This is a genomic window from Parabacteroides sp. MSK.9.14, assembly GCF_019041495.1.
Taxonomy (GTDB): Bacteria; Bacteroidota; Bacteroidia; order Bacteroidales; family Tannerellaceae; genus Parabacteroides; species Parabacteroides merdae.
In genome coordinates this window covers 1-57,671 of record NZ_JAHPXO010000028.1, presented here as the reverse complement: position 1 = coordinate 57,671, position 57,671 = coordinate 1, and the positions used below count along the sequence as shown (strand labels likewise).

46 protein-coding genes, 3 tRNA genes and 3 pseudogenes (1 of these 52 running past the window's edge) are annotated in these 57,671 nt (G+C 44.9%); 30 read left to right on the top strand and 22 right to left on the bottom strand.

What is annotated here, in order from left to right; genetic code table 11:
- The 5 genes from KTG12_RS14825 to KTG12_RS14805 form a co-directional block, all read left to right on the top strand.
- Nucleotides 1–1,021 carry the 3' portion of a hypothetical protein gene (locus tag KTG12_RS14825; protein ID WP_004292950.1) on the top strand. Its footprint begins 17 nt before the window's first position, so only the last 1,021 of its 1,038 coding nucleotides appear in the window; its start codon lies beyond the left edge, outside the window; the stop codon is at nt 1,019–1,021.
- Nucleotides 1,022–1,244: 223 nt separating this feature from the next.
- Nucleotides 1,245–1,553 carry a DUF3853 family protein gene (locus KTG12_RS14820; RefSeq protein WP_004292949.1) on the top strand — a complete coding sequence of 103 codons (309 nt, stop codon included), beginning with the start codon at nt 1,245–1,247 and terminating at the stop codon, nt 1,551–1,553.
- A gap of 14 nt (nt 1,554–1,567) precedes the next feature.
- Nucleotides 1,568–2,644, top strand: a complete 1,077-nt coding sequence (locus KTG12_RS14815; RefSeq protein WP_004292948.1) for an AAA family ATPase — start codon at nt 1,568–1,570, stop codon at nt 2,642–2,644.
- Nucleotides 2,645–2,858: 214 nt separating this feature from the next.
- A complete protein-coding gene (locus KTG12_RS14810; RefSeq protein WP_004319668.1) occupies nt 2,859–3,815 on the top strand; it encodes a toprim domain-containing protein in 957 nt (318 codons plus the stop codon).
- A 224-nt stretch (nt 3,816–4,039) separates the two neighbouring features.
- Entirely contained in the window at nt 4,040–5,443 is a 1,404-nt protein-coding gene (locus tag KTG12_RS14805) for a hypothetical protein (protein ID WP_004292946.1), read from the top strand.
- A 103-nt stretch (nt 5,444–5,546) separates the two neighbouring features.
- On the opposite strand, the gene KTG12_RS14800 is transcribed toward KTG12_RS14805, so the two are convergent.
- Nucleotides 5,547–6,512 (bottom strand): CfxA family broad-spectrum class A beta-lactamase, encoded by a 966-nt coding sequence (locus KTG12_RS14800; RefSeq protein ID WP_004319679.1) that lies wholly within the window; start codon nt 6,510–6,512, stop codon nt 5,547–5,549.
- 228 nt (nt 6,513–6,740) lie between these two features.
- Nucleotides 6,741–6,825, bottom strand: a tRNA-Ser gene (locus tag KTG12_RS14795).
- Nucleotides 6,826–7,011: 186 nt separating this feature from the next.
- Between KTG12_RS14795 and trxA the strand changes: the two genes are divergently transcribed.
- Nucleotides 7,012–7,485 carry a thioredoxin gene (trxA, locus tag KTG12_RS14790; protein WP_005650097.1) on the top strand — a complete coding sequence of 158 codons (474 nt, stop codon included), beginning with the start codon at nt 7,012–7,014 and terminating at the stop codon, nt 7,483–7,485.
- Between the two features lie 165 nt (nt 7,486–7,650).
- On the opposite strand, the gene KTG12_RS14785 is transcribed toward trxA, so the two are convergent.
- Entirely contained in the window at nt 7,651–8,199 is a 549-nt protein-coding gene (locus KTG12_RS14785) for a 30S ribosomal protein S16 (RefSeq protein WP_005638928.1), read from the bottom strand.
- Nucleotides 8,200–8,348: 149 nt separating this feature from the next.
- Between KTG12_RS14785 and KTG12_RS14780 the strand changes: the two genes are divergently transcribed.
- On the top strand, nt 8,349–9,290 hold the full coding sequence (locus KTG12_RS14780; RefSeq protein ID WP_122115344.1) for a glycoside hydrolase family 43 protein: 942 nt from the start codon (nt 8,349–8,351) through the stop codon (nt 9,288–9,290).
- Nucleotides 9,291–9,461: 171 nt separating this feature from the next.
- Nucleotides 9,462–11,099: an ABC-F family ATP-binding cassette domain-containing protein gene (locus tag KTG12_RS14775; RefSeq protein ID WP_119215731.1), complete on the top strand. Its 1,638-nt coding sequence runs from the start codon at nt 9,462–9,464 to the stop codon at nt 11,097–11,099.
- Here the strand turns inward: KTG12_RS14775 and KTG12_RS14770 are convergent.
- Complete coding sequence (locus KTG12_RS14770; protein WP_005638934.1) at nt 11,096–12,574, bottom strand: DUF3943 domain-containing protein; 1,479 nt, start codon at nt 12,572–12,574, stop codon at nt 11,096–11,098. The genes KTG12_RS14775 and KTG12_RS14770 overlap by 4 nt on opposite strands.
- Before the next feature lie 156 nt (nt 12,575–12,730).
- Here KTG12_RS14770 and KTG12_RS14765 point away from each other — a divergent pair, with 156 nt between their 5' ends.
- The 10 genes and pseudogenes from KTG12_RS14765 (at nt 12,731) to lepB (ending at nt 19,960) form a co-directional block, all read left to right on the top strand.
- Nucleotides 12,731–13,342, top strand: a complete 612-nt coding sequence (locus KTG12_RS14765) for a trimeric intracellular cation channel family protein (RefSeq protein WP_005638935.1) — start codon at nt 12,731–12,733, stop codon at nt 13,340–13,342.
- Between the two features lie 18 nt (nt 13,343–13,360).
- Nucleotides 13,361–14,431 (top strand): asparaginase, encoded by a 1,071-nt coding sequence (locus KTG12_RS14760; RefSeq protein WP_022321773.1) that lies wholly within the window; start codon nt 13,361–13,363, stop codon nt 14,429–14,431.
- Between the two features lie 30 nt (nt 14,432–14,461).
- On the top strand, nt 14,462–15,265 hold the full coding sequence (locus tag KTG12_RS14755) for an MBL fold metallo-hydrolase (protein ID WP_005638939.1): 804 nt from the start codon (nt 14,462–14,464) through the stop codon (nt 15,263–15,265).
- A gap of 91 nt (nt 15,266–15,356) precedes the next feature.
- A tRNA-Lys gene (locus KTG12_RS14750) sits at nt 15,357–15,429 on the top strand.
- Nucleotides 15,430–15,457: 28 nt separating this feature from the next.
- A tRNA-Lys gene (locus KTG12_RS14745) sits at nt 15,458–15,530 on the top strand.
- Between the two features lie 136 nt (nt 15,531–15,666).
- Nucleotides 15,667–15,908 (top strand): annotated as a pseudogene (locus tag KTG12_RS14740) (site-specific integrase); the annotation flags it as partial.
- Nucleotides 15,862–16,085, top strand: a pseudogene (locus KTG12_RS21790) (hypothetical protein); the annotation flags it as partial. The pseudogenes KTG12_RS14740 and KTG12_RS21790, both read left to right, overlap by 47 nt.
- Nucleotides 16,086–16,237: 152 nt before the next feature.
- Nucleotides 16,238–17,485 (top strand): hypothetical protein, encoded by a 1,248-nt coding sequence (locus KTG12_RS14735; protein WP_254189042.1) that lies wholly within the window; start codon nt 16,238–16,240, stop codon nt 17,483–17,485.
- A 357-nt stretch (nt 17,486–17,842) separates the two neighbouring features.
- Nucleotides 17,843–19,062 (top strand): annotated as a pseudogene (locus KTG12_RS22310) (6-bladed beta-propeller).
- A gap of 223 nt (nt 19,063–19,285) precedes the next feature.
- Nucleotides 19,286–19,960: a signal peptidase I gene (lepB, locus tag KTG12_RS14725; RefSeq protein WP_005642553.1), complete on the top strand. Its 675-nt coding sequence runs from the start codon at nt 19,286–19,288 to the stop codon at nt 19,958–19,960.
- Nucleotides 19,961–20,501: 541 nt separating this feature from the next.
- Here lepB and rpiB read toward each other — a convergent pair.
- The 6 genes from rpiB to KTG12_RS14695 form a co-directional block, all read right to left on the bottom strand.
- On the bottom strand, nt 20,502–20,933 hold the full coding sequence (gene rpiB, locus KTG12_RS14720; RefSeq protein ID WP_022321768.1) for a ribose 5-phosphate isomerase B: 432 nt from the start codon (nt 20,931–20,933) through the stop codon (nt 20,502–20,504).
- Nucleotides 20,934–21,035: 102 nt separating this feature from the next.
- Complete coding sequence (locus tag KTG12_RS14715; RefSeq protein WP_022321767.1) at nt 21,036–23,063, bottom strand: transketolase; 2,028 nt, start codon at nt 23,061–23,063, stop codon at nt 21,036–21,038.
- 335 nt (nt 23,064–23,398) lie between these two features.
- Entirely contained in the window at nt 23,399–24,091 is a 693-nt protein-coding gene (locus KTG12_RS14710) for an NUDIX domain-containing protein (RefSeq protein ID WP_005638955.1), read from the bottom strand.
- 29 nt (nt 24,092–24,120) lie between these two features.
- Nucleotides 24,121–25,266, bottom strand: a complete 1,146-nt coding sequence (gene galK / locus KTG12_RS14705; RefSeq protein WP_005638956.1) for a galactokinase — start codon at nt 25,264–25,266, stop codon at nt 24,121–24,123.
- 90 nt (nt 25,267–25,356) lie between these two features.
- Nucleotides 25,357–26,613: an MFS transporter gene (locus tag KTG12_RS14700; protein ID WP_005638958.1), complete on the bottom strand. Its 1,257-nt coding sequence runs from the start codon at nt 26,611–26,613 to the stop codon at nt 25,357–25,359.
- 39 nt (nt 26,614–26,652) lie between these two features.
- The gene (locus KTG12_RS14695; RefSeq protein WP_005642560.1) at nt 26,653–27,732 is read right to left on the bottom strand and encodes an aldose epimerase family protein; all 1,080 of its coding nucleotides are present in this window, start codon (nt 27,730–27,732) and stop codon (nt 26,653–26,655) included.
- Between the two features lie 189 nt (nt 27,733–27,921).
- Here KTG12_RS14695 and KTG12_RS14690 point away from each other — a divergent pair, with 189 nt between their 5' ends.
- Nucleotides 27,922–29,877, top strand: coding sequence for an alpha-L-arabinofuranosidase C-terminal domain-containing protein (locus tag KTG12_RS14690; RefSeq protein WP_005638961.1), 1,956 nt, complete (start codon nt 27,922–27,924; stop codon nt 29,875–29,877).
- A gap of 243 nt (nt 29,878–30,120) precedes the next feature.
- Here KTG12_RS14690 and KTG12_RS14685 read toward each other — a convergent pair whose 3' ends face one another.
- Nucleotides 30,121–31,089: an alpha/beta hydrolase gene (locus KTG12_RS14685; RefSeq protein ID WP_022321763.1), complete on the bottom strand. Its 969-nt coding sequence runs from the start codon at nt 31,087–31,089 to the stop codon at nt 30,121–30,123.
- A 254-nt stretch (nt 31,090–31,343) separates the two neighbouring features.
- The gene (locus KTG12_RS14680; RefSeq protein ID WP_022321762.1) at nt 31,344–32,891 is read right to left on the bottom strand and encodes a hypothetical protein; all 1,548 of its coding nucleotides are present in this window, start codon (nt 32,889–32,891) and stop codon (nt 31,344–31,346) included.
- Between the two features lie 164 nt (nt 32,892–33,055).
- On the opposite strand from KTG12_RS14680, the gene rbsK reads away from it, so the two are divergent.
- The 6 genes from rbsK to KTG12_RS14650 all read left to right on the top strand — a co-directional run bounded on the left by rbsK (nt 33,056) and on the right by KTG12_RS14650 (nt 38,238).
- A complete protein-coding gene (rbsK, locus tag KTG12_RS14675) occupies nt 33,056–33,985 on the top strand; it encodes a ribokinase (protein WP_005638971.1) in 930 nt (309 codons plus the stop codon).
- A gap of 25 nt (nt 33,986–34,010) precedes the next feature.
- The gene (locus tag KTG12_RS14670; protein ID WP_046451479.1) at nt 34,011–35,027 is read left to right on the top strand and encodes a nucleoside hydrolase; all 1,017 of its coding nucleotides are present in this window, start codon (nt 34,011–34,013) and stop codon (nt 35,025–35,027) included.
- 7 nt (nt 35,028–35,034) lie between these two features.
- The gene (locus KTG12_RS14665; RefSeq protein ID WP_046451480.1) at nt 35,035–36,036 is read left to right on the top strand and encodes a GRP family sugar transporter; all 1,002 of its coding nucleotides are present in this window, start codon (nt 35,035–35,037) and stop codon (nt 36,034–36,036) included.
- Between the two features lie 149 nt (nt 36,037–36,185).
- Complete coding sequence (locus tag KTG12_RS14660) at nt 36,186–36,944, top strand: hypothetical protein (protein ID WP_005638979.1); 759 nt, start codon at nt 36,186–36,188, stop codon at nt 36,942–36,944.
- Complete coding sequence (locus tag KTG12_RS14655; RefSeq protein ID WP_005638982.1) at nt 36,916–37,299, top strand: GtrA family protein; 384 nt, start codon at nt 36,916–36,918, stop codon at nt 37,297–37,299. Before KTG12_RS14660 ends, KTG12_RS14655 begins: the two co-directional genes overlap by 29 nt.
- A gap of 6 nt (nt 37,300–37,305) precedes the next feature.
- Complete coding sequence (locus tag KTG12_RS14650; protein WP_005650082.1) at nt 37,306–38,238, top strand: glycosyltransferase family 2 protein; 933 nt, start codon at nt 37,306–37,308, stop codon at nt 38,236–38,238.
- 11 nt (nt 38,239–38,249) lie between these two features.
- On the opposite strand, the gene KTG12_RS14645 is transcribed toward KTG12_RS14650, so the two are convergent.
- The 3 genes from KTG12_RS14645 to KTG12_RS14635 all read right to left on the bottom strand — a co-directional run bounded on the left by KTG12_RS14645 (nt 38,250) and on the right by KTG12_RS14635 (nt 40,696).
- Entirely contained in the window at nt 38,250–38,651 is a 402-nt protein-coding gene (locus tag KTG12_RS14645; RefSeq protein WP_005638985.1) for a pyridoxamine 5'-phosphate oxidase family protein, read from the bottom strand.
- A gap of 74 nt (nt 38,652–38,725) precedes the next feature.
- On the bottom strand, nt 38,726–39,538 hold the full coding sequence (locus KTG12_RS14640) for a helix-turn-helix domain-containing protein (RefSeq protein ID WP_155143671.1): 813 nt from the start codon (nt 39,536–39,538) through the stop codon (nt 38,726–38,728).
- Between the two features lie 12 nt (nt 39,539–39,550).
- Nucleotides 39,551–40,696, bottom strand: a complete 1,146-nt coding sequence (locus KTG12_RS14635; RefSeq protein ID WP_022321758.1) for a glycerate kinase — start codon at nt 40,694–40,696, stop codon at nt 39,551–39,553.
- A gap of 172 nt (nt 40,697–40,868) precedes the next feature.
- On the opposite strand from KTG12_RS14635, the gene gnd reads away from it, so the two are divergent.
- From gnd to pgl, 3 genes are all read left to right on the top strand, one after another.
- Nucleotides 40,869–42,362, top strand: a complete 1,494-nt coding sequence (gene gnd / locus KTG12_RS14630) for a decarboxylating NADP(+)-dependent phosphogluconate dehydrogenase (RefSeq protein ID WP_022321757.1) — start codon at nt 40,869–40,871, stop codon at nt 42,360–42,362.
- Between the two features lie 250 nt (nt 42,363–42,612).
- Nucleotides 42,613–44,082 carry a glucose-6-phosphate dehydrogenase gene (gene zwf, locus KTG12_RS14625; protein WP_046451484.1) on the top strand — a complete coding sequence of 490 codons (1,470 nt, stop codon included), beginning with the start codon at nt 42,613–42,615 and terminating at the stop codon, nt 44,080–44,082.
- A gap of 15 nt (nt 44,083–44,097) precedes the next feature.
- Complete coding sequence (pgl, locus tag KTG12_RS14620) at nt 44,098–44,799, top strand: 6-phosphogluconolactonase (RefSeq protein ID WP_022321756.1); 702 nt, start codon at nt 44,098–44,100, stop codon at nt 44,797–44,799.
- A gap of 83 nt (nt 44,800–44,882) precedes the next feature.
- On the opposite strand, the gene KTG12_RS14615 is transcribed toward pgl, so the two are convergent.
- The 6 genes from KTG12_RS14615 to KTG12_RS14590 form a co-directional block, all read right to left on the bottom strand.
- Nucleotides 44,883–45,791, bottom strand: coding sequence for a DUF368 domain-containing protein (locus KTG12_RS14615; protein ID WP_005638997.1), 909 nt, complete (start codon nt 45,789–45,791; stop codon nt 44,883–44,885).
- Between the two features lie 2 nt (nt 45,792–45,793).
- Nucleotides 45,794–47,236, bottom strand: a complete 1,443-nt coding sequence (locus KTG12_RS14610; RefSeq protein WP_216945467.1) for a tetratricopeptide repeat protein — start codon at nt 47,234–47,236, stop codon at nt 45,794–45,796.
- Nucleotides 47,237–47,314: 78 nt separating this feature from the next.
- Nucleotides 47,315–49,057 carry a glutamine--tRNA ligase/YqeY domain fusion protein gene (locus KTG12_RS14605; protein WP_046451485.1) on the bottom strand — a complete coding sequence of 581 codons (1,743 nt, stop codon included), beginning with the start codon at nt 49,055–49,057 and terminating at the stop codon, nt 47,315–47,317.
- Between the two features lie 287 nt (nt 49,058–49,344).
- A complete protein-coding gene (locus KTG12_RS14600) occupies nt 49,345–50,598 on the bottom strand; it encodes an Nramp family divalent metal transporter (RefSeq protein WP_005639006.1) in 1,254 nt (417 codons plus the stop codon).
- Nucleotides 50,599–50,772: 174 nt separating this feature from the next.
- Nucleotides 50,773–52,092 (bottom strand): PAS domain-containing sensor histidine kinase, encoded by a 1,320-nt coding sequence (locus tag KTG12_RS14595; protein ID WP_005639008.1) that lies wholly within the window; start codon nt 52,090–52,092, stop codon nt 50,773–50,775.
- The gene (locus KTG12_RS14590; RefSeq protein WP_046451486.1) at nt 52,092–53,447 is read right to left on the bottom strand and encodes a sigma-54 dependent transcriptional regulator; all 1,356 of its coding nucleotides are present in this window, start codon (nt 53,445–53,447) and stop codon (nt 52,092–52,094) included. Before KTG12_RS14590 ends, KTG12_RS14595 begins: the two co-directional genes overlap by 1 nt.
- 332 nt (nt 53,448–53,779) lie before the next feature.
- Here KTG12_RS14590 and KTG12_RS14585 point away from each other — a divergent pair, with 332 nt between their 5' ends.
- A complete protein-coding gene (locus KTG12_RS14585) occupies nt 53,780–55,114 on the top strand; it encodes a TolC family protein (RefSeq protein ID WP_138272903.1) in 1,335 nt (444 codons plus the stop codon).
- 35 nt (nt 55,115–55,149) lie between these two features.
- Nucleotides 55,150–56,400: an efflux RND transporter periplasmic adaptor subunit gene (locus KTG12_RS14580; protein ID WP_005639016.1), complete on the top strand. Its 1,251-nt coding sequence runs from the start codon at nt 55,150–55,152 to the stop codon at nt 56,398–56,400.
- 119 nt (nt 56,401–56,519) lie between these two features.
- Here the strand turns inward: KTG12_RS14580 and KTG12_RS14575 are convergent, their stop codons facing one another.
- Nucleotides 56,520–57,461 carry a nitronate monooxygenase family protein gene (locus KTG12_RS14575; RefSeq protein ID WP_005639018.1) on the bottom strand — a complete coding sequence of 314 codons (942 nt, stop codon included), beginning with the start codon at nt 57,459–57,461 and terminating at the stop codon, nt 56,520–56,522.
- Between the last annotated feature and the right edge of the window lie 210 nt (nt 57,462–57,671).

The window sequence follows — 57,671 nt, the reverse complement described above, 5'->3', positions numbered from 1 at the left end:
CAAACTGATTCCCCAATATGGAGAACTCAATAGAATATATAATGATTGGGTAACCAATTATGCTTTTTCTTTTGACAAGCAGAAATTCATCACCGACTTTTACAGGCAGCACAATGATACAAAGGCTTTTGAAGCCGCTATCCTTGAACTGGTACTTGACAAGCAGAAAGAACAATACACATTGATTCTCAATAGTCTGAAAATCGAAATAGAAAAAAATATACGGGCTTATGAAACAAAACCGCTGAATGATGACGTCATAAAGCGTGTGTGTTTTCACTACGCAGACAGGCATAATTCTGCAATTAAAGACCAGTTGGAGATTACCACCAAGTTGCACGAGCCTTTGAATGACGCATACCACAGATATGATTTCATTGGTTTTCGGGAGCATACGGACGAAGAAGAAATACAGGCAGAAAAGGAATATGAACGCTGCAAGGCTGAATACGACAAGGAAAAGAAAGAATTGGATAAACTTTATGAACTGCAAAAGCAAGACAGGAAAGAGGCTTTTCAATATATAGAAAACCTTTCCGGCAATGTTTACCGCCTAAGTCTTCTTTTTATGGAAGTCCTAAAAAAGTACCTTCCTAATGATAGGGAAGAAAAACAGCAGGATGAACCAGTCAAGCAAAACGAACAAGAAGAAGTACAGAATAGCCCGGAGGGACAACATGAATATTTTGACATGAAGCAGCTTTCGCCCATTCATGAAACCTGTGTCGGGGAACAGTTCGAAGCCATTACCATAGCGGATTTCTATGCCAATATAAACCTGTACCCCTGCAAGAATAAACTAAAAATCAAGGCAAGGGAAAAGATACGGGTGTGTTACCTGATATTCCTGATGAGCGAGAAACTATCCAAGCAATACAGGGATGAATGGAGAAGCCAAATATTAAAATTGTTGGATATTGACGAGAGCTATTACAGGTCGAAATACAAAGAACCTGTTTCCGATTTTCCGAGTGACAGCAACCAGAAATTCGCAAAGGAAATGGAAAGCATATTCGGATAATTCGTGATATAACCTGACATTCTACGAAATTACCACTTTTACCACTCAAATTAATTTTTGAGTGGTATTTTTATTGTCTGATATTTAATGAGATAGCGCAGTATCCCATTTGTATTATCCACATCCTTACCACTTACAGCCATACCTAATTTTGCATCGTTCGAGAACAGAAATAACAGCCAGTGCGCAGGGCTGATTGTTTAACGACTAAATAGATTGGACGATGACAAATCTTCAAGAGTTATTATTAAAACCCGTCTGGCAGATGACAGGCGAAGAGTTCATATTTCTAAGCAAGTACGCTTCCAACCAAACGGAAGCGCAGCCACAGCCCGTTACGGACACAGAAAGAAAGTATGTGTACGGAATACTTGGCATTGCCAAATTGTTCGGGTGCAGTCTGCCTACCGCCAACCGTATAAAGAAAAGCGGAAAGATAGACAAAGCCATTACGCAAATAGGGCGCAAGATTATCGTGGATGCGGAACTTGCCCTTGAACTGGCTGGAAAGAAAACCGGAGGACGAAAATAACGGGAGGTGTACTTATGGATTATATGAAAGATATAAAAGAAATATCGGCGGAAGAAGCCGTAATCCTTTGGCAAGCCTCACGCCTGAGCCTGTCGAAAATCTATGAGAAAGCACCTGAGATTCTAAAAGTGCAAGGTTCGGTCATTGGTACACTGGGTAATTTCAGTGCATCAATCGGCAAAGCCAAAAGCAAAAAGACTTTCAATGTGTCGGCTATCGTGGCGGCAGCATTGAAGAATGGTACAGTGCTAAGATATGTGGCGGAACTACCCGAAGAGAAACGGAAAATCCTGTATGTGGACACGGAACAAAGTCCTTATCATTGTCTGAAAGTCATGAAACGTATTTTACGGATGGCTGGGCTTCCAGATGACAGGGACAATGAGCATCTGGAATTTCTTGCTTTGAGGAAATACACGCCCGAACAGCGTATCAGGATTGTAGAGCAGGCTATTTACAATACGCCTGACATAGGGCTTGTAATCATAGACGGCATCCGTGACATGGTATATGACATCAACAGCCCCGGTGAATCGACACGCATCATATCAAAGCTGATGCAGTGGACGGACGACAGGCAGATACATATCCACACGATACTCCACCAAAACAAGGGCGATGAGAACGCAAGGGGGCATATCGGTACGGAACTGAACAACAAGGCTGAAACTGTCCTTCTTGTGGAAAAGGACAAGAGCAATGGAGATATAAGCAATGTTTCAGCCATGCACATACGGGCAATGGACTTCGAGCCTTTTTCATTTCGCATCAATGACAATGCCATACCTGAACTGTTGGAGGGTTACAAGCCCGAAACCAAGAAACCGGGAAGACCGGAAGAGGAAAAGTTCGACCCTTACAGGCATATCACCGAACAGCAGCACCGCATCGCATTGGAAGCAGTTTTCGGGCTGAAAGAGGAATATGGCTACAAGGAACTGGAGGACACCTTAATTAAGACTTATGTGTCTGTGGGGGTAAAGTTGAACCACAAAAAGGCGGTATCGCTCATCACCATGCTTCGGAACAAACGAATGATAGTGCAGGAGAACGGCAGAAAGTACACGTTCATGCCCGACTTCCACTATTAGCCCACACCTTGCAATCGCTTCACTTTATTCCGGGGGTCTATATATTAGGGATAAAGCGAAGTGGTTGCGAAATGTGGCAAAACCGCTTCACTTTATTACCGTACTCTATATATACGAAAATAAAGTGAAGTGATTATACAGACCGTACTTCATAAAGAGGTACGGGCGAAAAGAGAAAATAAACCAATTCAACTATCATTAAACCTATCGTCTTATGGATATACAGACAGCGAAACAAATCAAAATAGCGGATTATCTGCACAGTTTAGGATTTTCACCCGTCAAACAACAGGGCATAAACCTGTGGTATAAGTCACCACTAAGGGAAGAAACGGAAGCATCGTTCAAGGTAAATACAGAACGTAACCAATGGTATGATTTTGCACTCGGCAAAGGTGGGAATATCATCGCACTGGCACAGGAACTTTATTGTTCCGACCATGTGCCTTACCTCTTGCAAAAAATCGAAGAACAGACACCCCGTATTCGCCCCGTGTCTTTTTCTTTTGGCAAGCAATCATCTTCCGAGCCAAGTTTTCAACAACTGGAGATTGTACCGCTTTCTTCTCCTGCCCTGCTTGCTTATTTGCAGGAAAGGGGAATAAACATTGCAATGGCGAAAAGAGAATGCAGTGAAGCGCACTTCACCCATAATGGCAAACGGTATTTCGCCATCGCCTTTCCCAATGTGTCGGGTGGGTATGAAATCCGCAACCAGTATTTCAAGGGATGCATCGCACCGAAAGAGATTTCTCATATCAAACAGCCGGGAACAGCGAGGGAAACATGTTATGTGTTTGAGGGATTTATGGACTATCTTTCATTTCTTACTTTGAGATTGGAGAATTGCCCGAAATATCCCGAACTGGACAGGCAAGATTATATGGTGTTGAACTCAGTAGCCAATGTTTCCAAAGCAATCTATCCGTTGGGAAGCTATGAGCGCATCCACTGTTTCTTTGACAATGACCGTGCAGGAATGGAAGCCATGCAGCAAATCTATAAGGAATACGGCAGGGACTTATACATCCGTGACGCTTCGCAGACATACAGCGGATGCAAGGACTTGAACGAATACTTACAGAAACAGACTGAAAGAAACAGGCAAGTTCAATCTGCAAAAGGGGTGCGCAGCCAACCACCGAAAAAGAAAAACGGCTTTCGGTTATAGCCCACTATAACTACACGCTTCGCTTTCGTAGTTGTGGGCTCTCCCGAGGGGATTAGGGCTTTGCCCTAATGACCCACTCAGGGCGTTTCTCCCCTAAGAACCCCGAGCAAAGAGTGCCCCTCTCTTTGCAATCTCCGCTTATGGGTTGCACCCCTAAGAACCCTGTGCGGTTATGAGCGGACAACAGAAGATTTCATCAACAATCCAAATCAAATTTTAAGAATATGGCAACAAAATCAAGCATACATATCAAACCCTGCAGAGTGACATCAAGCGGGGCTCATAACCGGAGAACTGCCGAGTACATGCGCAATATCGGCGAGTCCAGAATCTACATTGTACCCGAACTGACTTCCAATAACGAGCAGTGGATAAACCCGGGCTTCGGCAGTCCTGACCTGCAGGCGCACTATGACAGCATCAAACGGATGGTCAAGGAAAAGACCGGACGAGCGATGCAGGAAAAGGAGCGTGAGCGCAAGGGAAAGAATGGAAAGATTATAAAAGTGGCTGGATGTTCTCCAATCCGTGAGGGAGTATTGCTCATCAGACCAGATACAACACTGGCAGATGTACGAAAGTTTGGTGAGGAGTGCCAGAGACGCTGGGGTATTACACCGCTCCAAATCTTCCTGCATAAGGACGAGGGACACTGGCTTAGTGGACAACCCAAAACCGGGGATAGGGAGAGTTTCCAAGTCGGTGAAAAGTGGTTTAAGCCGAATTATCATGCCCATATCGTATTCGACTGGATGAACCACGACACGGGCAAGAGCCAAAAGCTCAATGATGACGATATGATGGAAATGCAGACTTTGGCATCTGACATCCTCTCCATGCAACGTGGGCAATCTAAATCCGAGACCGGAAAGGAACATTTGGAACGAAATGATTTCATCATTGAAAAGCAGAGAGCCGAACTGCAACGCATGGATGCTGCAAAACGGCACAAAGAAGAACAGATAGGTCTTGCTGAACAGGAACTGAAACAGGTGAAATCAGAAATACGCACTGACAAGCTAAAGAAAACAGCCACCAATGCAGCCACCGCCATAGCAAGCGGAGTTGGTTCTCTTTTCGGAAGTGGAAAGATGAAAGAGCTGGAGCGAACTAATGAAGATTTGCACCAAGAGATTGCCAAACGAGACAAAGGTATTGACACCCTCAAAATCCAAATGCAGGAAATGCAAGAGCGACATGGCAAACAGATACGCAATCTTCAGAGCATACACAACCAAGAACTTGAAGCCAAAGACAGGGAAATATCACGATTGAACACTCTGCTTGAAAAGGCATTCAAGTGGTTTCCGATGCTTAGAGAAATGTTGAGAATGGAAAAACTCTGCGCTGTCATTGGATTTACCAAAGATATGATAGATTGTCTTTTGACAAGGAAAGAAGCTATCCAATGTAATGGCAAGATTTATTCCGAGGAACATAGAAGAAAGTTTGAAATCAAAAACAACATCTTCAAGGTGGAGAAGAATCCGACCGATGATAGCAAACTTGTACTGACCATAAACAGGCAACCGATAAGCGAATGGTTCAAAGAGCAATGGGAGAAACTTCGGCAAGGTTTGCGACAACCAACGGAAGAACCAAGAAAAAGTAGAGGATTCAAGTTATAATAGAAAAAAAAGACAATATAAAAGCACTCTGATAGTTACGAAGTGCTTTTATATTGTATAAATTATATAATGTTTACCATTGAAGCTTCAAAGTAAACGCAACTTAAGGAATTGCCGAATTTTGTATTAATAAAGAATATACGACCTCTGATATATGCGCAACATATTGTGATGCTTGTGATTCATTACCCTTGAAATCCTTAACAAATATCGCTAAAGTATAGCAGACATTATTAGGCAGGCATATATAGGCAACATCATTGTGAGCTGCAAGAATACCATTTTCATTGACATAACCAGAACCCGTCTTATGTGCAATAGAAACCCTTTCTTTATCAAGAAGCGGAGCGACTATTCTATCTGTACCTGTCACACATTCTTTTAATGTATTCTTAATGAAACTTTGCTTCTCACCACTGACAATACTTTCGGTAAACAAACGGTTCATCAACATTGCGGCACCAAGAGGAGATGTATAATTAAAGTAAGCCCTATCGTGGTCAGCCGACATTTCCTCTTCTGTATAAGCTATCTGAAAACTTGAACGAGGAATAAGTGTGGCTATAAAACTGTCAGTTTGAGCAACATTGACCATATCTTTAAACATCAGATTGCTTGCATTATTATCACTTTGAGCAATAGTATAACGAAGTAAATCTCTCACGGTTAATGATATAACCAACTCGGAATAATCTTTCATCATAGGACTCCAAGTCTTTGAATCAAGTCTATTCCTATCTATCTTTACTAAGGTATCAAGTGAAATCCCTTTGTTATCAAAATCATTGCAAAGAGCTAATGCCTGATGAACCTTAAATACACTCATCATAGGATATACACTCTTATCATTAACTTTAACTGTATCTGTGTTATTAATAATAATTGCCACTCCAATTTCACCAGGACAAGCTGATACTATCCGAGAAATGCTATCAGTCAAAACATCTGTCAAAGGTGGATTTGTACTATTATTAGAAGTTGATTTAGAGAACAATAAAAAAACTAAAACTATGATACAAACTAAAGCTATACACAAAATTACAAGGCGTTTTCTTCTACTTTTTTTCATACTACGATTTTTAAACATTATATATTATCATGACAGACCCTGATTTATTATTTACTGCAAAGATACGAAATCTTACGGAAAATGAATTGGTTGTTTTTTTCGTTTGTTCTGTTTTTTATCAAATTATTTTCCGAGCGAATATGATTCGTCTTAAATAAACCAACTTTACATTCTTGGGTGTAAAATTGGGTGTTTGTTTTATAATTTGCTGATTTTCAGCGTTTATTGCGGAGAGACAGGGATTCGAACCCCCGGAACCTCTCAGTTCAACGGTTTTCAAGACCGCCGCAATCGACCACTCTGCCATCTCTCCAATATGTATGCAAGTATTTTTTAATTGCAGTGCAAAAGTAGTGATTATTTTCGAATAATCAAATTTGGTGATGGATATTTTTTCTTTTCACTCTATTCATTTTCTTTTAACCACTGAGAATAAACGTTTGTGTCTTTTTATTGTTACTTTTGTAAGTGATAATAATTAAATAGTAATAAGTTTTATATGAGAAGTTTGAAAAGTTTATTGATGGTTGTGGCCGCGCTGATTTTGGTCAGTTGCTCCATGTCTGCAAAACCAGAAAAAAATGAAACGGAAAAGGTGTCATCAGCGCAGGGGGAAGTGATTGTTTTGAATAAAGCGGACTTCCTGTCGAAAGTATATAATTACGAAAAGAATCAGACTCAATGGGTGTACGAAGGAAACAAACCTGCTATTATTGATTTTTATGCAGATTGGTGCGGTCCTTGCAAGAAAGTATCTCCGATCCTGAAAGAACTGGCTGCACAGTATAAGGACGATATCGTTATTTATAAGATAAATGTAGATAATGAAAAAGAGCTGGCTTCGGCATTTGGTATACAGAGTATCCCGACGTTGCTGTTCATCCCCAAGACGGGTAAACCACAGATAGCCCAGGGAGCTTTATCAAAAGAACAGTTTGTAGAGCAGATAGATAATTTCTTGCTGAAAAAATAAGGTTTTGATATATTTCTGTTGGAAATGTTGTGATTTGGAACGCCCGATTCTCGTGTAGGATCGGGCGTTTTTAACTTCTGCGAATGTTCGCGAGGAGAGATAAAGGGATAAAAAAAAGAGGATATCTGCAAAGATATCCTCTTTTTTATTTTGGCAAAGCTCGAATTATTCAGCGCTTTCTGCTGCAGGAGCTTCTTCTGCTGGAGCGGCAGCAGCTGCTTCTTCAGCTTGCTTAGCAGCTTCAGCGGCTGCCAATTCTGCTTTCTTTTTAGCTACGATTTCAGCTTTTGCCTTATTTGCTTCTTTTTCAGCTTCCAGACGAGCAATGGCGGCAGCTTTTGCAGCTTCGCTATCTTTGTCCTTTACTGCTTGAACAGAAGCCTGTTTGTTTTTCAACCAAGCCTGAAACTTAGTTTCAGCAGTAGCTTCGTCGAATGCACCCTTCTTAACACCTTCCAATAAGTGTTTTTTCAAGCAAACACCTTCGCGGGAAAGAATGTTACGAGTGGTATCTGTAGGTTGTGCACCTACCTGTAACCAATACAAAGCTCTTTCGAAGTTCAAATCTACTGTAGCAGGATTAGTGTTCGGATTATAAGAACCTATCCTTTCAATAAACTTTCCATCACGTGGAGCCCTGCTGTCTGCGACTACGATCTGATAAAAAGCGTAGCTTTTGCGACCGTGTCTTTGCAATCTAATTTTTGTTGCCATGTTTGAATAATTAATTTAAGCTGTTTGTATTAGCGGGTGCAAAGATAGGAATTTTCATAAACAAAACAAATATATTGTAGAAGAAAATAATTGATTATCTTTGTCGGCGTGTGAAATTCTCAATTATCAAATAATAAACGGATACATTTATGAAGACGGATACGTTGAAGAAAATGCTATTGATGCTGTTGTGTGTTGTTTCGGTAAATATGACTGCTTTAGGGAAAGAACTGGTTTCGGATGTGTTGCCGATTGCCGATCCTTATATCCTGTTTTACAATGATACCTATTATGCCTATGGAACATCCCGTGCGGACGGTTTCGAGGTGTACAGTTCTAAAGACATGAAATCGTGGGAGCGTTCTCCGCGCCTGGCACTGAGTAAAGAAGATTCTTACGGGGATAAATGGTTTTGGGCGCCGGAGGTCTACTATGTGGGGGAGGATAAGAAGTTTTATATGTTCTATTCGGTAGAGGAACATGTCTGTGTTGCCACGTCCGATTCTCCTTTGGGCCCATTTGTGCAAGATGAAAAGAAGCCGATTCGAGAAGAAAAAGGAATCGATACATCCGTCTTTTTCGATGAGGACGGGAAAGCCTATCTTTATTTTGTTCGCTTTACAAACGGTAATGTGATTTGGTGTGCGGAGCTGAAAGATAATCTGAAAGAGATCAAAGAAGAAACATTGACGCAATGTGTTGAAGCTACCGAACCGTGGGAGCTGGTGTTCGGAAAGGTGGCTGAAGGGCCTTCTATTGTCAAGCAGGGCGGGCTTTATTATATGTTCTACTCCGCAAATGACTTCAGAAGTCAGGATTATGCCGTAGGTTATGCAACCTCGGATTCTCCTTTCGGTCCGTGGAGGAAAAGCGAGAAAAATCCGCTTTTGCATAAAGTGGAAGAACTTGTCGGAACCGGTCATGGTGCACCGTTCCTGGACAGATCGGGCGGATACCGCTATATTTTCCATGCCCATAAGAGTCGGACAGAAGTGAACCAGCGAAATTCTTACATTATTGATATGTATCTGGCAGGGAAGGAGCGGGTTTCGATCGGTGGTGGTCTGATACGTCCGGAAGTCGTGAAATAAATCATTCTTTTCGACCGGACGGGATAACAAAGCTCAGTCAGTAAGTTTGTCATCCTGTACCCGTTTGGAGTATATCCTGTCATTCTTTTGAACCAACGGCTGAAATATTGTCGTTCCTATTTATTTACTACCTTTGCCGGTCGTTTTATAAAAGCAATACATTTATATTATATGATTTCAGTAGACGGACTAACAGTAGAGTTTGGCGGTAGCGCATTATTTTCGGATATATCTTTTGTCATTAACGAGAAAGACCGGATTGCCCTGATGGGAAAGAACGGGGCGGGTAAATCTACTTTGCTGAAGATATTGGCGGGTGTGCGTGAACCGACTCGCGGGAAAGTGTCTGCTCCGAAAGATACCGTTATCGCATATCTTCCGCAGCATTTGATGACGGAAGATGGCCGTACGGTGTTTGAAGAGACTGCTCAGGCTTTCGCCCATCTGCACGAGATGGAAGCGGAGATCGCTGCTCTCAACAAAGAATTGGAGACACGCACCGATTATGAATCGGATAGCTATATGGAACTGATCGAACGCGTATCGACATTGAGCGAGAAATTCTATTCCATAGAGGAAATTAATTATGACGCCGATATAGAGAAGACTCTGTTAGGGCTTGGTTTCACCCGTGAAGACTTTAATCGTCAGACAAGCGAGTTCAGCGGTGGTTGGCGTATGCGTATCGAATTGGCAAAACTGTTGCTGAAGAAACCGGATGTGCTTTTGCTGGACGAGCCGACCAACCACCTCGATATCGAGTCCATCCAGTGGTTGGAGGATTTTCTGATCGATAACGGGCAGGCGGTTGTGGTGATCAGTCACGACCGGGCTTTTGTGGATCATATCACGACTCGCACGATCGAAGTTACGATGGGGCGTATCTATGACTATAAAGTCAATTACAGCCAATATCTGCAGCTGCGCAAGGAACGCCGCGAGCAGCAACAGAAGGCATACGACGAGCAACAGAAGTTTATTGCTGAAACGAAGGACTTTATCGAGCGTTTCAAAGGCACTTATTCCAAAACTTTGCAAGTGCAGAGCCGCGTGAAGATGCTTGAAAAGCTGGAAATACTGGAAGTCGATGAAGAAGACACTTCCGCTCTGCGCCTGAAGTTCCCGCCTTCGCCCCGTTCGGGTTCTTATCCGGTGACGATCGAGAATGTGTCTAAATCGTATGGAGACCATACTGTTTTCCGTAATGCCAATCTGACGATCGAGCGGGGTGACAAGATCGCTTTTGTCGGAAAGAATGGCGAAGGTAAATCTACGCTGGTAAAATGTATCATGAAAGAACTCGAGCATGACGGCACGTTGACGATCGGGCATAACGTGATGATCGGCTATTTTGCGCAGAACCAGGCTTCCCTTTTGGATGAAAACCTGACAGTGTTCCAAACGATAGACGATGTCGCAAAAGGGGATATCCGCAACAAAATAAAGGATTTGTTGGGGGCTTTCATGTTCGGGGGCGAGAATTCTGCAAAAAAGGTAAAGGTGCTCTCCGGTGGCGAACGTACCCGCTTGGCAATGATTAAACTATTGCTGGAACCCGTCAATCTGCTGATTCTTGACGAGCCGACGAACCATCTGGATATGAAGACGAAAGATATCCTGAAACAAGCCTTGATGGACTTTGACGGGACGCTGATCGTCGTTTCGCATGACCGAGACTTCCTGGACGGTCTTGTGACCAAAGTTTATGAATTCGGAAACAAGAAAGTGACGGAACATCTCGAAGGTATCTACGAGTTTCTGCAACGCAAGAAAATGGAAAATCTGAACGAGTTGGAGCGTAAGAATTAAATCCGTATCCCTAGCCCGAGCATCAGGTCGTAAGTGGAATAATCTACCCGGGGGTAATACCGGTAGTTCGTCCGTCGTGAGAAATAGCGGTTTGTCAGGGTGATGTTCCACTTGTCCATTAATAAATAAGCCAGTTTCATCGAGAAGATGGTCAGGCGCGCGTTTCCTGCATCGCCTTGAATGTTCAGGGTTCCGGGATCTGCCTGTGACCAGTCGATCTCTGGATCATATCCTTTCCAGGTAAAGATATGATAGTTTTCCATGTTGAGCAGGAAAGCCAATCGTCTGTTGTAGATGATGCCTGCACCGGCCTTGGTGCTGTAGCCGCTTCCTAAGTTATAATCCCGTTCGCCAAGCAGCATATAATCCGAAAGGCTGGCTCCCAAAGCGACGCCGTTTGCATACAGTTCGGCGTAAATATCCGTCTTGTCTCCCGATGTGGCCTGCTTGTAATAGATAAGGCCTCCTCCTGCTGCTGCCGGTGCTGCGATGCGGTAAGGAGGAACGGTCAGGTCGCTTCCGTCGCGGAGCTCCGAGTTATAGAAGTCGAAATGTTGGAATAATCCGGCGGAAAGGGAACGCGGCCCTTTCGTCCAAACAGTTTTTCCCCATAAGGCTCCGATGGCATTGACCTGGCTGACCACCGGCTGGGCAGAGAACAAATCCATTCCGAAGTTGAAGCGGAACCATTCATAGGGAGAATAAAAATCATCGTTGAAAGGATTCCCGTAGTCGATGCGGAAATTAATGTTCAGACTGGTCGTTCCCCGTTTCGAACCTTCTTGTTCTGCGAGGAAACGAGGTCCCATCGTGACGATAAAATTGACGGGAACGGAAGAGTAGGTTCGTCCTTTTGAAGAACCGTGTCGCCAGGCTTCTCCTGAAATGATACGGTTGAAGGCGCGGACCGGCGACAAAATGCCTGCCAATACCTCGCGCCCCACACGTTCGGCTCCTGACGAACGGTTGTCTATGAACAGGTCGGACAGCCGATAGGTGATTTCACCCAATTCGATTCCTCCGAACGTTGTCGCCAGCATGTCGTTGATCGAAGGCGGTTCATTCTCCATAAAGAACTCCCACATCAGACTGCCGCCGGCTGCAAACGGGGCGGATTGCCAGAAGTTCATACCGTTGCTGCGGGCTGCGTTGAAATAGAGTGAACCGTGATAAGGGTGGGAGAAAAGGTTTGTTGTGAACTGGTCGGTGTCCCATACCGGGCCTTTTTTGAAATTGCTTTTGATCGTATGCCCGTTGATATAAGCCCAATCCTCTTTTACGATATATCGGTCGAAGCTCCAGACGAGCATATTGAGTCCGAATGTTTCGAGTGCCGCTTTCCAAGGGCGGCGGGGTTGGAGTAGGGTTGAGTCACTTGTATAATGACGATGTGTAATTTGAGGTATATATTCTTGTCCCCGTATCCAGGGGAACGAAAACAGACAAATGAGTCCGGTTAGTATAAATTTCTTCATTTTTCCCTTAATTAGATAGTCATCAGCACCTTTTTGAATGCAAACTTATATATAATTAACAACCGGATGTTCGTTTGGTTTAAATAATTATCAGGTCATCTTTATAGAAAACCGCAACATTGCGAGGAAATACTTATTTTTGCAGAAAAAATCAAAATGATAGACTTTATTACGTTTTGCGATTACACCGGGACATTCGCTTTTGCGATTAGCGGCATCCGTTTGGCTTCTGCCAAACAATTTGACTGGTTCGGGGCCTATGTTGTCGGTGTGGTTACGGCGGTAGGAGGCGGTACGATCCGCGATATCCTGCTCAATGCCACCCCTTTTTGGATGGAACAAGCCTCTTATCTCATCATATCGGCTCTGGCGTTGCTCTTCGTTATCATATTCAGGAAATATGTGATTAGCTTGAACAATACTTTCTTTATTTTCGATGCGATAGGGCTGGGACTGTTCGGCGTGGTCGGTATCGAGAAGGCGCTGACATTCGGATTCCCGATGTGGGTGGCCATTGTGATGGGGACGATTACGGGGGCTTTCGGCGGTATGATCCGCGATATCCTGATTAACGAGGTTCCGCTGATTTTCCGAAAAGATATTTATGCGCTGGCATGCGTGTTCGGAGGCATTATTTATTACGCTTGCTTACAGATGGGTATCGGGCCGTCACTGACGCAGCTTATTGCTGCTACCGGAATATTCGTTTCACGGATAGTGGCAGTAAAATATCATATAAGCGTCCCTGTATTAAAAGGAGAAGAATAAAATTATTAACTTTGCGATATGACAGCAAGTGTAAACATTCAAAGTGAGAAAGCCTCGATCCTGCTCATCTATACCGGCGGAACGATCGGTATGATCGAAAATCCCGAAACCGGCGTGCTGGAATCGTTCAATTTCCAACATTTGAAGGATAATATGCCGGAACTGAAGAAGTTGGGGTATGCGGTTTCGACCATTCAGTTTGATCCGGCTATGGATTCATCGGAGATGGGGCCGGAGTCATGGATGAAGATCGTAAAGATTATTGCAGACAATTACCAGTTGTACGACGGCTTTGTCGTGCTTCATGGTACGGACACGATGTCTTTCACGGCATCTGCTTTGAGTTTTATGCTGGAAAACTTAAGTAAACCGGTCATCTTTACCGGTTCGCAATTGCCGATCGGTATGTTGCGGACCGACGGGAAAGAAAACCTGATCACCGCCATCGAGATCGCCGCAGCCAAGGAAAACGGTGTCCCGGTTGTGCCGGAGGTCTGTATCTTTTTCGAAAATGACTTGTTGAGGGGTAACCGTACGAGTAAGATCAATGCGGACAACTTCAATGCTTTCCGTTCATACAATTATCCGCCGCTGGCACATGCCGGTATCTATATAAAGTATGACACCGGGCAGGTTTACCATCCTGTTTCGAGAAAGCCGTTGAAGCCGCATTATCTCTTGGACCGGAATATTGCGGTGCTGAAACTTTTTCCGGGGATTTCTCCCCAGGTGGTGGAAAGCATCCTGAACATACCGGGACTGAAGGGAGTCGTGATGGAAACGTTCGGAAGCGGTAATGCACCGTGCTACGATTGGTTCCTGACGATGTTGAAAGAAGCGGTGAGCCGGGGAATTGTGATTGTAAATGTAACCCAGTGTAGTGCCGGAAGTGTAGAAATGCATCGGTATGAGACTGGTCATAAATTGTTGGAAGCGGGAGTGATAAGCGGTTTCGACAGTACGACCGAAAGTGCTGTTACCAAGCTCATGTTCCTTTTCGGCCACGGCTTGACGCCGGAAGAGGTGAAGGACCACATGAACTGTTCGCTGATCGGGGAGGTGACGATCCCCGACTCATTTCGCCCGTAATTCCTCTTAAGGACTGAATTGGAAATTAAAATGAAACTATCATTTCTGAGTTTAGCAAGTGGAAGCAGTGGAAACTGCTATTATCTGGGAACGCCCGAATTCGGCGTGTTGATTGATGCAGGTATCGGTATTCGTACCATAAAGAAGGTGTTGAAAGATAAAGCGATCGATTTCTCCAAAATTGTTGCAGTCCTGATCACGCACGATCATGCCGATCATATCAAGACTGTAGGTTGTCTGGGAGAGAAACATTGTATTCCTGTTTATACGACAGAGGCCGTCCACCGAGGAATCAGCAAGAGTCGCTACGTGGAGGAAACGCTTGTCAGTTCGCGTAAGGTGATAGAAAAGGAAGTGCCTTTTATGATCCGCGATTTCCGCATTACTGCTTTCGAAGTCCCGCATGATAGTACCGATAATGTGGGTTATTATATCGAATATGGAGATCATAAGTTTACGTTGGCAACGGATGTCGGCCATATTACCGAAACGGTAAGTAAATACATGGGCATGGCGAACCACCTGATCATAGAAGCCAATTATGACGAGGAGATGTTGCAATTCGGCACGTATCCTGCTTTTCTGAAGGAACGCGTAGCCAGCCCGACCGGACATTTGAGCAACCGTGAAGCTGCCGAATTCCTCGCAACTCATTATGATCCCAAATTAAAAGATATCTGGTTGTGTCACCTGAGCCGTGACAATAACCATCCCGAACTTGCTTATAAGACAGTCGATTTCCGCCTGTTTCAAGAAGGGGTACGGGTTGGAAAGGATGTTTCCCTGCATGCTCTGAAACGGACTACACCGTCTGATATATTTGAATTTGATTAAAATTTTGTGTAAAAAACGCGGAAAAAGTTTGCGAAGAAAAATTAAACTCTTATCTTTGCACCCGCAATCGAGAAACAACGATAGCATGAATGACTTGGTAGCTCAGTTGGTAGAGCAAATGACTCTTAATCATTGGGTCGAGGGTTCGAGCCCCTCCCAGGTCACTCAATAGAAACAAAATCGACAAATATCGACTTGGTAGCTCAGTTGGTAGAGCAAATGACTCTTAATCATTGGGTCGAGGGTTCGAGCCCCTCCCAGGTCACAAGCTAAAAGGCCTTTTACAGCGTTTGCCTGTGAAAGGCTTTTTTATGATATAAATCGCCAATGGTTATGTAAATAAGTTTATTCCGGGAATTCATTTTCAACAACTTCGAGTATTTCCTGCGTACGAAGAAGAAATCACCCGCCGGCGCAAGACGAACACCGAGTCCAACATCCGCCTGCTGGACGTGCCCAAGCGCATCATAGAGAAGTCCAAGTGGCTGTCCAAGGACGGTCATGTATTTCCGGTACCGGGCACAGTAGATGCAATGTCATATTGAAGGAACTTGGCAGGCAATGCGGTTTCAAGATACGGTTGACCTATCATGTTGCCCGGCATGAGACCGTTTCTCTCTTCGATAGTGGTGAAGGCTCTCCTGCTCCCTCTGCATTGCATGTACGGGTAGTTTTGCCCATATCCATGTCCGCCGGTATTGCCTGCCCTTTTCTTGGGAGAAACGGCTTGTCGTAACGGGCGGCGTGACACAAACTTTTCCGGATATAGAGAAACATTCTAGAAAAAGACTGGAAGACAAGCTATTATTGGACTGTATAGCAACAAAATTATATTTTTCTCAATAAAACTAATTATTTTTTTTCTTTTTATGAATATATATGTTATATTCGTAATATGTGAAAGGCCTTTTTATTATCTAATATCTGTTAGAGTTTGTTCTACTTCGTATTTAAATAATAAAAGCAATTAAGATGAAGTTTTTTATCAATTCATATTTTTGTGATAATCAATCTATTGGTTTATTATCCCACATTAAAAAACGGCTTCCTTACGGGATGGATGATCAATGGATGGTGTTCAGCCATTATACGGAAAGAGGTTGGACTGTCGATAACTTGTGGCATATCTTCACTGATTTTTATGGTGGGCAGTATGCTCCGCTTGCCTTTTTGAGCTATTTGGTGTTATATGCCGGTTTCGGCTATGATCCCTTTTATTTTCATATGTTTAGTTTGTTGTTGCATATCGGTTGTGTCTGTTTGGTTTGGAAATTAATCTCTTCCCTTCTACGTGTGCATGGAGGAGTGAGTGAAAAGCAAATTTTATATGTAAACTTTATTACAACGCTTCTTTTTGCAGTCCATCCGATTAACGTGGAGGCTGTTGCCTGGATCAGTGCGTTGAAAGTGTTGTTATATGCTTTTTTCTATCTCTTGGGGCTACTTTGTTATTTACGTTATATACGAACATCAAAGATTTTTTATTATGTATTAACGATAGGGTGCTTTCTTTGTTCTTTTTGGGGAAAGGAACAGGCTGTTACTTTTCCACTGGCATTGTTGATCGTCGATTGGTTTACGAACCGGAATATGAAAAATCTTGAGGTCTGGAGTGAGAAAATGTCGTTTCTCATTATGGCATTCTTTTTTGGAATTATTACTGTTCTTTCTCAAGGGAAAGGGCCTTATGAAATGATTTTCCCATTATATCAGCGTTTACTTTTTGGATGTTTTGCCTTAGTAGAATATATTACTAAAAGTTTGCTGCCCGTTAATTTGAATTTCTTTTATCCATTTCCTATAGTATTGGGGGAGGAACCGCCCTTACACTATTACCTTTATCCGGTAGTGCTATTGTTTCTTATGGGGTGGATCATAGCTTATCGGAATAATCGATATTTGGTATTCGGTGTATTGCTGTTTCTTGTCAACTTATTGTTCTCAATACATCTTTTTAATATGTCTCGTCATGCCATTGTGGCCGATAGATATATGTATTTGAGTTATGTTGGCATTGCTTTCCTTATAGCAAATGGAATTTGGTGGTTGAGAAAACGATTATCTTATTTTAAAGCTGCTTTGGTCTTTCTTTTCTTCTATTGTTTCTTTTTGTCAGTATATACTTTTCATTATACAAAAAAGAGGGAAAACACAACGATGGTGAAGAAATACACAAAAGAAGTATTAGAAAAAAGGTTGAATGGAAGTAATCATTTATAGACAATTAAAATTTTAAGGTTATGTTAAATGGTAAAAAAATCTTATCAGTTTGTGGAGCAGTCGCTCTGTTGCTGGGTGTGGGAATGAATCTTCGGCATTCGCTGAATGATTACGGTATGGGTACTAATAGTCTAAGTACATTTGCCTTGGCACAGACCAGTTCTTCTTCCGGATCCGGATCCAGTTCATCGGGGAGTGGATGGTTTTGGACATTAAAAGAAACAAAAACGGAATGTTTGTATAATTGATTGATTTTATGATTTATGTGGAAGCCATTTTGGATTTGGTAATGAAAGCATGTTTGTCTTCTTTATGAATTGAAATGGTTCCTTTTAATTGTTTTTTTGTAATTTAGGCATGAAAAGTAAATATGTACTAATAGCTTTTGTCTTGTTTTGTTGCAGTTGTCAAGAGTTGATTATGAAAAACAGGCCTTTTCCGGCAGTAGATGCAGGTCGTATTGAAATCGTTCCTATATCTGAAGAGAAAGGTGAGATCATAAAAGTAACCAATGAGATTGGAGAAAATATTCCGGCTTCAAAATTGATTGAAGATTTTTTTTATGTACCGTTAGAATCAATTGAAGAATCATTGTTTGCTTATTGTAATCAGATAGAAGTTTTTGAAGATAAAATTTTTGTGTTTGACAGGACTGGGACGGAAAAGCTTTTTATTTTCAGAAAAAATGGTAAGTTTCTGAAATCAATAGGTGAAAAAGGAGGGGCTCCTTTTGAATTTTTTAAACCTCGATCATTTGCTATTGATCGAGAAAAAAGCAAATTGTTATTTATGACAATCAGAAACGGAAGTGGATGCATTTTTCTTTAGATGGGAATTATATAGATTCTGATGATGTTCCTTTCCGCACTATTTGCAATTTTCAAATATCATCTACAGGCTATTATATAACAGCCACGAGCAAGGGTGATTGGAATAATCATTTGGGTCCTATTGCCGATTATAAACTTTTGTATACAGATAGTTTGGGGAATTTGCAGAAAGCAGCCTGCTATTATCAAGAGAGTGAGCATAATCAATTGGTCTACGACCCTGTAAGAAGGCTGGAAAATGATATTTTATATGTTCCGATGTATTTGAATGAAGTTTATACGGTAACGGATACCACTTTGTCTCTTCGGTATAAATTTGATTACAGCGAGTTTACTCCATTTGAAAAGGAAAAAATTGCTACTTTTGAAAATTATGATGAATTAAGAGATTATCGTTCTTCTCATACCTATTTATCGACTTTTGCAGAGAACTCAACTCATTTGTTTTTTCTTACAAGTGATAATGGAAATGAACGTTTGGTATCGATTTATGACAAGCGTTCTAAAAAATTGTTGCAAGTATCCGGAATACAGTGTGATACTGATTTTATTTTTGATTTTATTGCGGGTATTCATGCTTACGAAGATTACTTTATCGCAATGATCTTGCCTCAGTCCTTGAGGATGTTGAAATCTCAACTTGAAAAAAATCATTATCCGGTCAAAGAGGAAAATATGAGATTATTTGAGAATGTAAAGGAGGATGATAACTTGGTTTTGGTATTCTTTAAAATAAAGGATCTATGAAAATCAGCATGATCAATATAATAGTTTCGGCATTTGTTTTATCAGTTACTGCCGGTTTGTTTTATTTGAATCGGCGTCCTGCTGAGAATATCGATGATGTGACATTGCTTACGTTATTTAAGAAGTGAAAAAATGAAAAAGTATCGTTTAAAATTAAGGATGAAAGGGACTGATTTTTATTTGCGCTATGTACAAAGAAAAGCATAAAATCTATTGTTGTTGAATGAGAACGGGGAAATTCATTATTGGTATTTTGCTGCTATGCTGTTTTATCCGTATGGTGATCGGGGAGCCATGTACTGTGCCTTCGGGGAGCATGGAGCCGACGTTGCTTTGCGGAGATCGGCTTTGGATTAACAAGCTGGCTTATGGTGGACGATTCCCCTCTCGTTGGGCGGATATCCCGTTGCTGAATGTCTTTACTTGGATACGCCCTCTGCGTCTTGCTGATGAAGAGAATCATTGGGAGTATCGTCGTTTGCCGGGTTACAGCGAACCTAAACAGGGGGATATTGCGGTGTTCAACAGCCCGGCAGATCCGCAATTGTTGTTGGTCAAGCGAATTACCCGGGTGGTAAAAAAAGGAGAGCCTCTTCGGATCGACCGGCGAACGCTTCTTCTTTATCGTTCGTTGATTTTGCGTGACGGAGGGAAAGTGATGGAGAAAGATGGGAAAATATATATCGATGGAAAGAGTAGCTCGCAGTATATACCCAAGCAACGCTTTTATTATATGGAGGGGGATAACAGGATGAACTCGCATGATAGCCGGTCGTTTGGTTTTATTTCGGAAGAGGCAATCATTGGAAAGTTCGATTTTGTTCTTTTCTCTATCGATTCCCAAAAGCAATGGTGGAAAGCAATTCGTTTGCGACGAATGATGATGCGGTTTCCTTAAGGTTTAAAAGATCTTCATGTCGGTATGGGTGGCTTAACCATAATCCTGCAAGAACTGCGGCTCGAATATACATAAATATCTACAACTTTCAATAAAACACAAGAATTTAAAGTGAATTGAATCTAATCTTATAGTTCTTTCTGTTATCGGCCTGGGGCGAAAACCTTTTTGCCCCTTGTCAAAAGCCTTTTTGCCCAAGGTCGAAAAGGTTTTCGACTTAGGTCAAAAGCTCTATGATATGATAGTTTAATGATAGAAGTATAGCGGTTATCACTCTATCGGCTTTGGATTGATCCCTACAATTGGTTTTGTCTTTGTGTTAATCTCCGATGATTATTGGGTGAATCCAGCCTTGTTCGCGCGCAAAAAAGATCGTTGAATGATAGTTGAATGATAGTTGAATGATAGTTGAAAACAACAACTATCATACTATAATGTCTTGTTTTTAAACAATATACGAACCTCAATGATAGTATGATAGTTGTTTCTCTTTTTAACTTTTGTGGGGTTATCCCATATCGTTGGCAATAGGAATTGGCTTTCACAAAGGAATTTTGTCAATCCTGCGCTGATGCCGACCGCCTTCGAACGAGGTGCTCAGAAAGGCTTCGACCGTATGAGTGGCTTCCTCTTGACTGATAAATCTGCCGGGCATTACGAGTATGTTGGCATTATTGTGCTCGCGTGCGAGACGTGCTATCTCTTCTTGCCAGCACAGAGCGGCCCGTATTCCCTGATGTTTATTGAGTGTCATGGCTATTCCGTTTCCGGATCCGCAGATGGCTATTCCGGGATATACTTCGCCGGCTTCTACAGCTTTGGCAAGCGGATGAGCGTAATCGGGATAATCACAACTTTCTGTCGAGTCGGTTCCGAAATCTTTATAGGCCAACCCTTTCGAGTCGAGTATTTGTTTTACGAATTCTTTCAGTTCGTACCCTGCGTGGTCACTACATAAACCTAATGTTTTCATATTTATCTGTTAGAGGAGTTTGGAGATTTATGATTTATAATTTCAGATTTATGATTTACCAACTATTCATAAATCATAAATTATAAATCATAAATCTGAAAATTAATTCAATAATTCTTTTACCTGATTGTATACGTTCTGACCCGTAAAGCCGAGTTTTTCGTCCAATACCTTGTACGGAGCGGAGAAACCGAATGATTCGAGTCCCCACACCTTACCGTTGGCACCCACCAATCCTTCCAGATTGACCGGCAGACCGGCAGTAAGCCCGAATACCTTGCTTCCTGTTGGAATGACAGATTCCTGATATTCTTTGCTCTGGCTGCGGAATAAGCCTTCAGACGGAACAGATACGATGCGGACCTTGATGCCGTCGGCGCGAAGCAATGCTGCTCCTTCTTCCAGTGTGGAGACTTCTGAACCGGAAGCGACCATGATTACATCAGGGTTTTCGTCACTTTCTACAATATAAGCTCCCTTTTCAGCCTGCAAGGCTTCGTCGTAGCGGTTTCCTTTTGCGGGCAGGTCTGTGATGTTCTGACGGGAGAAAATCAAAGCTGTCGGAGTGGCTGTGTTTTCCATAGCCATCTTCCAGGCAATTGTTGTTTCGGTCACGTCTGCCGGGCGCAGTACCAGCATTGAGTTGTGTCCCTTGTGGTTCTTCAGCTTTTCCATCAGACGAATCTGCACTTCCTGTTCAACCGGTTCGTGTGTCGGTCCGTCTTCGCCTACGCGGAAGGCATCGTGAGACCAGATGAACTTAACCGGCTGTTCCATCAGGGCAGCCATTCGGATAGCGGGTTTCATGTAGTCGGAGAATACGAAGAACGTACCGCAGGCTACGATTACGCCTCCGTGGAGCGACATGCCGATACATACGCAGGCCATCGTCAGTTCGGCAACACCGGCTTGAAGGAATGCACCGCTGAAATCGCCTTTTACGAATGCATGTGTTTTCTTCAGGAAGCCGTCTGTCTTGTCCGAATTGGAAAGGTCGGCTGAAGAAACGATCATATTTTCTACCTGGGTTGCCAGCACGCCTAAGACGGTTGCCGAGGCCGCACGGGTCGCTTGGTTCGGTTTCTGTTCGATAGCCTTCCAGTCGATGACAGGTGCTTTGCCTGAGAACCACAAATCCATCTTGGCGGCCAGTTCCGGATTAGCTTTCGCCCATTCTGCTTTGGCCGCATAGCGTTCCGCAACGATTGCTTCCAATTCTTTGGCACGTTTGGCATATAGTTCCGCAACTTCGGGGAAGATCTGGAACGGATCGTCCGGGTTTCCTCCTAAGTTCCGGATGGTGTCTGCGATAGAGACGCCGGCTGCCGAAAGAGGTTGTCCGTGTGTAGACACCTTGTTTTCGTAGCTGCTCTTGTCAGCACCCACAGCACCCTTACCCATGATCGTGTTACCGATAATCAGGGTAGGACGGGATGTTTCGGCTTTCGCCTCGGTCAGTGCCCGGCGGATTTCCGTTACATCGTTTCCGTTGATTGTGATGACTTTCCAACCCCATGCTTCGTATTTCATGGCTACGTTTTCTGTCGTCACTTCGCCTACGGTTGTGGAAAGCTGGATGTTGTTGGCATCGTAAAACATAATCAGGTTGTCCAGTCCCAGCGTACCGGCAATACGTCCGGCTCCCTGAGAAATCTCTTCCTGGATGCCACCATCGGATATATATGTGTAGATCGTCTGATTCATGACGTCACCCAGGCGTGCTTTCAGGAACTTGGCGGCGATAGCAGCACCTACGGCGTAAGTGTGGCCTTGTCCCAACGGACCGGATGTGTTTTCTATACCACGCATCACGTTGACTTCGGGATGTCCCGGAGTCACACTACCCCACTGGCGGAACTCTTTCAGTTCGTCGATCGTGAATTTGCCTGCGAGGGCGAGTACTGAATAAAGCATCGGCGACATATGCCCCGGGTCCTGGAAATAGCGGTCTCTGCCTTCCCATGCGGGATTCTTGGGATCATACACGAGGAACTCTGAAAACAGTACGTTCACAAAGTCTGCACCACCCATTGCACCACCGGGGTGACCGGATTTCGCTTTTTCTACCATTGACGCAGCCAGGATACGGATGTTGTCCGCTGCTTTGTTCATTAATTTAATATCGTTCATTGTGATGAGTTATTTTTATTTTTTGCAAAGATAGTCAATCTCTTCGTAATGACCATCCTATCGATGAAACAATTCATTTTCTGTAAAGTTTCCTAATTTCCGATATTTCTCATAGAGAGCAAGATACGCCAGATGATTTTTATGATTCGACTGGTATTCTTTTGCAAAACCTTATCCTATAGTCCGCTGTGTGTCTTCGATTTTGGCATATATGTACGGTGCTACGGCTGCGAATATGGAAACACCGAATGCGCAAGTCTGTTCCGCTTGGGCTACTTTGTGATCGGAATATCCGGCACATCTGCCAAAGTCAGCATGTTGAATGATGTTTTTTATTATAGGGAGAAATAGAACCCTTGTTCCAGCAGATGGTCGTATTTTTCTTTGTTGAACATATAATAGAAAGCCCCTCTTTTGGAACCTTTCTTGTCTTTTTCATCCAACTTCTCCAGAATATCCATCGCATTTAGTTTTTTGCGGAAATTACGCTTGTCCAGTTGAGTCTGGTAGATGGCTTCATACAGGTTCTGCAATTGCGGTAACGTGAATTTTTCGGGAAGCAGGTTGAATCCGACCGGACGGGTAGCGGCTTTTCTGCGCAGACGGGCTAATGTGTCGGTGATCATTTGGTTATGGTCGAAAATAAGTTGTGGAACTTCGCTGACCTTGGCCCAGACTGCATTATACTCTTCCAGTGTTTCGCTACTGAAATCGTTCATATTGACGAGTGAATAGTATGCTACGGAGATAACCCGCTCTCCGAGATCGCGGGTAATATCTCCGTAAGCACCTACCTGTTCCATAAAAAGATTATCAATGCCGGTACAGTCGGTAAGCACGCGTGAGGCGGCCTCCTCTATACTTTCTCCTGCTTTGATAAAACCGCCCATCAGAGACCATTGTCCCATCATGGGTTCAAACTTACGTTTATAAAGTAATACATTAAGCTCTTTTTGATCGAATCCGAGTATAATACAATCTACTGCAACGTAAAATTTGGTTTCGTTCTGATAAAAAGCGGCTGTCATGATTTTTTTATGGAATTATGATTAATTTATTATGCGAGCTTGCGTGCGCCGTCGCTGATTACTACATTATATAACTTAGGTTCGTGGCCGAATTTAGCAGTGTAAGATTCGAATGCTTCTTTGATGAATGCATCGTATTTTTCTTCTTTCACCAAGTTGATTGTACAACCACCGAAACCGCCACCCATTACGCGTGAGCCGGTTACACCGCATTTCTTGGCAACATCGTTCAGGAAGTCCAATTCTTCGCAGCTGACTTCGTACAATTTGCTCATGCCGTGATGTGTTTCGTACATCTTCTTGCCTACGGTTTCGTAGTCGTCTTTTTCCAAAGCGTCGCAAACATCGAGTACGCGCTGTACTTCTTCGATCACATATTCGGCACGCATATAATCTTCAGCGCTGATGTCGCCTTTGACTTCGTTCAGCATATCCATTGTCGCATCGCGTAGGAATTCGACTTCCGGATGATTGCGACGGATTGCGGCGGCGGCGTTTTCGCAAGATTGGCGACGTTTGTTGTAAGCCGAAGATGCCAGTTCGTGCTTAACGACTGAATCCAGTAAAACCAATTTGTAACCGACCGGATGGAACGGGAAATATTTATATTCGAGTGAACGGCAATCCAGACGGATCAAACTGCCTTCTTTTCCGAATACAGAAGCGAACTGGTCCATAATACCGCAGTTTACGCCGCAATAGTTATGCTCCGTTGATTGACCGATCTTAGCTAATTCAAATTTGTCGATGTTCAGGGAGAACAAGTCGTTTAAAGCAAATGCATAGGTACTTTCCAATGCGGCGGAAGAGGACATGCCTGCACCCAGAGGTACATCGCCTGCAAACACGGTATCGAATCCCTGGATCTGTCCGCCACGTTTGATGGTTTCGCGGCAAACACCGAAAATATATCTTGCCCAGCTTGCTTTTGGAGCGTCTTCTTCGTTCAGACCAAATTCGGCGTAGTCGTTCAGGTCGACAGAGAAAGCACGAACTTTACCTGTGCCGTTTGGTTTGATTTCGGCAATCATGCCTTTGTCGATAGCCCCCGGAAATACGAAACCACCGTTATAATCGGTATGTTCGCCAATCAGGTTAATACGGCCCGGAGATGCATATACGCTACCTTTTGTTGAGAATAACTCCTGAAATTTATTTCTGATCTTTTGTTGCATGATATTAATTTTTTAGATGTGTTATAAATAAAGAAATTATCCGGCTTTATTGGTAACCGGATAATTTCATGAATTGGCATATTTATAGTCTTATTCTGATTTTTTTGACGGTTTGGAACCGATAGCTGCGTAGAATAAAATGTAAGCAGCACTGAAAAGCACAACCCAATAGCTGGTCATGTAGTCGGTCATATCGGCAACCCAACCCTGGATAGCAACCATTACGGCGCAACCGAACACCATTGTCATAAAGATACCGCTGGCAATGGCCGTGTATTTACCTAATCCTTCAACCGCCATGTTGAAGATACCACCCCACATTACACTGGTGCAGAGACCAACGAGGAGGAATGCCAGAATACCGACGGGAACTTCCTGCCAGATAACGCTTAATGAAGCCCAATCTATACCGGGAACTTCAACCGTACTCGTTTCTGGTGAAAACATTCCGAAGCTCACTAACAGCAAAGTGGCGCTTGCGACAGTCGTGATCATCGCGCGGCTGGAAATTTTGGCACCGATACTTGCTCCTACGAAACGTCCGATAAGCATCATCAACCAGTAAACAGCTACGATAAGGCCTACAGTACTGGCCGGTATGCCTTTAGATGTCAGATATTGCAAGATATAGGTGGGAGTACCTACTTCTACGCTCATATACAAAAAGATAGCCAAGGCTCCCAATGCAAAATGACGATGGCTTAAAGCTCCTTTAATTAAACTTGTGTCGACCGGAGCCTGTTCGGGCTCTTCGATTTTAGTGAACATGATCACTACAAATGCGATGACAAAAATAGCCAGAGCGATCATCAGAGCAGGGGTGGCATCGGCAATATGTGCCTTGGCTGCATCACCGATAAGAGCTCCCATCAAGATGTAGCAAGCAACGGCTGCGGTACTGTTGAATACACCTCCGAGCTGAATCAGCTGGTTACCCTTGTTTCCGCCACCTCCCAACAAGTTAAGCATCGGGTTGACTACGCAGTTCAAAATACACATGGTGAAACCGCTGGTAAACGCTCCGATCAGATAAACCAAGAAAGCGCTTTCCTTGCCTACGTGACCGCTCAACCATTGGATTAAAATACCGATGATACCTATGGCTAGGCCGATAAGAGCCGTTTTTTTGTAGCCATATTTGGCAATCAGCATACCTGCGGGGATTCCCATTACCAAATAGGCGATGAAGTTACCATAGTTTCCGATTTGGGCAAGGACATTGCTTGCTCCGAAGTCGTTCTTTACAATAATAGCCATTGGTGAACAAAGATTTGTCACGAATGCGATCATAGCAAAAAGTGCAATCATGATGATGATGGCACTCCATTGTTTTTTTTGTTGAGTCATTGATTGATGTTTTTTTTGTTATTATTAATTTGTTACTTGTTATTCGACAGAAAATTTATAAATTGTCTTGCTCTGGAACGTTTCACCCGGGCGTAGGACGGTGGACGGGTACTCCGGTTTGTTCGGGCTGTCGGGATAGTGCTGTGTTTCCAGACAAAGGGCGGCACGTGCCGGATAGCGTTGTCCGTTCTTGCCGACGAAATTGCCTGTCATCCAATTACCTGTGTATAATTGCACACCCGGTTGTGTCGTGTAGCATTCCATTACGATGCCGGTTTTGGGCGATGTGCAACGGGCGCAGAGTGACAGCTCGTTCTCTTCTTTTTTATTTAATATATATGTATGGTCATATCCTTTTCCGAAATTCAGTGCTTCGAAATCTTCATCGATACGTTCGCCCACTTCGTGTGGAGTACGAAAGTCCATCGGAGTTCCTTCTACTTTTTCTTTCGGACCATAAGGTATAGCCGTTTCGTCGGTCGGCAGATAGTAGTCTGCATTGATTGTCAGTTTATGATCATATACGGAAGGATCACCTTGGCCGGATAGGTTGAAGTAGGAGTGATTGGTCAGGTTCAAGACGGTTGGTTTGTTTGTTACCGCATGATACGTGATTATGACCTCATTGTCATCGGAAAGATGATAAGTCACTGTTGTATCCAGTTTTCCGGGGAAGCCTTCTTCACCGTCGGCAGACGTGTATTTCAATTCCACCGTCTGGCCGTCGATCTTGTTTAGGTCCCAGACTACGGAATTGAAGCCTTTCAAACCACCATGCAGGCTGTTCGGCCCATTATTGATAGCCAATTTATCGTACACAATGCCATCCAATGTGAATTTTCCGCCCGCGATACGGTTGCCGTATCGTCCGCAGATAGCTCCGAAATAAGGTTCTTCGGAAACCAGGTATTCGTCTATAGAATTGTGTCCTGTTACTACATCGGTTAACTTTCCGGACCGATCCGGTACCATAAGCGATACAATCTTTGCACCGTAGTTGGTAATGGTAAGTTCTGCCCCTTTGTTATTTGTAAGGATGCATAGCATCGTCTCCTTGCCGTCTATTTGCTTGCTGAAATTAGCTACAGTTAAGCCAGACAGCGTGCTTTCGTTCTTCATGTAAATATAGTTTCAAAATTGTGTGTAAAATTACTCTCTTCTTTGTATTCATGCGCTACTTTGAAGATGTTTTATAGCATAAAACGGCTTTTTGTCTGCTAAAACGGACGATACGTCTTCTTTCAATCGGATTTATTAGTGTACATTTGTAACTAAATAATCTTTGTATTCACGGAAAAACACATACCTATGACAAAAAGTATGAAAAAAGCCATTGCCCTGTGTCTGTTTAGCATGGGTGTTGTCGGTTTAATGGCACAAAGTAATGAATTTAAGATAGATGTGCAGAAAACAGGTGCGCCTATCCAGTCGACCATGTACGGGATCTTTTTTGAAGATATCAATTACGGAGCCGATGGCGGCCTGTATGCCGAACTTGTCAAGAACCGTTCTTTCGAGTTTGAAAATCCGTTTGGGGGCTGGACGCCCTTCGGGAATGTCAGTGTGCAGACCCAGAAGCCCTGTTTCGACCGTAATCCGCATTATGTCCGCCTTTCTTATGAAAAGGAGCTGACCGGAACCGGCCTTGACAATGAAGGCTTCAATGGGATCGGCATCAGGGAAGGGGAGAAGTACGACTTCTCTTTATATGCCCGCACTCGGTCCGGCGATGCGCCGGTCAAGCTGCGTATAAACCTAGTGGACAGCCGGAATGACCTGTACGAGCAAAAAGAGATCGAGGTGAGCGGCAAGGAATGGAAGAAATATACGGTTGTTCTGACGCCGGGAGCGACAGAAGCCCGTTCCCGTCTGCGTATCACGATGGTGACAAAAGGAATTGTCGATCTCGAACATATTTCATTGTTTCCACAAAAGACATTCAACAACCGTCCGAACGGCATGCGTGCTGATTTGGCACAGGCTTTGAAGGAACTGAAACCTGGTGTCTTCCGCTTTCCCGGCGGTTGCATTGTGGAGGGAACGAACAAGGCTACCCGCTACCAGTGGAAAAACACGGTCGGTCCGGTCGAGAACCGTCCGATCAATATCAATCGATGGAACTATACATTCTCGCACAAAAAGTTTCCGGATTATTATCAGTCCTGCGGCTTGGGCTTTTTCGAATATTTCCTATTGAGTGAAGATATTGGGGCTGAACCGCTTCCCGTGTTGAACTGCGGTCTTTCCTGCCAGTATGAAAACCAGGACCCGAACGAGAATTGTCCGGTGGATAAGCTACAACCTTATATAGACGACGCCCTCGATCTAATTGAGTTTGCTAACGGTTCGGCAACCAGCGAATGGGGAAAGATACGTGCCGATATGGGACATCCGGCTCCTTTTAACCTTAAACTTATTGCCATCGGCAACGAACAGTGGGGACCGCTTTATCCCGAACGTCTCGAACTGTTTGTCAAAGCGATTCGGGCTAAATATCCGGAGATAAAGATCATCGGTAGTTCCGGTCCGCAATCGGAAGGGGAGGATTTTGATTACCTCTGGCCGGAAATGAGGCGCTTGAAAGTGGATTTAGTGGACGAACATTTCTACCGCTCTCCTGAATGGTTCCTGAACGGAGCCAAACGCTATGATTCGTACGACCGCCAAGGACCGAAAGTGTTTGCCGGCGAATATGCCTGCCATTCTGTCAACCGCGAGAACAGTTTTCTGACCGCCTTGTGTGAAGCCGCTTTTATGACAGGTTTCGAGCGAAACGCGGATGTGGTGTGCTTATGCACGTATGCCCCGCTTTTTGCTCATGTGGATGCTTGGCAATGGCGTCCGGATCTGATCTGGTTCGACAACCTTTCATTGGTAAAGACTCCTAACTATTATGTGCAGCAGCTATATGGTCATAATGCTGGTACGAACGTCGTTCCGCTGACCATGCAGGGCGAACCGGTTACCGGACAGTTGGATTTGTATGCCACTGCAGCGGTCGATAAGCATTCAGACGAGCTTATCATCAAAGTCGCCAATACCGGAATCCGTAACAAGCGGATTAAGTTGAACTTGAACGGTCTTTCGGCCGGTAAGCATAAAGGGACGCTTACGTTGCTCCATTCTTCCGACCTGGAAGCTAAAAACACGTTGTGTAATCCTTCGACAGTAGTCCCGCTCGTTTCTGATATTGAGGTGGAGGCTCCGCAGGGAGAAGTGAACTTGAGACCGCTTAGTTTCTCCGTCTATCGTATCAAATTATGAATAATAGTAGGTCCTGCCATTGATCGTTTTCGTGCAACCGGTATAGGAGCTTTCGGTGACAGGCCGGACCAGTATTTTGGAGCTTGTTTCGAACGCCGGAGACTTGCCAGGACTTGACCTTACTTCCTTTCCCAACAAAGGCCAAGGACGAACCATGCCTTGTAGTAGTCCTTGGCCTTATTGTACATTACCTTTTACTTGGCCTATTTTAGATGAAATTCCTGAATCGTTCCAGACTTTTTGTTATTTCAAATATTTATGGAAAAAGTGTTCGATTTTGTCGAACGGGATTACTGACAGGTTGTCGTAAAGGTCGACATGGTTGGCACCGGGGAGGATCAGCAACTCTTTGTTATCACCCGTTAGTTTCTTGAATGCGTCTTCGCTGAAATAACGGGAATGGGCTTTCTCGCCGTGTATCATGAGTACGGCACTACGGCTTTCGTCGCTGTAAGTGAGTAAAGGCATGTTGATGAACGAAAGAGCCGATGTCTTGTTCCATCCTCCGTTGGAGTTGAGTGACCGTTTGTGATAACCACGGTCGGTCTTATAATAGTTGTGATAGTCTTTTACAAACCAGGGGACATCGTCGGGGAGTGGATCGACCACTCCGCCGGTGAGGGCGTATGAGCCGTTCTTCGTGTCTATTGTACGTTGTTCGTTGAGTTGGCGGCGGAGTTCATGGCGCTGGTCGGCATTCATGGAGTCGAAATAGCCGTTTGCGTTTACCCGGCTCATGTCGTACATCGTGGAAGTGACTGTGGCCTTGATGCGGGTATCGATCGTGGCAGCGTTGAGTGCCATACCTCCCCATCCGCAAATACCGATGATGCCGATGCGTTCGGGATCGACGTCATCGTGTGTAGAGAGGAAATCCACAGCTGCGCAAAAGTCCTCGGTGTTGATGTCGGGAGAGGCTACATAGCGGGGTGTTCCACCACTCTCTCCAGTGTATGAAGGATCGAAAGCGATGGTTAGGAAACCGCGTTCTGCCATTGTTTGTGCGTAGAGGCCTGATGCTTGTTCCTTCACGGCCCCGAAAGGACCGGATATAGCGATAGCCGCCATTTTCCCGTTTATATTCTTTGGTGTATACATATCGGCTGCAAGCGTGATGCCGTAGCGGTTGCGAAATGTTACCTTACTGTGATTCACTTTATAGCTCTTCGGGAAAATCTTGTCCCATTCTTTTGTCAATTCTAAGTCTTCCATTTCTATATTCTTTTTATCAGTTTGAATTATATTCTCTTCAATTATCCTGTTTCCTGCCTCCATTGCCGTGACTCCAGCCATCAACAATGCTAATGCTATTATTTTTTTCATATCTTTTGTGTTGATTTGGCCGATGCGCAACCAACAATGGTATTAGCCGGCACATTTTTGAATCTATTGCATTGATTTTTTTACAAAGGTCGGCATGTATTCTTTTTCTCTTTGTAGATAAATTACGGATATTATGCCCTGAATTACTGTTTTGCCGATATATACCAATCTGTTCGCGACAAAATCTCCCGGAGAGGGATGTTTGTTAGTTTGCTCTCGATCCAAGCTGTAAAATCGAAAGTTTTAAGGAGTTGTTTTTCGTATTTGTCTTGCCGGATACGCATTATATCCTTTTGGTATTGTGACCACAGCTTCTCTTGGTCTTTTTTATAGATGGGCAATGGATGGGCCATTAGGAAGCGGAATAGTAGTTTTTCGGTGATATACACTTGCTTCTCGTAACCGATCATTCGCTTGATGGAGCTTATTTCGTTTGCGAAAAAGCAATAGTCCCCTAGTTCTGCCTGGATAAGGAGATTGATGAGGCGGGCTGTTTTGTAGGACGGCAATGTGTGGAAGAATTTGCCGGAACCGAATATGTTTTTCATGCTTTTACGGGCTTTCATCGGTTCTCCCAGGCAAAGATAAAGGATGGAAGAATAGAGGGATAGTTTTAGTTGGGTTTCCGGTCTGGTCATGGTTGCTTTCTTAGCAAAAAAATCGGTATAGGTCTCTGTAAGATGCACTGCCGCGTCAAATTGTCCGGTGTTGAGCAATCCCGAGAGTTCGTACAGGTAGTGGCGTCCTTGTACTTCCATCAGGAACTCTGTTGGGTAGTTGCCCGTGCTGATTTCTTTCAGTTTGGACAAAAAGAAAGGCATTTCCTGGTATAATCCGGCAACGTGCAGGCTGTTCAGTACTCCCTCTATGGCGCTCAGGTAGTAGATCGGTGGGTTGAGGATTAGATGCCGGTTCGCTTCGAAAAGCGCGATCAGTTCCTGATAGAAGCGGATCGCCGATTTATAGTTTCCGGCATTCAGGTAGTAGGTCGCTTGGAACAACAGGTGAAGTTTGTGTGCCTCGAATCCCTGGTAGGAATGGTTGGCGATCAAGTTCAGTTCGCTTAAAACAAGATCGTTCAGGTTCTCTTTCTGTTTGTTCGAACGGGCATACCCTTTATAGGTAATGCGGTATTTCAGAATATCATATAGTTGCAGGTGGAGGTTCGTGTTGCGGGCATATTTCATTACGTCGTTAATCTGCATTTGTTTGTTTACCAGTTCTTTCTCGCTGATGCCTTCGAAACCGAGTGTGCTTAGATATTTCAATTCCGTACGGTAAATCAGAAGGAGGAGTGGATCGTTTTCGTATGTGACGGCCAGCTTCTTTGCTTTTTCCAATTCTGCAAGTGCATTGTCGAAAAGTTCCCGTTCGAAAAGAATGCCAGCCTTTGTGATATAATTGAAGATAGTCGTCTGTATGTCTTGTTTCTCCCTCAATTGGACGAGGCAATCCAACAATACCCGATAAAGATGCTTGGCTGCTATCTCAAAGCTTTTTTCGTTCACTTTGCCGCAAAACTTCTCATATATTTGTTCGGCGGAGAAGCCTTCGCATGCCAGGTCGTATAGAACCATATAATGTTTATCCCCGTTTTGCAGGTTGGTATAGAGTCTGATGTATCGTTTTTCCGCTTTGGAAAGCGACTTGATCAATAGCATGACCTGATTGAGTTTTGTGGCCTGTTTCATAAATTTATCTGTTTGTCTATAAGATATATTTTGTATATGTTATTTACAAAAATAAGATTTGGGTTTATCTTTTCCAAAGAATTATGTGGAAAAAAGAAACGATATACATATTATATTTGTAACGCTTCATTGCAAATGATTCATAATTTAATACGAAATAAAATATGGACACAACACAAATATCCAGACGACAAATCCTGGTGGTTGGGAGTTGCAATACCGATATGGTTATAAAAGCCGCTCATCTGCCTCGTCCGGGTGAAACGATTTTGGGTGGAACATTCTTTATGAATCCCGGTGGAAAAGGGGCGAACCAAGCTGTGGCGATAGCGCGTTTGGGTGGTTCCGTCACTTTTATATGCAAGACCGGAAGTGATATATTCGGTCACCAGTCACAACAACTTTTCGAGGAGGAGGGAATCAATACCTCTTATGTCTTTTCAGATTCCGGGAATCCTTCCGGCGTAGCCCTGATCACGGTGGACGAAAAAGCGGAAAACTGCATTGTCGTCGCTTCGGGAGCGAATGCTAACCTTCTGCCGTCCGATCTAGCGAAGGCAGAGGAGGCTATTGAGTTGGCTGACTTGATCCTGATGCAGCTGGAGGTCCCGATGGAGACCGTGTGCTTTGTTGCGGATATCGCCTGGCAAAAGGGGAAGAAAGTGATTCTGAATCCGGCTCCGGCACATCCATTACCGGCCGATCTGCTCCATCATTTATATTTGATCACGCCGAACGAGACGGAAGCGGAGATGATTACCGGTGTGAAGATAACGGACGATATTTCAGCGGTGGAGGCCGCCCGTGTCCTTTCGGGAATGGGAGTGCAGCATGTTATTATTACGCTGGGATCAAAAGGGGCACTTATTTGTAGCGACGGAGAAGCCGAGATAGTTCCCGCTTTGAAAGTAGAAGCTGTCGACACGACTGCCGCCGGCGATGTATTTAATGGAGCCCTGACTGTCGCTTTGTCCGAAGGGCGAAATTTGAAAGAATCCGTCCGGTTTGCCTGTAAGGCTTCGGCTATCTCGGTGACACGTGTAGGGGCGCAGTCGTCAGCTCCTTATCGGAACGAAGTGGATATATTCGATTAATCAAATCTTGTATAAATTCAATAACATGAAAAAAACGATTCTTTTTACCTGTTTGACCGCTTTGCTGGCGGCCTGTTCCGGAAAATCGGCTGTAACTGCTCCGGATGAAACGACGGTGCAGCCTGTCAACCTGATATTGGATACGGACCTGGGACCGGATTATGATGATGTCGGTGCGATGGCTCTGATGCACGCGTTGGCTGATAGTGGGCAAGTGAACATTTTAGCGGTTGTTTCGTCTAATAAGGACGAGCATGTCGTACCCTGCATAGAAGTGCTGAACACCTATTTCAACCGACCGGACATTCCTGTCGGTGCTTCGAAAAGCGAGGGTGGCGTTTCGCTGACCACCTGGCATAAGACTAAATGGACGGAAGAGCTTCCGGCACGTTATCCACATAAAACGGCAAAAACCTCGGATGCTTCGGATGCGGTGAAGGTCTATCGCCGGATTTTGAGTACGCAGCCGGATAGCAGCGTTGTGGTTTGTACGATCGGTTTTTTCACCAACCTGAAGGACCTATTGCTTTCCGGTGGTGACGAATATAGTCCGCTTTCCGGCTGTGATTTAGTCGCGAAGAAGGTGAAACGGGTGGTTTCGATGGCAGGTTTGTTTCCCGAAGGGAAGGAATTTAATGTCTATTGTGATACCCCAGCATCCCGTGTGGTGGCAGAGCGATGGCCTACGGAAATCATATTTAGTGGTTTTGAAATCGGAAATATGATTTTTACCGGGAAGAAGCTGGTCCAGATGGATGTGGAAGACAGTCCTGTGAAAGATGCCTATTCGCTCTGTTTTGCCGAAGGCGATCCAAATGGCCGGATGAGTTGGGATCTTACGGCTGTGCTGGTGGCAGTCAAAGGGTATGAACCTTATTATAATGTGGAGCGCGGAACGTTCCGTGTCGTGAATGATGAAGGAGCCAATAGCTGGACACCGGATGGGAAAGGTAAGGACCTTCGTCTGATCGAGAAAGTGCCGGCGGTGGAGATGGCGGTTCTTATTGAAAATTATATGATGCATCAACCTGTTTCAAAGTAAGGAAGTTATGTTTATAGTACAAGATTATTCGTTGGCGATCCTGTTTTGTGTTGTCACAATGCTTTGTTGGGGATCGTGGGGAAATACACAGAAGCTGGCCTCGAAGACTTGGCGGTATGAGTTCTTTTATTGGGATTATGTGATTGGAGTGTTGCTCTTTTCCGTTTTTTCCGCTTTTACGTTGGGCAGCTTTGGCTCTGAGGGGCAGGGGTTCCTGTTTAATCTGGCACAAGCTGATATGAGATCGTTAGGGAGCGCTTTCCTGGGTGGCATTATTTTTAATGCAGCCAATATCCTATTATCGGCAGCTATTGCAATTTGCGGCCTGTCGGTAGCTTTTCCGGTCGGAATCGGGCTGGCGTTGGTATTAGGCGTATTAGTCAATTATTTCGGAGCGGCTAAAGGAGAACCTTTGTATATCTTTATTGGCGTAGCTCTGATCGCAGTTGCTATCCTGCTGAACGGTCTGGCCTATAAGAAAGCATTGGTCGGTTCGAAAAAAGTGTCGGGAAAAGGTCTTTTTATTTCTGTCGCAGCAGGCGTGATCATGGCTTTCTTCTACCGTTTTGTTGCGGCTTCGATGGATCTGGATAATTTTGCAGAGCCCGCATTGGGCAAGCTGACACCTTATACCGCTGTGTTTATCTTCTCTTTAGGCGTGTTTGTTAGTAATTTCCTGTTTAATACGATCGCTATGAAACGTCCGGTGGAAGGTGAGCCAGTTTCTATCTCCGGTTATTTCAAGGGGAATACCAAGACACACTTGGTGGGTATATTAGGAGGCGTTATCTGGTGTATCGGGCAGTCTTTTAGTATGATCGCTTCTGAAAAGGCCGGAGCTGCCATTTCGTACGGTTTGGGGCAGGGGGCGACGCTTGTATCCGCACTTTGGGGGATTCTGATATGGCATGAATTCAGAAGAGCTCCACGTTCTTCGGATTTTCTGAATGCCGGAATGTTCGTCCTGTTTGTGATTGGCCTGGGCTTCCTTATTTATGCAGGGGCGTGAGTCGGAGTCTAAAACAAGAACGGTTCCGGGGAAGTTGCAATAATTTTGGTGCGTTTTATCCCAGCTATAAGTTATTTATCGCGAAAAAGCCTTACATTTGTCTTAGTTTCTTGTTTATTGGATATGTACAAAACTAAAAAGCAGGCTTTATGAAAGAGGATAATGATATTTTCAAGAAGTTCCGGGACTCTTTTAGTAAGATTGACGGACATTTCCATATATTAGAACAGCGTGTACCCGTAGAACGGCAGATGGAATATTTTAAATACTCGGAAAAGATCAGGAAAGATCAGGATAAGCCGGATATCTCGAAAATGGATTTTTCGGTTTTCGAGGATAGTCTGGATGATCCCGAATCGACTGTGGAACATAAGAAGTATGTATTGTCTATGCTCGCGACCTCACGACAGGTAAAAGCATACAGGATATTGGAAGAATATGCCCAGGCTCCGGATCCGGATGTGGCAGACTGGGCATATATGGCTTTGATGGAAAGCCGTATCGCTCTGGAATCCGAACTGTCGGACGAGAAGCAGATTTATATCTCTACCGGTTTGGGAGGAAAAGGGGAGAAGTTGCGTTTTTATGTGCTGATCCTGGCGAATGAGCTGAAACCGTTCTTGGAGTATCAGAAGAAAGTGATTGAACGTGAATTCCCCTATTCCTTGGAAAAGGCGGGTTGCGAAATCGAGCGGTTGACAATAGGTGAAAAATATATGGAGTTGGTTTTCCTGATCCCTGTCCGGGCAGATATCAAGCAGGCGCTGGACAAGGTGATCAACGAATGTAACCAGTATGGAAACTTTCTTTCGCAGGTCTTCACGATCACGAATGTGAAGGAGTTGTCGGCCGAGGAAGTGGAAGAGATTATAAAAAAGAATGGAGGAAACAGTCAAGCAAGCCATTAAATATGGTATAGTGGGAGTGAGTAATACGGTGATAACCGCCGTTGTCATCTGGATCATGATGAAGTTGTTCGGATGTTCGGATGTTGTTTCGAATATGGTCGGTTATGTAGCAGGCGTATTGAATAGTTTTATATGGAATAAGCAATGGACATTCCGAAGTTCGGCTGGATGGATCGGCAGTGCTGTCCGTTTCGGTGTCGTGTTCGGAGTGTGTTATCTGTTGCAATTGGGGCTTTTAGTGTATGTCCTGAATCCATACCTGTCGATCGACCCATATTATAACCAATTGATAGCAATGGCTTTTTACACGGTGATTAATTTTATCATGAATAAGTTTTATACGTTTAAAGCTTAAATGCAGATGAAGAAACTTGCGGTCATAGTCCCTTGTTATAACGAGGAGTTGGTCATTGCCGAATCATACCGGCGTACACGGGAGGCGTTGCATAAGCTCCCTGTTTTAACGGAAATTATCTATATCAACGACGGCAGTAGAGACCGGACGCGTCTGATGCTGGACGAGATCGCGGCTTCCGATCCGCAGGTGAAGGTGATCCATTTCTCCCGTAACTTCGGACATCAGCCGGCTGTCACGGCAGGTATCAACAATTGCGATGCCGACTTGGCTGTCATTCTGGATGCCGATATGCAGGACCCTCCCGAACTTATCCCATCCATTCTCGAATTGCAGGAAAAGGAGCAGGCGAACGTGGTTTATTGCGTCCGCAAGTCCCGCGAAGGGGAAGGGCTTTTCAAGAAAGTGACGGCGAAGGCTTTTTACCGTATGCTGAACTACATGAGTGATGTGAATTTCCCGTTAGATACAGGCGATTTCCGCTTGATAGACCGCAAGGTGATGGATCAGTTCGACCGTTTTCAGGAGCGTGGAAAATATATTCGCGGACTGATCAGCTGGGTAGGCTTCAAGCAGGTTCCTTTCTATTATGAACGAGAGGCACGTATTGCCGGAGAAACGAAATACCCGTTCAGCAAAATGTGGAAGTTTGCCACCACCGCTATGCTTTATTTCTCCAAGAAACCGTTGCGCCTGGCGACAAGCTTGGGCTTTATCGCCGTATTGGTCGGCATCGTGCTGGCCGTCTGGTTTACCTTAGGCAAGATATACGGCTTCAGCAATGCTGAAACAGGTTGGACTTCCATCATGACCTCCGTTATTTTCTTTGGCGGCGTCCAATTGCTGACAGTCGGTGTGTTAGGGCAATATATCGGCATCTTGTTTGACGAGATCAAAGCACGTCCGGAATATATTATCGACGAGAAGAAGAATTTCTAATCTGAATCTGGCTATTCGTGAATAAATACCCCATCGATCCAGATCGTAGCCTTTTGCCCTTTGAATTTGAGCAGGACATAATTCGGATCAGCCGGTCCTAACGGGAAGTGTGCGATAAACCATTCCTGCCAGAGCTCCTTTTTTATTTCAGCATCGGTAATTACCTCTACCTCTCCGGTTAATGCCACGCTATTGCCATTTTCGCTATAGCATAAGCCTGCTTTGGGATTCAGACGGAAATCTTTCGTTTTCAGAGAGTCGTTGCCGGTTGCCATCCAGACCACGGAATATCCTTCCGATTTGATTTTGCTCATGGGGACAGGGCGGGGATACCCTTCTTCGTTGACGGAAGTAATAACCACAACCTCGCAACGTTGCAATAACTGTTCTGCTTTTTCTTTCATAAGTTTCATATTTCAATGCTTTATTAGTTACGTGCAAATGTAGGGGTGGAACTGCCCTGCTCTATTGTAAAAAAACGACTTTTTCATTCCAGGTAAGTCAGCAAGACTTCTTCGGGGATAGGGATCGAGAGGAAAGAAGCCGGTGTATTGCCGGATAACTGCCGGATTTCCTTATTGAAGTGGGAGAGGTCGTAATAGCCCGCTTCAACGGCAATCGTAAGCAGGTTGTCCGGTACGCAATTTTTCAGCAGGTCGATGGTGTTTCTGAATTTCATGATCCGGCTGTATTCTTTTGGAGTATAGCCGGTATATGCTTTGAATTTGCGTTCGAAATGACGTTGGCAAATGCAGATTTCATCCGTCAATTGCAGGATCGGGAGACGCCCTTTCGAGCGATTGATCTGCTGCACGGCGAACGGAATCTGAGGATCAATCTCATAGTTGTCTTTCAGGCGGTGGATAAGGAACCGTTCGATCAGGCAAATCTGCTGCTGTAAAGTCTGTGCTTCACATAATGATTCGGCAAACGAGTCCGTAAAGAGAAGCGTCAAGTCGTTGCTGCTTATCCTCTGGTTCGTAAATTCAGAGAGAGGCGGTTTGCAGAAAGCGGTTAACCCGCAAGGATGGAAACGGACTCCCAGCATGTGAACGCTCGGCGTGTTCGTGACCAATTCCGAGAAAGTAGTCATCGGACCGACGAAGAAGCAACGATAGGGTTGCATGACCGGCTGGTTCGTGCCGACACATTGTGCAGTGTCTCCAATGGAAAAGATAAAGTCGCAGCAACCGTCCGGCAATATTTTGAAGTACGTGCCGAGTTCGGTTTTTCCTTTGAATACCCAATATTTATCAATGTAGGCCGACAATAGTCCGCAAGGTTGATATTCGGTGTACATATTTTTCTTGTTTTAGCGCGTGGCGAACGGGTGGATTACCGAACAAATCTGAGTCACCAGCCTGCGGATATTTTCTCTCGCAAATTCCGGTTCCATCGCTTTCTCCATTGTGACTGGACCGGGTGTGATCGAGAATATTCCCTGGAAGCCGGCCCGGTTCATTTGAGCTGCATCTTCTATGCTTCCTGCAAGTACTATGACGGGAATATTTTGTTTCCGGGCCTCTTCCAAGATACCGGAAGGCACTTTCCCCATCACTGTTTGCCGATCAGCCCGTCCTTCACCGGTAAAGATCAGGTCGGCTCCTGTTATTCTCTTACCGAAGTCCAGCACGTCGAGCATCAGGCGGATACCCGGTTTCAACTCGGCATTCAGGAACGCAAGGAAACCTCCGCCCATTCCTCCGGCTGCCCCGGCTCCGGGGATATCCGAAATGTCTTTGCCAGTAGTCGACAGGATAACCCGTGAAAGTGCCTGCATACCGGTATCCAGTTCTTTGACCATCTTGGTATCGGCTCCCTTTTGCGAAGCGAAGACGTAAGCCGCCCCGTCAGACCCGCAGAAGGGATTGCGTACATCGCAGGCAATCGTGAAGCGGGCCTCCTTTAAAGCCGGATGTACGGCAGATGTATCGATGGAGGCTACCTGCGACATGATCCTGCCTCCTGTCCCCAACAGATTTCCCCGCTTGTCCAGGAAACGAAACCCTAAGGCTTGCAGCATACCTAACCCTGCATCGTTGGTGGCACTGCCGCCTATGCCCACGATAAAATGGCGGCAACCTTGTTCGAGGGCGTCGAGAATCAGTTCTCCCGTCCCGTAAGTAGTCGTCAGCATCGGATTCCTTTTGTCTTCGGGAACCAAAGGCAAGCCGCTGACGGCTGCCATCTCGATCAGAGCTGTTTGCCCGTCGCCCGAAATACCGTACCGTCCCTGCACGAGCTCCATCAAAGGACCGTGTGCCGGCAGGGTCCGGTATTTCCCTTTTGTTGCGGAGGTGAGTATGTCTAACATTCCTTCGCCTCCGTCGGCGATCGGAAACAGCAAGGTCTCGCAATCGGGAAAGATCGTTTTGATACCTTCCATTACTGCACTTCCGGCTTCTTCCGAGGTCAGGCAGCCTTTAAAAGAGTCGATGGCTATTATTGCTTTATTCATTTTATCCGTCTTATAATGCTTCAGATGGTTTGTGAGTTCAAATGTATCTAAAGTTTATGAGAAATGACGGATTTCCAGAGAGAAAACAAAGCAATAAATAGATGCTCATTGGGAACAATTAGGTTAAAAAGAATGTTCCTTAAATAGAATTCAACATAAAAACAACTGAAATATGAAAGCAAATATAGGATTGATCGGGCTCGCCGTGATGGGCGAGAACCTGGCGCTCAACATGGAAAGCAAAGGCTTCACGGTTGCCGTATATAACCGGAGCGTACCCGGCGAAGAGGGAGTCGTAGACCGTTTTATCAATGGCCGGGGCAAAAGCAAACGTTTTATCGGAACGCATTCGATCGAACAATTGGTCGACTCGGTGAAAAGTCCTCATATCATCATGATGATGGTCAAAGCGGGGCGTCCTGTAGACGAGCTGATCTCGCAATTGCTCCCTTTCCTTTCGTCTGGCGATGTAATTATCGACGGAGGCAATTCTGACTTCCACGACACGGAACGTCGTGTGAAGGAGTTGGAAAAGAAAGGGATCTATTTCGTCGGAACCGGAATTTCGGGAGGCGAGGAAGGAGCCTTGCACGGCCCGTCTGTGATGCCCGGAGGTTCGGTGGAAGCTTGGCCGCTGGTGAAAGACATCTTGCAGGGAATTTCCGCCAAGTTGGACGATGGTTCGCCTTGCTGCGAGTGGATCGGAGCGGGGGGAGCCGGCCATTTTGTGAAGATGGTGCACAACGGCATCGAATATGGGGATATGCAGCTTATTTCCGAAGCCTATTCGCTGTTGAAAAAACGGAAAGGATTGGACAACGATGCGATGGCCGTCGTCTTTGACGAATGGAACGGAGGAGAATTGGATAGTTTCCTGATCGAGATAACCGCCAATATTCTGCGTTTTCGTGACGAAGACGGAAAACCGTTGCTCGACAAGATATTGGATGTCGCCGGACAGAAGGGAACCGGCAAATGGAGCGCGATTGCAGCGATGGACGAGAATGATCCGCTGACGTTGATCACCGAAGCGGTTTACGCCCGCTTGCTCTCGGCCTTGTATCCCGAACGAATAAAGGCGGCAAGCCTTTATAGTGGAAAGTTGAAAGTGGAAAGTGGAAAGTTATCAGACAACGCTCAACTTTCAACTTTCAACTTTCAACTTTCAATTGAAGACGTCCGTCAGGCACTATACGCAGCCAAGCTGATTTCCTATGCACAGGGATTCTCCTTGCTTCGCCACGCTTCCGAGCATTATGGTTGGGATTTGGATTACGGGACGATTGCCCGCATCTGGCGTAAGGGGTGTATCATCCGTTCCGTCTTCCTGCAAAAGATCACGGAGGCATACCGGAAGGACCCGGACTTGGAAAACCTGCTCTTTGATGACTTTTTCCACACTAAGATACAGGAGGCTCTTCCTGCCTGGCGCCGGATTGTCGCCGAAGGTGCGCTGAGCGGTGTCGCCCTGCCTGCCATGAGTTCAGCTCTAAACTATTTTGATGGGTTGCGCACGCTGTATTCGGCAGCGAATATGATTCAGGCTCAACGCGACTATTTTGGAGCCCATACTTATGAACGTACCGATCGCGAACGTGGTCATTTCTTCCACACCAATTGGACTGGGGAAGGAGGCAATACGGTTTCGGGCACGTATAGCGTCTGATTCTACTGTTTTGGAACTTTCCGAAAACCTCAAAAATAGTTTTTGAAGCTTTCGTAGAGTTCCGCCATCCTCAAAAATGTTTTTTGAGGCTTTCAGAAAGTTCTGCCACCCTCAAAAATGTTTTTTGAGGCTTCCGGAAAGTTCTGACACCCTCGAAAATGATTTTTGGGGCTTTCGGGAGTTCCGCTGCTTTAAAAAATGATTTTTGAGGCTTTCGGAAAGTTCTGACATCATTAAATTAAAAAAGCAAATGAAAACAGCAAGCAATCAATTATTAGTCATATTCGGAGCTTCCGGCGACCTGACGGGGCGGAAGCTCTTGCCCTCGCTCTACGAATTGCACGTTCGGGGCTTATTGCCGGAACGTTTCTGCATCTTGGGGGCGGCCCGTACGGAATATACGGATGACGAGTACCGCGCTTTCGAAAAGGTGCATATCCGGGAATCCCTGAAGAACAAGGAGGTGGACGATGTTGAACTGGACAGTTTCCTCCGCCGTGTCTTTTACCTTGCGTTCGATTCGACCAATTCCGCCGGATACCATAAACTGAAAGATCGTATCCATCAGTTACGGCAAGAGCAGCAGTTGCCGGACAAGATCATCTATTATCTTGCCACGCCGCCGGTGATGTACGAGTTGATCCCGACCTGCCTGAAAGAAAACGGGATGAATGTTGCCGGAAGCGAGGACGGTTGGCGCCGCGTGATCGTGGAGAAGCCTTTCGGAACGAGCCTCGAATCGGCCGAACGTCTGAACAAGCATCTCATCCATATCTTCGATGAGAAGGAAATTTACCGTATCGACCATTATCTGGGGAAAGAGACGGTGCAGAACATCCTGGTTCTTCGTTTCTCCAACGGCATATTCGAACCGTTGTGGAACCGTAATTACATCGACTCGATCGAGATCAGTGCCTCGGAAACACTTGGCGTGGAGAATCGCGGGAAATATTATGACGGGGCGGGAGCCTTGCGCGACATGATCCAGAACCATCTGATGCAACTGATGGCATTTACGGCGATGGAGTCGCCTTCGGTGTTCGACCCGGAGCCGATCCGCGACGAGATCGTGAAGGTGTTCCGCGCTTTGCGTCCGTATAAGACGCATGATATGGACAACCTGATTGTGCGTGGCCAGTACGACGGCTATCGGGAAGAGAAGAATGTGGCGCCTGACTCCACTACGGAGACGTACGTCGCTATGAAAATGTTTATCGATAACTGGCGCTGGAGCGATGTCCCGTTCTATATCTTTACTGGGAAGAAATTACCGGAAAAGAGTTCGGAGATCGTCGTGAACTTCAAGTCTACTCCTCACCAGCTTTTCGTCGGACAATGCTCGGGAGGTTCCTGCAACAAACTGATTATCCGTATCCAGCCGGACGAGAGCATCACGCTGAAGTTCGGTCTGAAGATGCCGGGAGCCGGTTTCACGGTGAAGCAGGTGGGTATGGATTTTCGCTATGATTCGCTTTCGAAGAACTATCTGCCCGATGCCTATGAACGCCTGTTGCTCGATGCCATGTTGGGCGATTCGACTTTGTATGCCCGTAGCGACGCTTTGGAGGCAAGCTGGCGGCTGATCGACCCGATCCTCCATCATTGGAAGGAGGAGGGTGCGAAGAACCTGTTCTTCTACGCCTCCGGTGAAGACGGCCCGATCGAAAAGGCCAAGTTGGGGATGACACCGAAGGATTGCCCTTGTCAAAGTTGTCAATGATAAAAAAGGATGATTATGATCATAGAGAATTTTAAAGATGATAAAGAGGCCCTCCGGGCAATGACCGGAGAGCTTGTCCGGTATATGGACCGGAAAGATGACGGCCTGCCTTTCAACCTCGCTTTGTCGGGAGGAGGGACGGCACAGAAGATGTTCGCTCTTTGGGTGGATGAATATAAGGATAAGATCGACTGGGATGCGATCCGTTTCTTTTGGGTCGATGAACGATGTGTTCCGCCAACTGACCCGGACAGTAATTATGGACATGCAAACGAGCTTTTGTTCAAGCCGCTGCATATACCCGCCGGTCATGTGCACCGCATTCATGGAGAAGTGGAACCTGGTACGGAAGCGATGCGTTATTCGCGTGTCGTGAAAGAGTATCTGCCCCGGCACGGGCAATTGCCCTATTTTGATTGCATCATCCTGGGTATCGGAGGTGATGCGCATACTGCGTCCATTTTTCCGGATACCTTGCCGCTGTTGACGGACAGCCGTAATTACGCCGTTTCCCAACATCCCGAATCCCATCAGTTCCGTATCACGATGACCGGCCCGCTGATCCTGAACGATTCGCCGTTGCTGGTCCCGGTCTTGGGGACGGGAAAGAAAGAGATGCTCGAAGAGTTGAAAAAAGGCTATTCGGCAACCCATCCTACGCCTGCCGCCTATATCCTTACTCATGCGGTAGAGGCGTTTGTATACACGACCTTATGATAAGGTGGGGGTGGAGTGAGAATAAAAAAGAGGTTCAACTGCAAAAAATGATGCTGCTGAACCTCTTTTTTTGTTGTAATTTATTATTTCGATGTTTTCATCGAGAGCTTTTCCAAGAAGTAAACGATGGCGTAGCCTAAAACCATCAGGCCGACAGCTTCCCAAACAAGTTGATTCGGCATGATGTTGGCTTCGACTAAAGGCTTTACAATGCCGTGGCTGTCCGTATAAGTCTCGATCGTTTCCTTCCAGGGCCAAACCTTGTTTAGCGAACCGAGCATAAAACCGGCCAATACGGAGATCGTAATGTCGTGGAACCGGCGGAGAGCGAACGAAAGCACACGGGAGAAACTGGTGATACCGATTGCCGCACCGCAGATAAACACTAACATTACGGGAATATTGAATGTCTTTACCGCCTCCATGATATAAAAATATTTGCCTAACAGCACTAAAATGAAACTACCCGATATACCCGGCAGGATCATGGCACAGATGGCTATCGCTCCGCAAAGGAAGATAAAGAACAGGTTGGAAGGTGTCTCGGCTGGTGTCGCAACCGTTATGTAGAATGCAATAACGATCCCGATGATATAACTCAGGATCGTTTTCCAATCCCATTTCTTGATATCTTTGGAAACGAACCAGGTGGAAGCAAGTACCAATCCGAAGAAGAAGGACCAGACCAGAATAGGGTGGTCTGTCAACAGCCAGGTGATGATTTTTGCCAACGAGAAGATACTGATCCCGATCCCTGCAATGATGGATAGCAGGAAGTTGGCATTGATTGCTTTCCAGAATGCCGCGATTTTTCCGGTAAAAAGCAGTTTGAGACTGGCTCCGTTAATACTTTTGATCGAGTCGATCAACTCTTCATAGATTCCGACAATGAAGGCGATGGTCCCGCCTGATACGCCAGGCACGACGTCTGCCGCACCCATACCCATGCCTTTTAGAACTAAGAGGCCGTAGTCTTTTAGATTTCTTTTCATGTTTAATTATTATTATCCTTATTCTTGAGGAATTCTTTCACCAGGTCTTCCGGTGGAATATGTTTGCTGCCGATACGCTCGATTATCCCTTCATAACTGAGCCCGGCATTTTTTAGATAATCGAGCAATTCTTCGGGAGATGTCTGCCTGTAGTGCTCACCGAAATGTTTCATATCTCCTTTTGCCAGATATGCCATTGCCATATGAAGATGCATATAAGGCGTTTCCGGACTGCCTTCCAACACTTTCTTATAGTATTGCAAGGCTTTGTCGATATCTCCTTTCATAAACAAATATTGGCCGGCACGGTATAAGCTCTCGAAGTCTTCTTGCTGCTTGTCTTCCACTTGGTCGAGGGCGGTGAAAAGGCGTTCAGTCGCTTCCATAGCTTTGTGTTCGTCTCCGTTTTCCAGATATGTAAGGGCCAGTAAGGAAAGGATGCGGATATTCTTCGGGAATAGCCTGGACGCTTGCATCAGGGCATCAGAGGCTTCTTTGTCACGTCCTGTTTCGACACAACATCGGATATAATTGATATAAATGCTTGAATCTTTCAGCTGACGGTTCTGTCTTAGTAGCTCTTTCAGCAAAACATAAGCCTTTTCGTAGTTCTCCAGCTTAATGTAGCATTCGGCAAGCAGGGGAGTGATGCGAATGTGGATATCGTCGGTCGTTGCAATATCATTATATACCTCGATTGCCTTCTCGTAATTTTCGTTCATGTACAGGCAATAGGCCTTCAGAATCTTCAACTCTTCGTTCGAATCGTCGCATGTGAGGGCAAAGTCGAATGCTTCGATCGCTTTCTCATAGTCTCCGCTGATGGAATAGAGGCGACCCAAAGTGAACCAGTAGTCGTTGGAGTAGGGGTTCTTGTCGATCAGTTCGTTACAGACCTCGATCGCTCTTTTTATATCGCCCTCTATTTCTAAATTATAGCAAAGCTCGTCTTTCAGGATCAGGTTGTCCGGGAAAAGCATAAGTCCGCGATTGATGAAATCGTGTGCTTCCTTAGTCATTTCCACATCCCCTAAGATTGGTGCGATATATTCGAATAGCGTTTCTAAATACTCGCATTTGTTGGCGATGAGTTTTTCTACATGTCCGATTACTTTGTCATACGAATCTTGCATGACGTAACATTCGAGACGCAGCATGTCGAGATCTTGATTGTCGGTTTCAGCTATTGATTCGATCAGAGCGAGCGCACTGTCATAGTCCTCGTTGTAGACATACGACTTGCATTGCCTGATCTGCAAATCGGGATTACCGGGATGAAGCCGTAGCCCTAGGGCCAGGACTTCATCATAGTAAGTATAATCATCAGATTCTTCAAAACTGTCCAACAGTTCATCGATTTCATCGGCATCAAAATAGGTGTCCTTACCTTCCTGGTGGCCGGTCAGATAACGTTGTAACAGGCGTGAAATATCTTTTTTCTTCATACTATATAATTGTTAATCAATGTGCCAATATGCCAATGCAATTGCATTCTTCCATTGGCACATTATCCCATTGGGATATTATTTATCTTTTACCTTGCTCCATGTATCTTTCAAGGATACTGTGCGGTTGAAGACTAATTTATCGACTGTAGAATCTTTATCTACATTGAAATAGCCGATACGCTGGAACTGTAGGTAGTCGAGCGGTTTGGAGTCTGCCAGGAACTTTTCGACATAACAATTTGTCAATACTTTCAAGGAGTCCGGGTTGATGATCTCTTTCATTGCTTCTAAAGGCGAGCAGTTTTTTGCTTCGCGGATAGCCGCCATCTCGTCGCGCGGGTTTTCCACTTTCCACAGGCGGTCGTATAGACGGACTTCTGCCGGCAGACAGTGTGCACAACTCAACCAATGGAGCGTACCTTTTACTTTCCGGTTGCTGTCCGGCATTCCGCTCTTGGTGTTCGGGTCGTATTCGCAATAGATTTCCGTAATCTCGCCGTTCTCGTCTTTCTTGCAGCCTGTACATTTTACGATATAAGCGTTTTTCAAGCGAACTTCCTGGCCGGGAGTCATACGGAAAAATTTCTTCGGAGCATCTTCCATAAAGTCTTCCCGTTCGATCCACAGATCGCGGCTGAATTCGATCGTATGGCTACCTGCCGACAGATCTTCCGGATTGTTGATCGCCTCCATCTCTTCCACTTGCCCTTCCGGATAATTGGTGATAATGAGTTTAACCGGGTTCAACACGGCCGATACACGGGTTGCACGAGTATTGAGGTCTTCGCGGACGGCACTTTCCAGTAGCGCAAATTCATTCAGCGCATCATAAGTGGTATAGCCGATCTTGTCGATGAACTTATGAATTGCTTCCGGTGAATAACCGCGACGGCGGAAACCGCAGATTGTCGGCATACGGGGATCGTCCCAGTCGTGTACCAAGCCTTCTTTTACAAGGATCAGCAGGTTGCGTTTGCTCATCAGCGTGTAACTTAGGTTCAGTTTATTGAACTCCGTCTGACGCGGACGGTTGTCGTTCAGATCCTTGCCCTCTTTCAACCAGTCGATGAACAGATCGTACAACGGACGATGCACGACAAATTCAAGTGTACACAACGAGTGAGTGACACCTTCGAAGAAGTCGCTCTGTCCGTGTGCAAAGTCGTACATCGGGTATGCTTTCCACTTGTCGCCCGTACGGTGGTGCGGAGTCTTGACGATACGGTAGATGATCGGGTCGCGGAAGTGCATGTTCGGATTTGCCATGTCGATCTTGGCACGCAATACCATCGAACCTTCTTCCAACTCGCCGCTGTTCATCTTGTGGAACAGCTCCAGGTTCTCTTCGATCGGGCGGTCACGGTAGGGACTGTTTGTTCCCGGTTGTGTCGGTGTCCCCTTCTGGGAGGCGATCTGTTCGGAAGTCTGCTCGTCGATGTATGCTTTTCCCTCCTTGATCAACTGGATAGCGAAGTCCCAGAGTTGCTGGAAGTAGTCGGATGCGTAATATATGTTATTCCAGTGGTAACCCAACCATTCGATGTCTTCTTTGATGGCGTCCACATATTCCAGATCTTCTTTTACCGGATTGGTATCGTCGAAGCGTAGGTTGCAAACACCTCCATATTTTTGTGCAATGCCGAAATCCAGACAGATGGCTTTGGCATGTCCGATATGCAGGTATCCGTTTGGTTCGGGCGGGAAGCGTGTTTGCACACGTCCCTTGTTTTTGCCTTCCGCCAAATCTTTTTCCACCATTGCTTCAATGAAGTTCAAGCTCTTTTTACCTTCTTCTTCGTTTGTTTTGATATCGCTCATCTTTGTAGTTAATTTGTCTATTCAAAGTTTGCAAAGATAGTGAAATAAAGGCCGGAATGCAACTGTTTTGCAACTTTTCTTTTGTCCTGTTTTTTCAGAAGGGAAGAGCTCTCGCACGCATTTCTCTTTTCGAACGAAGTGAGAGAGATTTACTTTTCTTTACTTTACTTTTCTTTTCTTTGTGTACTTAAATGCCGTTTTGGGGGAGTTTTTTCCGACCTGCGTCATCCGTGTCTGGTAATGTCTGTTTGACACACCCTCGCTGTCTTTAGGTTAGGGTTATTGTATTAAATCAGGCTTATCAGAAGCGCAATGTTTAAGAAGGTTACAAGTGCTCCTAAAGTGACTAAAATGATCGTTGTGGATCGTGAATTCACAAATTTGCCCATCACTTTTTTACTGGATGTCAGGTAAACTTGTGTAAAAACTGTGATTGGTAACTGTATACTTAGCAGCATCTGCGAATAGATCAAGCCTTTGAACGGATCACCCACGACAAATATGATAAGCAGGGCTGGGATGAACGACAACAAGACTCCTAATTTGGAATGGAGGTCTTTGTGGTTATAAGCTTCACCATATAACCCTGCAAAGATGGATGCTCCGGCTATTCCAGAGGTGATTGTGGAGGAAATACCTGCCAGCAGGAGTGCTCCGGCGAATATGATACCTGCATTATTTCCGACCAATGGTACTAATAGCTGTTGTGCCTGGTCCAGTTCGTCTACCGCAATATTCTGTTTGAAGAAGGTTGCTGCTGCCAGTATAATCATGGCAGAGTTGATCGCCCAGCCGATAACCATCGATAACAGTGTATCGTAGAACTCATATTTCAATTGTTTTTTGATCACCGATTCGTCCTCAAGGTTCCATTCGCGGCTCTGTATGACTTCCGAGTGAAGAAACAAATTGTGGGGCATGACAACGGCTCCCAGTACACTCATGATGATTAGCATGGAGTTCTCCGGGAAAGTCGGTTTTATCCATCCTTCGATGGCTGCTTCCCATTGTACGTCTACTAATGCCAGCTCATAGAGAAACGAAAGTCCGATGATTGAGACGAACATGATAATCCAGCGTTCTATTTTGCTGTACGTATTGGTAAGTAACATTCCGAGGCAGACAACCGTCACGATGACTGCGCCAACTTTGATTGGCATTCCGAATAGCATCCGCAGAGCAATGGCACCTCCCAACACCTCGGCAAGCGAGGTCGAAATGCTGGCCAGCATGGCGGAGATCAGGATGGGACGGCTCAGCACGCGCGGCATATATTTGTTGGTTGCCTCCGAAAGGCAAAGTCCAGTCACGATCCCCAAGTGGGCGACATTATGCTGGATGATGATCAGCATGATGGAAGAAAATGTGACAACCCAGAGCAAGGCATAACCGAATTCGGAGCCGGCAGCCAGATTGGTAGCCCAGTTCCCCGGATCGATAAAACCTACGGTAACAAGTAATCCTGGCCCGATATACTTTAACAGGTCCAGAGCGCCGGCACTCGGACGGTGGTTGATTTTGAGTTTGTCTAATATGTTCATATTAATAGTTTATGTTATTGTTGTGCATGATGATTCATCAGTGAACTAACAAATAAGGCAAGCCTACGATATTATACACCGATAAATTCTCATTTACCATCCAAAGATATAAAATATTTAATGGTGGAAATGTTTATGATAATTGATAATTTTTATCGGCTGATTATTTCCCTTTTAGGGGAATGTCAGTACGAATGTTGTCCGCTTGGCGGCCGGTGCGCTCTTCAGGGCGATGCTGCCTCCCGAAAGGCGCATGATCTGACGGGAGATGGATAGTCCGATGCCACTGCCGCCCTCTTTGGTGGTAAAGAATGGAACGAAAATGTGTTCGGCCTCTTCTTGCGGAATAACAGGCCCGTTATTGCTGACTTCAATCAGGACGGCTTCTTCTTCGTTACAATAGGCTTTTACTTCGATTAGACCATCCGCTTGCTCGCAACCGATTGCCTGCATGGCGTTTTTCAGCAGATTCAAGACAACTTGCGAGATCAAATTCTCGTCTGCATAGACGATCAGGTCGGAAGGCTCTACACTGACGTTGATCGTAATGTTGGGAAAATTAGTATGATGTCGAGCCAGCTTTACCATGCGTTCCGCAAATTTCTGGACATAAAATAGAGTGGGCTCCGGCGTTGGAATATGCGTGAATTTACGGTATGACTCCACAAAAGAAATTAGGCTTTTCCCTGTTGTGCTGATTACTTCCAACCCGTTGCGTATCTCGTCATCCGCGTTTTGGTGCAAAGAGAGAAGTGTGTCGCTTAGAGATGTGATAGGAGTGACTGAATTCATGATTTCATGCGTTAAGACGCGTGTCAGGCGAATCCATGAATCGATTTCCTTATCGTCCAGCTCACTGTTAATGTCGTTAATTGCTAAAATGCGTACATGTTTGTCCTGTAGTGTCATTTCCGAAACACGGATAGACAGGTGAACGTTGCCACGTTCATTGGTAAAAGATATCTGATGTTTGTCGCCCGGTTGGATGTTTTGTATGACGGTTTTCAGGTTCTCGTCTATACGAGCAAGTTGGCGTACATTCGTAAAGACGGCTAGTCCGAGCAAGCGCAAAGCCTCGTTGTTCGTCTGATAAATCACACCGTTGTCATCGAGCACTATAATACCAGTATTGACGCAGTTCATAATCAGTTCGTAATATTTTTCTTTCTGGGCGGCATCCGCTTTGGCCTGAAAAAGAATCTGCGTGATGCGGTTAAGCGATTCGCTAACCAGTTTGTCGTTCGACGAGCGTCCACGTGTCGCATATCGGAAAGCATAGTCACTGTTGTCTATCGCATCGAACATGAAAGCTACCTTTTGGGCGTTTCGCTTGTCGGACAGCAGGACTAACCTGAGGAAGAAGGACCACACGGATAAGATCGGGACAAACCACACCCATTCCTGCTGGAGAACTAAATAAGTACCGGCTATTGTCAGAAGTATGAAAACAGCAATACGGAGATAGAAATTATGGTAAAGACCTTTCAACAACATTATAGTTCGTATCGTTTAATCTTGTTGTATAAAGTCTGGCGGGAAATACCTAACTGGCTTGCAACAAGTGACAAATTTCCACTATACTTGTCCATCGCGTTTTTAATCATGTTATATTCCATCTCTTCCAAGGTTGTCGCCTCTTTTGTCACCGGCTTTTTTTTCGCCCGTGGAAAATCGAAATCGTTGCCGTCCAACACACTCCTTTCGGCAATGATGACGGCTTTTTCGATTGTGTGTTCGAGTTCCCGGATATTCCCGAACCAAGGTTGCGCTTTCAGCTTCTCTTTGGCATCCAGGCTGAGACACATGGCTGTTTTTCCATATATCTTGGTATATTTGGAAAGGAATATTTCGGTAAGGGGTACGATGTCTTCCGGTCGTTCTCTGAGTGGCGGTATCTCCACATGAATCGTATTGATACGATAGAGTAGATCCTCGCGAAAATTTCCTTTCTGTACCATTTCCTGTAAGTCACGGTTGGTGGCACAAATCAGGCGAATATTGACCGGGATAGGCGTATTGCTTCCTACACGGACGATACTACGGCGTTGCAAAGCAGTCAATAATTTGGCTTGCAAATGGTAGGAGAGGTTTCCTATCTCGTCAAGAAACAGTGTGCCTTTGTTGGCAACCTCGAATTTCCCCGGACGGTCTGCCCGAGCATCGGTAAATGCACCTTTGACATGTCCAAACAATTCGCTTTCGAAAAGAGTTTCCGTGATGGCCCCCATATCGACTGGGACCAATGTCTCCTTTTTCCGGTTGGAAAGTAGATGGATCTCGCGGGCAAGCATCTCCTTACCTGTCCCGTTTTCCCCAGTCACCAATATGTTGGCATCCGTCCGGGCTACTTTTTCAATTAGGGAACGAAGTTGCTGCATGGCGTTACTTTCCCCCCAAAACATTCCGCTTTCTTTGGAAACGACGAGTTTGTCTGTGGCGATCGAAATGCCTTTACGGTTTGCCGTCCGGATATTATAGGCCGTTTTCAATGTTTCCAGCAGTTTGGCGTTATCCCAGGGCTTGACCACGAAATCGGCCGCTCCTTCCTTGATTCCCCGTACGGCAAGGTCGATGTCCGCATAGGCCGTGAAAAGAACGACCTGTATCGAAGCATCTTCCTTTTTTATTTCCGAAAGCCAGAACAACCCTTCGTTGCCGGTATTAATACCGGCACTGAAATTCATATCCAGTAAAACCACATCAATATTTTCATCATGCAGTGTGGCTTTTATTTTATTGGGAGTAGAGATCGTGATCACCTTCTCGAAGCAAGTGCCTAACAGCATCTGTACTGCGGTAAGGATTCCTTTGTTGTCGTCAACTACCAGTATAGTGCCTTGTTTTGTCATCTGTTTTTCTTGTATGTCTGCTGCAAAGATAATTTGTTCTGCTGAGTAACTGATAATTTAAAAGAAATTTTGTTGTTTTACTGGTAGTCTTGTTTTTGTCTGCCACTAATTATTAATTAGGGTATATGCCCAACTATCTTTATGCCATTATCGAACTTATCCGAGCAGAATAGAACCCTGCTCGGATGACGGTCATTGTCTAATTCTTTTACAGTATTGTCTAATTTTTTGACACTTGGTAAAAGTACTGAATTTGTTAACATGTTGTGATATAATGTTTTGACTGTTTTGGCACGCTCTTTGCATTTTATCAGGTAGAAAATAATATAGCAATGAAAAGAATTATATTTACAACAGTACTTTCTTTTGCTCTGGCAGCCTCGATAATGGCGCAGAATAAAATATGGAGTTTGGACGATTGCATGCGCTATGCAGTGGAGAACAGTCCGAAAGTAAAGCAGCAGCTTTATACCAATAATACATACAAGGCTGAACATCAGTCCGCCATAGCCTCTTTTTTGCCTTCGATAAGTACACAAGTAGACGCTCAGTACCGATTCGGACGCTCTGTAGACCCGGAAACGAATACCTATGTAAACACTTCCACCTTTAATAACGGTTATGGGGTATACGCTTCTTTGCCGCTTTTCAGAGGTGGGCAGTTGATTAATCAATGGCGGTTGGCAAATGTGAATCGCTATATGGGGAGAAATGATTTGCAGAAGCAGAAAGATGATTTGGCAATCAGCATTATGGATGCGTTTATTACGGTTGTCTATTATCAGGGACTGGTGAAAATGTGTTCTGAAAAGTTGGAAGACAGCCAGCGCCTTTTATACAAAACGCGTCGCCAGGAAGAATTGGGTTTGAAAGGGAAGGCAGACGTTGCCCAGATCGAATCGCAGGTAGCTGGTGACGATTACAATCTGACGCATCAGCAGAACCTTTATAATACGGCGATGATGACCTTGAAGAACGCGATGAACTATCCGTCGGATTTGGCACTTGATGTCGATACGGTTGTTCCTCCCGTACAGGATATATTGGCCGAGGAATCTGTCAGTGCCATTCAAGATTATGCTATGGCAAATAATCCGACTGCTTTGCAGGCCGCTTTTCAATTGAAAGCTAGTAAAATGAATTACTTGATAACAAAAGGAAAATTACTTCCGACTCTTTCCGTCGAAGCTGGAATCAGTACCAGTTATTTTGAAAATCTGAAATCGGAAAACGCTCCCGTTGCTTTTAAAAACCAGTTTAAAAATAACCGTGGGGAATATATTTATTTTAGTTTTAGTTTTCCTTTTTTTGACGGCTTGTCTCGGATTACCAATATGCGCCGTGCCCGCAACAATGTCCGGATTGCTTATGAAAAGCAAACCGAAACACTTCGTCAGTTGCAGAAAGATGTAGAGCAAGCCGTTCTCGATCGGGAGGGCTATGCTAAAGAAACGATCCAAATGGAGAAGAAAGTAAAGGCCGATGCTTTGGCTTATCAGATAACCCTGCGTAAATTTGAGGAAGGACTGATGAGTCCACTCGATGTGCAGACAAATGCGACGATTTTGTTGAACTCAAAGGCTGATCTTTTACAGAGGCGTTTGCTGTACATAATGAAGTGCCGTCAGGTTGATTACTATAAAGGACAACCGTTGATTGGAAATTAAAAATTAAGAATTAAAAAATAAAAAAACATACAGTCATGGATATACAATTAGAAAAAAAGAAAGGTTTTCAAAAGAAGCATATTCCTTATGTAGCAGGTGGTGCTTTTTTCTTGATTTTGGTGGGATGGATTGTTTTCGGTGATCACGCTTCGACATTGAAAGTGGATGCCCGCGGTGTCAATATAGGGAATGTGACGAAAGAGCAATTTAACGATTTCGTTCGTGTGAACGGTCAAGTACAGCCCATTACGGTTGTGCAGCTCAGCCCGGAAGAAGGTGGTATCGTGCAGGAAAAAGTAGTGGAAGAAGGGGCACAGGTGAAGAAAGGGGATGTGATTATCCGTCTTTCCAATTCAAATCTCGACCTGCAGATCTTGGATGCTGAGGCACAGTTGGCGGAAAAGCAGAACTTTCTTCGTAATACACAGGTGACGATGGAACAGGACAAATTGAACAATCAATTGGAAAAAGCACAGCTGGATGTCGACATGACACGCTACCGTCGTGCTTATAACCAGCAGAAAAAGTTGTATGAGGAAAACTTGATTGCAAAGGAAGAATTCCTGAAAGCAAAAGAAGATTTTGAGTTGGCAAGTAAGAAATATGACTTGGTTGTGGAACGTTTGCGTCAGGATTCGATCTCCCGTACGATCCAGATGGACGAAATGGAAACTAGTTTGTCTAATATGCGTAAAAATATTGCTTTGGTTCATGAACGCAAGGAACATTTGAATGTCCGCTCGCAGATCGACGGTGAATTGGGATTGTTGGATGTCGTGTTGGGCCAAAATGTTTCGGCCGGACAGAAGATCGGACAAATAAACGATTTGTCGGACTATAAGATCGAAGCTTTGATCGATGAACATTATATCGACCGCGTGAAAAAGGGATTGTCCGCAACATTCGAACGTCAGGGGTCGGATTTTGAATTGAACGTACGCAAAGTCTATCCGGAAGTGCGAGACGGTAAGTTCCGTACGGATTTCGTCTTTACCGGTGAACGCCCAGATAATATCCGTAGCGGACAGACCTATTACATTAATCTGGAACTTGGACAGCCGACAGAAAGTATCATCATCCCGCGTGGAACCTTTTTTCAGAGCACAGGAGGTAGCTGGATATTCGTTCTTGACAAAGACGGCAAGAAAGCATATCGCCGCAAGATCAAGATTGGTCGCCAGAACCCGCAATATTACGAAGTCATCGATGGCCTTGAAGCGGGTGAAAAGGTAATAGTTTCCAGCTATGAAAGCTATAAGGACAACGAGGTGCTGGTACTTGAATAGTGGTTACCGAATGAACCGATTGTAACCGAACATGAGCGAGAAATCAATGACAAATGGAACAGTCACTTCTGCAGATGATAGGGCAGAAGTGACGTTGAAAAAAACTTTTGTGTCCTGACCTATAACGCCAGTTGTATCTTTTCCATTCCTTTGCGGAAGTCTTCCATGATTTCTTTCATGACTTCGGACACGGTCTGCATTTCGCGGAATAAGGATGCGACTTGTCCGATTTCCAGTTCGCCTTCTTGAAGATTTCCTTCGAAAATACCTTTCTTGGAACGGCCTTTTCCTAACAGTTCTTTCATTTCCTCGGCGGAAGCCCCACGGGCTTCGGCTTCTTCGACAGCTGTAGTGAATTCTCCTTTCACCAAACGGGTGGGGGAAAGTTTTTTCAACAAGAGCTTCGTGTCACCTTCGTTCAGGTTGAGACACAATTGTTTAAAGTTTTCATGTGCGGAACTTTCTTCTGTCAGGGCAAAACGGGTACCGATCTGAACCCCTTCGGCTCCGAGAGCGAAAGTTGCCAGCATGGCGTTACCTGTTCCGATACCGCCGGCAGCAATTAAGGGGAGAGTCGTGGCACGGCGTACAGCAGGTATCAGGCAAAGAGTCGTTGTCTCTTCTCGCCCGTTATGCCCGCCAGCTTCAAAACCTTCAGCAACGATAGCATCGACACCGGCTTGTTCACATTTGACAGCAAATTTGGAGCTGCTGACGACATGGGCGACTTTTATCCCGTGTCCTTTTAGAAAGCCTGTCCAAGTTTTAGGATTGCCGGCTGAAGTGAAAACAATCTTCACACCTTCTTCCACCAATATATTCATCAAAGCGTCGATTTCCGGATACATCAAGGGTACGTTCACTCCGAAAGGTTTGTCGGTGGTTGACTGGCATTTACGGATATGTTCGCGTAAAACCTCAGGGTGCATGGAGCCGGCTCCTATCAGGCCGAGACCACCTGCGTTGCTGACTGCCGAGGCCAGCCGCCATCCGCTGCACCAAACCATTCCGCCTTGAATAACTGGGTATTGAATACCGAAAAGTTGGCAAATTCTATTCATATTTATCTTTTATTTAGTACATATAGACTGCAATATTAATAAAATATGTAGCTTATTCTTATCATCTATAGCTATATTTGCAACTTGTCGCAAGTTTTAAGTAAAAGCTATTGAGGATGTTTTTCTGTAGGAGATACCGTCTTTTTTGTTGAAATACGTGACTTATTTTGCTTCAAACAGGCAGAAAAAGTGCCGAAGATTCCCGTTTAC

Bases quoted from the DNA above. Each gene is read 5' to 3' on its own strand.
- pgl (WP_022321756.1), top strand. From the start codon at position 44,098: ATGATCATAGAGAATTTTAAAGATGATAAAGAGGCCCTCCGGGCAATG.
- KTG12_RS14785 (WP_005638928.1), bottom strand. From the start codon at position 8,199: ATGGCAACAAAAATTAGATTGCAAAGACACGGTCGCAAAAGCTACGCT.
- KTG12_RS14695 (WP_005642560.1), bottom strand. From the start codon at position 27,732: ATGAAGAACGAAAGCACGCTGTCTGGCTTAACTGTAGCTAATTTCAGC.
- KTG12_RS14660 (WP_005638979.1), top strand. From the start codon at position 36,186: ATGAAAGAGGATAATGATATTTTCAAGAAGTTCCGGGACTCTTTTAGT.
- KTG12_RS14640 (WP_155143671.1), bottom strand. From the start codon at position 39,538: ATGTACACCGAATATCAACCTTGCGGACTATTGTCGGCCTACATTGAT.
- trxA (WP_005650097.1), top strand. From the start codon at position 7,012: ATGAGAAGTTTGAAAAGTTTATTGATGGTTGTGGCCGCGCTGATTTTG.
- KTG12_RS14610 (WP_216945467.1), bottom strand. From the start codon at position 47,236: ATGAAGAAAAAAGATATTTCACGCCTGTTACAACGTTATCTGACCGGC.
- KTG12_RS14650 (WP_005650082.1), top strand. From the start codon at position 37,306: ATGAAGAAACTTGCGGTCATAGTCCCTTGTTATAACGAGGAGTTGGTC.
- KTG12_RS14575 (WP_005639018.1), bottom strand. From the start codon at position 57,461: ATGAATAGAATTTGCCAACTTTTCGGTATTCAATACCCAGTTATTCAA.
- KTG12_RS14690 (WP_005638961.1), top strand. From the start codon at position 27,922: ATGACAAAAAGTATGAAAAAAGCCATTGCCCTGTGTCTGTTTAGCATG.
- KTG12_RS14670 (WP_046451479.1), top strand. From the start codon at position 34,011: ATGAAAAAAACGATTCTTTTTACCTGTTTGACCGCTTTGCTGGCGGCC.
- KTG12_RS14815 (WP_004292948.1), top strand. From the start codon at position 1,568: ATGGATTATATGAAAGATATAAAAGAAATATCGGCGGAAGAAGCCGTA.
- rpiB (WP_022321768.1), bottom strand. From the start codon at position 20,933: ATGAAAACATTAGGTTTATGTAGTGACCACGCAGGGTACGAACTGAAA.
- KTG12_RS14770 (WP_005638934.1), bottom strand. From the start codon at position 12,574: ATGAAGAAATTTATACTAACCGGACTCATTTGTCTGTTTTCGTTCCCC.
- KTG12_RS14680 (WP_022321762.1), bottom strand. From the start codon at position 32,891: ATGAAACAGGCCACAAAACTCAATCAGGTCATGCTATTGATCAAGTCG.
- KTG12_RS14765 (WP_005638935.1), top strand. From the start codon at position 12,731: ATGATAGACTTTATTACGTTTTGCGATTACACCGGGACATTCGCTTTT.
- gnd (WP_022321757.1), top strand. From the start codon at position 40,869: ATGAAAGCAAATATAGGATTGATCGGGCTCGCCGTGATGGGCGAGAAC.
- KTG12_RS14605 (WP_046451485.1), bottom strand. From the start codon at position 49,057: ATGAGCGATATCAAAACAAACGAAGAAGAAGGTAAAAAGAGCTTGAAC.
- KTG12_RS14805 (WP_004292946.1), top strand. From the start codon at position 4,040: ATGGCAACAAAATCAAGCATACATATCAAACCCTGCAGAGTGACATCA.
- KTG12_RS14780 (WP_122115344.1), top strand. From the start codon at position 8,349: ATGAAGACGGATACGTTGAAGAAAATGCTATTGATGCTGTTGTGTGTT.
- galK (WP_005638956.1), bottom strand. From the start codon at position 25,266: ATGCAACAAAAGATCAGAAATAAATTTCAGGAGTTATTCTCAACAAAA.
- KTG12_RS14645 (WP_005638985.1), bottom strand. From the start codon at position 38,651: ATGAAACTTATGAAAGAAAAAGCAGAACAGTTATTGCAACGTTGCGAG.
- KTG12_RS14585 (WP_138272903.1), top strand. From the start codon at position 53,780: ATGAAAAGAATTATATTTACAACAGTACTTTCTTTTGCTCTGGCAGCC.
- KTG12_RS14595 (WP_005639008.1), bottom strand. From the start codon at position 52,092: ATGTTGTTGAAAGGTCTTTACCATAATTTCTATCTCCGTATTGCTGTT.
- KTG12_RS14700 (WP_005638958.1), bottom strand. From the start codon at position 26,613: ATGACTCAACAAAAAAAACAATGGAGTGCCATCATCATCATGATTGCA.
- KTG12_RS14590 (WP_046451486.1), bottom strand. From the start codon at position 53,447: ATGACAAAACAAGGCACTATACTGGTAGTTGACGACAACAAAGGAATC.
- KTG12_RS14580 (WP_005639016.1), top strand. From the start codon at position 55,150: ATGGATATACAATTAGAAAAAAAGAAAGGTTTTCAAAAGAAGCATATT.
- KTG12_RS14820 (WP_004292949.1), top strand. From the start codon at position 1,245: ATGACAAATCTTCAAGAGTTATTATTAAAACCCGTCTGGCAGATGACA.
- rbsK (WP_005638971.1), top strand. From the start codon at position 33,056: ATGGACACAACACAAATATCCAGACGACAAATCCTGGTGGTTGGGAGT.
- KTG12_RS14775 (WP_119215731.1), top strand. From the start codon at position 9,462: ATGATTTCAGTAGACGGACTAACAGTAGAGTTTGGCGGTAGCGCATTA.
- KTG12_RS14600 (WP_005639006.1), bottom strand. From the start codon at position 50,598: ATGAACATATTAGACAAACTCAAAATCAACCACCGTCCGAGTGCCGGC.
- KTG12_RS14655 (WP_005638982.1), top strand. From the start codon at position 36,916: ATGGAGGAAACAGTCAAGCAAGCCATTAAATATGGTATAGTGGGAGTG.
- KTG12_RS14810 (WP_004319668.1), top strand. From the start codon at position 2,859: ATGGATATACAGACAGCGAAACAAATCAAAATAGCGGATTATCTGCAC.
- KTG12_RS14685 (WP_022321763.1), bottom strand. From the start codon at position 31,089: ATGGAAGACTTAGAATTGACAAAAGAATGGGACAAGATTTTCCCGAAG.
- KTG12_RS14710 (WP_005638955.1), bottom strand. From the start codon at position 24,091: ATGACAGCCGCTTTTTATCAGAACGAAACCAAATTTTACGTTGCAGTA.
- KTG12_RS14665 (WP_046451480.1), top strand. From the start codon at position 35,035: ATGTTTATAGTACAAGATTATTCGTTGGCGATCCTGTTTTGTGTTGTC.
- KTG12_RS14615 (WP_005638997.1), bottom strand. From the start codon at position 45,791: ATGAAAAGAAATCTAAAAGACTACGGCCTCTTAGTTCTAAAAGGCATG.
- lepB (WP_005642553.1), top strand. From the start codon at position 19,286: ATGAGAACGGGGAAATTCATTATTGGTATTTTGCTGCTATGCTGTTTT.
- KTG12_RS14800 (WP_004319679.1), bottom strand. From the start codon at position 6,512: ATGAAAAAAAGTAGAAGAAAACGCCTTGTAATTTTGTGTATAGCTTTA.
- KTG12_RS14760 (WP_022321773.1), top strand. From the start codon at position 13,361: ATGACAGCAAGTGTAAACATTCAAAGTGAGAAAGCCTCGATCCTGCTC.
- KTG12_RS14715 (WP_022321767.1), bottom strand. From the start codon at position 23,063: ATGAACGATATTAAATTAATGAACAAAGCAGCGGACAACATCCGTATC.
- KTG12_RS14755 (WP_005638939.1), top strand. From the start codon at position 14,462: ATGAAACTATCATTTCTGAGTTTAGCAAGTGGAAGCAGTGGAAACTGC.
- KTG12_RS14635 (WP_022321758.1), bottom strand. From the start codon at position 40,696: ATGAATAAAGCAATAATAGCCATCGACTCTTTTAAAGGCTGCCTGACC.
- KTG12_RS14735 (WP_254189042.1), top strand. From the start codon at position 16,238: ATGAAGTTTTTTATCAATTCATATTTTTGTGATAATCAATCTATTGGT.
- zwf (WP_046451484.1), top strand. From the start codon at position 42,613: ATGAAAACAGCAAGCAATCAATTATTAGTCATATTCGGAGCTTCCGGC.